A 57671-nucleotide genomic window follows, 5' to 3' on the forward strand; every position below is an offset into this window, starting at 1 on the left:
TCTGGTTGGTTTTACAACCTCTAACTTACGTATTCCTGGTTTTGAACAGCCATGGGAAACCGACTTCGGCAAGCCGGGTCGTATTGTAAATGCGTTAGACATCATGCTTGAAGGCCCTCTAGGAGGCGCGGCATTCAACAACGAATTTGGTCGTCCAAATCTATTGGGTTACTTCCGTACTTACGAAGAAAAAGTCACTTCTCATGCGGGTGAAGAAATTCGTGGTTACCACAAACCAATCATGATTGCTGGTGGTATGGGTAACATCCGCGATGAACACGTACAGAAGAAAGAGATCCCTGTGGGTGCGAGCCTAATCGTACTTGGTGGTCCGGCAATGAACATCGGTCTTGGTGGTGGTGCGGCATCTTCCATGGCATCTGGTCAGTCAGCAGAAGATCTGGACTTCGCTTCAGTACAGCGTGAAAACCCAGAGATGGAACGTCGCTGTCAGGAAGTGATCGACCGTTGTTGGCAGTTAGGCGACGACAACCCAATCGCATTTATCCACGATGTGGGTGCAGGCGGTATCTCTAACGCATTGCCTGAACTTGTCGACGACGGTGAGCGTGGCGGTAAGTTCCAATTACGCGATGTACCAAACGATGAGCCGGGCATGAGCCCACTGGAAATCTGGTGTAACGAATCACAGGAACGTTACGTTCTAGCGGTAGCGCCAGAAAACATGGAAGCATTCGACGCCATCTGTAAGCGTGAACGCGCACCGTATGCAGTGGTGGGTGTGGCGACAGAAGAGCGTCATCTAACGCTAGAAGATTCTCACTTCGACAATACGCCAATCGATATGCCAATGGATATCCTGCTTGGTAAGCCACCGAAGATGCACCGTGACGCAACCACACTAAAAGTGGAAAGCCCTGCCATTGTTCGTGATGGTATTGAGCTTAATGAAGCGGTGGATCGCGTACTTCGTCTTCCTGCTGTTGCAGAAAAAACATTCCTAATTACTATCGGTGACCGAACAGTAACGGGTCTGGTTGCTCGTGATCAAATGGTTGGCCCTTGGCAGGTACCAGTAGCAAACTGCGCAGTAACAGCGGCAAGCTACGACACTTACCATGGCGAAGCAATGTCGATGGGTGAGCGCACGCCAGTGGCATTACTAGACTTTGGAGCATCCGCTCGCCTAGCCGTTGGTGAGTCACTAACTAACATTGCGGCAACAGACATCGGTGATATTAAACACATTAAACTGTCTGCGAACTGGATGTCTCCAGCGGGTCACCCAGGTGAAGATGCGGGTCTTTACGAAGCAGTGAAAGCGGTTGGTGAAGAATTGTGTCCTGCTTTAGGTTTGACTATCCCAGTTGGTAAAGACTCCATGTCGATGAAAACCAAGTGGGAAGAAAACGGCGAGAGCAAAGAAGTCACATCTCCACTGTCGCTAGTTATCACGGCATTTGGTCGTGTGGAAGACGTACGTAAGACCGTGACTCCACAACTACGCACTGACAAAGGAAATACTTCTCTAGTTCTTGTTGACTTGGGTAACGGCAAAAACCGCTTAGGTGCGACAGCATTGGCACAAGTATACAAACAGCTGGGTGACAAACCTGCTGACGTAGATAATGCAGAGCAGCTAAAAGGCTTCTTTGATGCAATGCAAGCGTTAGTAAGTGATGACAAGTTAGTGGCCTACCACGATAAAGGCGACGGCGGTCTGTTTGTTACACTGGCTGAGATGGCGTTCGCGGGTCACTGTGGCGTAAAAGCGAACATCGCAGAACTGGGTGACGATGCGCTAGCCGTTCTATTTAACGAAGAGCTAGGTGCGGTTGTTCAAGTTAAGAATGATGATCTAGATTCAGTTCTATCTACTCTGGCGGCAAACGGCTTAGAGGCATGCTCACATGTGATTGGTTCTGTTGAAGCTTCAGACGACTTTGTTATCACTTCTGGTGATGCAGTTGTGCTTGAACGTTCACGTACCGAACTACGCGTTATCTGGGCTGAAACAACGCATAAGATGCAAGGTCTACGTGATAACCCAGCGTGTGCAGACCAAGAGCACGAAGCTAAGAAAGACAACTCTGACCCTGGTCTAAACGTTAAGCTCAGCTTCGACGTAAATGAAGACGTAGCAGCACCGTACATTGCGAAAGGTGCTAAACCTAAGATGGCAATTCTACGTGAGCAGGGCGTTAACTCCCACGTCGAAATGGCAGCAGCGTTTGACCGAGCTGGTTTTGAAGCAACCGACATCCATATGAGCGATATCCTAACAGGCCAAGCGGTACTGGATGAATACCATGGCCTAGTAGCTTGTGGTGGCTTCTCTTACGGCGACGTACTAGGTGCGGGTGAAGGTTGGGCTAAGTCTATCCTGTTTAACGCACAAGCTCGTGAACAGTTCCAAGCCTTCTTCAACCGTGAAGAGACGTTCTCTTTAGGTGTATGTAACGGTTGTCAGATGCTATCAAACCTGAAAGAGCTGATCCCAGGTGCAGACTTGTGGCCACGTTTTGTGCGCAACGAATCTGAGCGTTTTGAAGCGCGCTTTAGTCTAGTTGAAGTTCAGAAATCTGATTCTGTATTCTTCGACGGCATGGTTGGTTCGCGTATGCCAATCGCGGTTTCCCACGGAGAAGGGCGTGTAGAAGTACGTGATGCAGAGCACCTAGCAGCGATTGAAGCATCAGGTACGGTTGCGGTTCGTTACGTGGATAACCTCGGTAACCCAACACAACAATACCCGAACAACCCGAATGGTTCGCCAAACGCGATTACCGGTTTAACAACAGCAGATGGTCGCGTAACTATCATGATGCCTCACCCAGAGCGCGTATTCCGCACAGTTGCAAATTCTTGGGCTCCGGAAGGTTGGGGTGAAAATGGCGCTTGGATGCGTATGTTCCAAAATGCTCGTAAGAATATCGGTTAATTAACCAAAGGTTAATCTAGCTTAAGTAAAGCGTTGGTTGAGAGATCAGCGCTTTCTTTTTTCTTATCACTCTTTTTTCTTCGTCGCTCTTTCTAGTGACTTGGCGAAATGTTGCTTTGTTCTGCCTCTTCTTTGTCATCTATTATCTAGCGTAAAAAACTTGCAGCGTTTAGATTACTTTTATGCTCTAATACCGCGCTTACCAAGGGATGGTGTTAAACAGCTCAGCTTAGATGGAGTTATCAAGTTGACCGAATCCCTGATTGATCCCTAAATCCCTTAGGAAATGAAAGAAATGTCTAAGAATCCAAAATTTGCTATCCGCGTCACTGAAAAACGTAACGGCTGGAGCGCAGAAATCACTCGCCAAGTGACATCTCGTAAGACTGTAGTATCAAAGCGTGAAACAGGCTTTGACAGCGAAGAGAAAGCACAAGCTTGGGCTGAACAAGAACTGGCTGGGTTTATCCAAAACCAAGTGGTTCGTAACGAGCGTAAAGCAGCGCAACGTCAAGAGCGTGAAGCAGAACAACTAGCGGCAAAAGTTCGTAAAGAAGAAGCCCGCAAAGCACGTGAAACCGAAGTAGACACTGACGAAGAATAAGTTTAAATCGGTGAGATGGTGACGTTACCCATCAAACAAATAGTGAAAATGCCCTGAGTTTTGTCTCAGGGCATTTTTTATTTATATCGGCTAAAAACAATCCGATGATACGGACAGGCTAAACGTGCCGTCTTCAGGGGCTGAAAATTGTTTATTGCCAGGAAGAAGGTGAGGGTTATTAGCATAAGTGCGATGTGTCGATTTGACCTTTGCAGAATGTCTTTCCGGTAAATCAAAGTGTTGTAAGCCGTCAGATAGATCGTTTGCTTCACCGTAGTCGAAATGTGTTGCGACGTCTTTGGGCTGCTTGGCGTAACGACAGTGATCCGGCTTACCATCTTCGTGCCAAGTTAAAGAGTTAGTTTTTGCATCTAGATTCAGGTTATTTGCTGTTGGCTGTGCGTAAAAATCTTCTGAAACTTGGTGCTTGCTTTGTTCTTGTAAGTAGTCTGCAATGTTCTCAGAAGCTTGCGCTAGGCTACCTACAGGGAAGAAGCAAATCAGAAGAAGCCGTGTTTTTAGATTGTTCATAATGTGTATGCAAGCAAAAGGAAATGATAATACTGATAAATAAAACGGCGTGCAATTATGGCCATTGGATACGATATAACAGGGCAGTTAATGTCTGCCCTGCATCTTTTAGGTATGGTTAGTATTGATAAGTGAGGTGCAGTTTGACTTCGCGACCAGGCGAAGGCACGCCATTAGATAGGTATGCTTCGTAGTAACGATCGGTTAAGTTTTTCACAACCGCGCCAACGCTCAAGCCTTCGACTTGTTGTATTTCCCAAACCACGTAAGCGTTTTGTAGCGTGTATTGCTCACTTGGCGATTTCACTTTTAAATTGTTACCGCTTGCCTTGGTTTTGGTTTGCGCATCATACCAACGGACTTCCCAGCCCGTACGTAAACCAGGAATCCATTCGTAACCTAAACCCAGATTAATGTTTAATGGCGGTACATCAGGATGATCATCATCTGAACCTGTAGAGTCAGATAGGCTACCTTTGTTTTTGCCGCGAATGTAACTTGCTGAGAAATTACTGTAGAAATCTTCAATCCGGTATTGTGAAATTAGCTCAAAGCCATAGTTTTTAAAGCCATCTAGGTTAGTATTCCAGCTTTGTAACTCAGTAGTATTTTTGTCGAGGTTTTCGCCCGTTCGTATATCAACTGTGTCGCTAACATCGTTATAGAACATAGTTAACTCTGTTGCGAGGTTATCGCGAGAGTTCACCAGCCCTTCCGTTAAGTTGATAACGCTTGCTTGATAAGCATGGATACGAGACACGTCCAGATTCAAAGCAGTAGCCGTAGCGGTAGCTCGCGCATATTGCACTGAGTAGATGTTATCAACGGTTGGTGCTTTTAAAGCGTAGGCGTAGGAGGCGTTTAAACGCGTATTATTGCTCGCATCAAAGTCGATATCCAAACGTGGGCTAAAGCCTTTATGCGTCGTTTCACCGTAGTCATGTCCGGCAGCTGGATCATTATAATCCGGTGCTGCGTTCCCTTTTCCTTCACTCTTGATGTATTCGTAACGCAGAGAAGGTGTGATTGTTAGGCGGTCTGTTGCTTGATAGTGATCAGCAATGTAAGCGGCATAAATTGACTGCGTGCCAGATGGTTCGTAGTAAGGGGTGTACCAACCGTAGTTTTTCGCTTCATTACTGTCGTATGATGCGTTGAATACTAACGAGTCTCTATCGGTTTTTTGATATTGAAGCCCAGTGACTAGAGTGTGGTCTCCGAATTGCGCTTGGTTAAACACATCAACGTAATCACGCTCGTAACTCAGCCATGACTCATGACCGTAACTGCCAACAGAAACGAACATTTTCTCGAATGCTACGTCAGGGCGAACCCAATGACGATCGTTTTCGGAACGTGCCATTTTGATATTGAAATCAATATACGGGTTAGTCGGCATGTAGTGGTAAGAGATGGTCGTGGTGTTGTCCGTGTATTTGTTATCGACGGTGTAAGCGTATTGGGCTTTTTCTAATGAGCCGTATTTCTTGATATTGTATTCGGTGATGTTAGGCATTTTTCCGCGGCGGTTAGCCCAAGGTTTACGACCTTCATCTTTGTAGCGAGTGTGGCTAATTTCAAACTCGTGATCGTTGTTTTCATAACCGACCTTTACGAGCATGTTTTCTTGCTCATAACCTGAGTAATCCAGCGTTTCACCACCTCCGACTTTAATGTCATCAGAGTCTTTTACCGAGCCATTCGCTAGAAAATAAAAACCAGTATCGTTTTTACCATAGAGTGTTAGCGTGTAGGCGTTCTCATCGCCGTTGGTGTTGTATGCACTTGAGATGCGGGCACCAAAGTTTCTTTCGCCGTACAGGAGATCATCGACACTTTTGGTTTTAATGCGAATGGAGCCACCAAACTTCCCGTTGAGTGCTCGATAGTCGTGCGCGCCCTTGATAATTTCTGCTTCGCCAATTAAGAACGGATCAAAAAAGAAGGTACCGTAGCGGTATTGTTGAAAGCCAATTGGAGCGCCATCGACAAAGACGGCGATATCGCTTGGATCATCAAAACCACGAATGTTAATACGTTCGCCACCAGAACGACCGCCACCATCTATTGATGCACCGGGAACGGCATCGATCATTGAGGCAAAATTAGAGTACTGTTGCTCTTCAATCTCTGACCAATTAATGGTGGTTTGCGCAGGCTCAGCAATGGTAATAGGTTTGGCATAACGAACGCCTATGACTTCAAGCTCTTCATTTGGCGCTGTCTCGGCATATGAATAAAGAGGGAAGAGCAAAGCCAGTGAAATGAGATTTACTTTGAATGGATGACTTTTTAATCGTTTCATATTGATGATTTATAGTGTTTTTATGAAGCTCGGATTATAAGAACATTATTACGATTAATAAATGATAATGAGATTAATTATCAAATGTGTTTTTGCGATGGCTTGTAAAGTTTTTTATCCATTCGTGGAAACTGCGATGAGTATCGTTAGCTTACATAAAACAAAAAGCCCAGCATCATGGACGCTGAGCTTATTGGCTTTAAACAAGATAGTGCGAGCACTGTTGCTCCTTTTGAGCTAATCAGGCGCCTACTTGGTAGGAATTACTGAGTTTCTAACGGTATCTGTCCGGTGGTCAGCGGCTCGGCATCGAATTCAGTGAGGCCTTCAATATAGCTTTCGACTGCTTGCTCTAAAGCATTATCACCTTGGTTAAAATAGGCAAGGTGGAAAATTGCATCGCCTTCGTTCACCAATGGTAATGTTTGTTGACCGATAACCAAACCACGCTTCGGGGCTTTTAGTTCTATCTCATCATGACCAAGAGGAGAGCTAATATAAGCGAGCGTTTCCCCCTGTTCTACTTTATCTCCCAGATTAACGACAGTACGCAAAATGCCGTTACCTGACGCGCGAACCCAGCTGGTGGACTTCGCTATGATAGGCTCAGGCAGCTTTTTCCTGCTCGCACGCAACATACCAATGGCTTGCATTACGCGCCGAACCCCGAGTACACCAGCGCTTATCGAAAGTGGATCAAAACGCAATGCTTCGCCAGCTTCGTAGGTGAGCACTGGAATATCGCATTTTTCTGCTTCACTGCGTAAAGAGCCATCACGCAATGCTGAATCAACAATCACTGGCGTCGAAAATGCTTGAGCAATACGTAGAGTTTCTGGGTTGCTTAAGTTTGCGCGAATCTGTGGCAGGTTCGTGCGATGAATTGCCCCTGTGTGTAGATCCAAAATGTAGTCACAACGCTTGGCAATGTTGTTAAAGAACCCGTGTGCCATACGAGATGCAAGTGCGCCTTTTTCACTGCCAGGAAAGCAACGGTTGAGATCTCGTCGGTCGGGCAAGTAACGAGATTTATGGATGAAACCAAAAACGTTAACGATAGGTACTGCAATGACAGTGCCTTTCAGTTTTTGTGGATCCAGTTGGTTAATGATCTGACGAACGATTTCTACGCCATTAAGCTCATCACCATGGATAGCAGCATTCACCATTAACACTGGTCCTTCTTGTTTCCCATGGATGATTTCCACAGGAATAGATAAAGGCGAATGTGTATATAGCTTCGCTGCTTCAAATTCGATCTCTAATCGTTGTCCTGGTTGTATTTGATGTCCTAAGAGCTCAAACACTTTGCTTTTTTTACTTCTGGCCATAAACCATCTCTGTCAAATGCGTCACCAGCAATGTAACAATTGCTGCAAAATCGCACTAATCATTCTCATTAAGGACACGACAAATTACTTTAATCGTCATGCGTGAAATTTTGGTGTGTGTGAAGTTTTTGTTTTCAATATGATCTTTTCTATCAGTTTAATACATAACAAGACATAGAGATGAGAGCGCAATAATAGCCTTAAAAAATGTGACTGTATTAAAAATAATACTGTTCATGGAGGACAAAAAAACGGACTTTTAACCCTACTTTTTATCCGATAATATCCGCGCCGAATTTGAGGTTTCACACTTTCTAACTAGAGGTTTTGATGAAAAAGGTAATTGCTAAAATTGGTGCATTGACTGCGGTAGCAGTTTCACTTTCAGGTTGCGTAGGTAGTAATGCCGTGACAGGTTATGTCATGGGATTTAACTTGAAAGCTGTTGACAACCGTTACGCTCGAGGTGGCCTAAATATGCTTTTAGCGCCTGTTTATGGTGTCGCGATCGCAGCGGATTATATCGTGTTTAACTCTCTAGAATTTTGGACGGGTAAGAACCCGTTAAATGGTAAGCCACATATCTTCGATACAAAGGTAGATACTTACATTGATGTCAACCACCAGTTAGATAAGTCGTTAACGACGGCACCAATCGCACCATTAGCGGATAACCGTGTCATTGAGCAGGGGCGAATGCAGCAAATCGATGAGAACACTGTTCAAATGGATATTACTTACAGTAACGGTGAAAAGGCGACACTCATGGGTGTACGCGATGGTGAGTTTGTTACTTACTACATTGATGGTGAAGTTGCTGCACAAACCTCAATGGATGAGTTAGCCGCTTACGCGCAAAACCGTGTGTAGTTGGGTTCAACTAAACCAAAAAAAGGGTGCCGTATGGCACCCTTTGTCGTTTTTCGTGATTGAATTATGCTTTCTCTGGAATCGCTTCTAAAAGCGCGACCATCTGTTCCCAGTACAACTGAACAGTATCAATCTTCACTTTCTCATCTGGAGAGTGAGGGAATTTTATTGTTGGACCGAAAGAAACCATATCCATGTGTGGGTATGGTTCTTTAAATAGGCCACACTCAAGACCAGCATGGATGACCATGATGTTCGGCTTATGACCGTAAATGCCTTCATACATATCACGGAAAATTGCCATGATCTCGGAATCTGCATCTGGCTTCCAGCCAGGGTAAGCGCCTGAGAACTGAATTTGTGCGCCTGCTAGCTCAGTAATCGAGCGCAGCATGCTTTCCACTTGGCTACGGCCAGAGTCAATGAGAGAACGAATCAAGCAAAGCACGGTGACTTTATTTTCTTCTGTGCTGATCACACCAACGTTTAGAGAAGTTTCAACAACGCCTTCCACCTCATCACTCATACGGATTACGCCGTTTGGACAAGCGTTAAGTGCCGCAATGAATCGTTGCTGATCGGCGATTGAAAATACTTGCGCGTCAGTCGTGATCACTTCATTAAAGGTTACGATACCTGTTTCGATTTTACCCAATTCAGTTTTAAGCAGCTCAGTGTAGTGGTTGAACAGCTCAGCAAGCTTGTCTTGGTTTTCGACAGGAAGCGCGACAGTAACAAACGCTTCGCGAGGGATTGCATTACGTAAGCTACCACCACGGAATTCGACTAAACGTAAATCAAGCTCTTGAGCATGACCGGCAAGGAAACGACCAAGTAATTTGTTGGCATTACCGCGACCTGTGTGAATGTCACAACCTGAGTGACCACCTTTTAGGCCTTTCAGCGTCAGTTGGCGTGTTACAAAACCTGCAGGCGTTGATTCTCGAGAAATATCGAAAGTCATGGTGCCATCAACGCCACCTGCACAACCCATGTAGACTTCGCCTTCTTGTTCAGAGTCTGTATTTAGAAGAATCTCACCCTCTAACCAACCAGCTTCAAGGCCAAATGCGCCAGTCATGCCTGCTTCTTCATCAATCGTCAGCAGAACTTCGAGTGGACCGTGCTTAATATCTTTAGATGCCAATACAGCAAGGCAAGAAGCCATACCAATACCGTTATCTGCACCAAGCGTCGTGCCTTTCGCAGTTACCCATTCGCCATTGATGTAAGGTTGGATTGGATCTTTGGTGAAGTCGTGTTCAGTGTCTTCGTTTTTCTGCGGCACCATGTCGATGTGTGCTTGAAGTACAACAGCCTTCTTATTTTCCATTCCTGGTGTCGCGGGCTTTTTGATGAACACGTTACCGGTTGGATCACGGCGAACGTCAAAGCCTTGCTCTGTTGCCCAGTTGATAATGTACTGTGCTAATGCTTCTTCATGTTTCGATGGATGAGGGATAGAACAAATCTTATCGAAAAACTGCCAAAGTGGAGCAGGTGATAAGGTACTGATCTCAGAATGGAACTCAGACACGGATGACTCCTTTTGATGTGCTTTGCCAAATATATACCGTAAAAATATTATCAAGGTAGCATTAAATGCTATACGACTTGGCCTTCAAATTGCCGTTAGCATACCACCAGATAAAGAGTACGAGTAGTCGCGATCACAAGGATTTCTCTCAGAACTGTCACAGTTTGTGAATACAATAACAAGCACTATGTGTTCTCTATCATATATTCTGAAAGTGGCTTTATTTTTTAATTCATAAAATTGTAATTTAATTACACATAAACTTTGATAAAGGTCAATTTGTGCATTTTTTGTGATTCCAATCACTAAAATGCTTGTAATTAAATTTCTTGGTGGTATATTTGTAACCAGCTTCTGAGAGAAGAATGAAATGCTCAAAGGATGAGTCCGTTTTATCGCCTCCAAGGAACCGAGAAATCAACGAATGTTTAATTGATTTAAAAGGTGATAGTTATGAAAGGTTTACCAAGTACAATGTTCTGGAATAGCAAGTCTGTTTACACCGGTAACTTTGTATACCCAACAAGCTTTGGCTACTAAGTGAAGTCAACGCATGTGACTCGAACAGTTTGTTCACCCCTATAAATTGGAATTTTTTTTCAGTGATAGTGCTGACATGATTCACCGCCACCCAAATTGGGTGGCGTTTTTTTATCTCTATTTTCTCTTCCTGACTCACTTATTGCCATCAAAGCCTTCTTCTATTCCCCATTCTTCGGTTTTATCGACTTTTCCATCAAATCTGTTAGATACCATGTTTAAAATGGGCCTTTTTCATCTGAAAGTTTAGTACATTGCTCAGTTTTTATTCTCTTTTAGAGAACTGTGTTATCTGGGTTACCTATTGTTTTATAAGAATATATTTCTTTGCTTGCTATGATAGATTAGAGAATGTGTTTCATATCCAAAGAAAAAAAACGCATTAGAGTGAAGATTCTATCTAGAATTTGCTATTTGATAACTTTATAATTCCCGCCAATCGATTACGCAACCGTTTACTTTTTACCTTTACAGGATTCGATCATGCTCGAGAGGCTTTTTAAACTCAGTGAAAATGGCACAAATGTGCGCACTGAGATCATTGCAGGTGTTACGACCTTCCTAACTATGGCTTACATTATTTTTGTAAACCCAGCGATCCTGTCGGATACCGGTATGGACCGTGGCGCCATTTTTGTCGCGACTTGTCTTGCTGCCGCAATCGGCTGTTTTATCATGGGATTTGTTGCCAATTACCCAATCGCACAGGCACCAGGAATGGGCCTGAACGCATTTTTTACTTACTCTGTTGTATTGGGAATGGGTTATACGTGGCAAGTTGCGTTGGCGGCTGTATTTGTTTCTGGCCTTCTGTTCATTCTTTTAAGCGTATTTAAGATCCGTGAGTGGATTATTAACTCGATCCCGCATTCTCTACGAACAGGTATTTCAGCTGGTATTGGTCTTTTCTTAGCGTTTATCGCATTAAAAAATGCAGGTATCGTCGTTGATAACCCAGCGACATTAGTTTCTATGGGAGAGATCACATCATTGCCATCTGTATTGGCCGCGATTGGCTTCTTTCTTACGATTGCATTGGTTCACCGTGGTGTGAAAGGTGCGGTGATGATCGCCATTCTTGGCGTTACAGCGCTTGGTCTTCTATTTGGTGATGTGCAGTGGGGCGGTATTATGTCAACGCCACCAAGCATTGCGCCAACTTTCATGCAACTGGATTTCTCTGGTTTGTTTGAAGTAGGCATGATTTCCGTCGTATTTGCTTTCCTATTTGTCGATTTATTTGACACCGCAGGTACGCTCGTTGGCGTTTCTCAAAAAGCAGGTCTAACTGATGAGAATGGCAACATCCCTCGTTTAAACAAAGCGTTACTTGCTGACTCAACAGCAACGTCAGTAGGTGCATTACTTGGTACCTCTAACACGACATCTTATATTGAAAGCGTTTCTGGTGTGGCTGCGGGTGGGCGTACTGGTCTAACAGCCGTGGTTGTTGGTGTACTCTTCCTACTTGCTCTATTGTTCTCACCACTTGCGGGTATGATCCCTGCTTATGCAACGTCAGGTGCGCTATTCTATGTGGCGATCTTGATGCTGTCTGGGCTAGTAAGCATTGATTGGCGTGACCTAACTGAAGCGTCCCCAGTTGTTGTGACTTGTTTAGTTATGCCGCTAACATTCTCGATTGCAGAAGGTATCACGTTAGGCTTTATCGCATACGCGGCGATCAAATTATTCAGCGGCAAGGGCCGTGAAGTGTCGATGAGTGTATGGGTGATGTCAGCCATCTTCATCGTTAAATACCTCGTCGGTTAATTTCTCGAGCAAAAAGCCAGTGTGGATTTATTCACGCTGGCTTTTTCTTTTTTACGTTGTTCACAGAAGACGGTTTTTCTGCGGAATAGGCAGAGAATTTTGATATCACCGTTGGTATTAGCGGTGTGTTTCGGTAGAATAATCGTTTGCGCAGCTTGACATCCTCGTCTCCAAACATTTTGGAGAAGTTAGTGAGCATTCCGCTTTTGAGTGACTTCGCTAGATTTTGAGGATGCATATTTTCAAATTATTAGGTTATTACAATGAGTAAAAAATTCATTATCACTTGGGATGCAATGCAGACTTACTGCCGTGAACTGGCTGAAAAACAAATGCCAGCTGAGCAATGGAAAGGAATTTGGGCGGTAAGCCGCGGCGGTTTGGTTCCTGGCGCTATTTTGGCTCGTGAACTGGGTATTCGTTACGTTGATACAATCTGTATTTCAAGCTACGACCATGATCATCAGCGCGATATGACGGTACTAAAAGCACCTGAAGGTGATGGCGAAGGTTACCTAATCGTTGAAGACCTAGTAGACAGTGGTGATACAGCGCGCAAACTACGTGAGATGTATCCAAAAGCGAAAATGATCGCTGTGTGTGCGAAACCATCAGGCAAAGAGCTGCTGGATGATTACGTTGTAGATATTGCTCAAGACACTTGGATTGAGCAGCCTTGGGATATGTCAATCCAGTATGCTGAGCCAGTAAACCGCAAGCAAAAATAAGCGCGGTTAAAGAATATTGAGAAATGCCCCTTTATAGGGGCATTTTTTTTATTATGATATTAAATCATGCTAATAGCCTAGGGTTCTTCCTATGTCTGAAGACGTCAGTAAAAATCTTTCCGAAACTTTGTTCGTGAAACATAAGCAAGCAAAAGAAACCTCCGCGCTTACCCAGTACATGCCGACCAGTAAAAAAATACTTGATGAACGAGAAGCGCAGGGTGATCGTGCTTGGTATCGTCATTTGCGTCGCTTGCAATGGGCTTGGCAAGGATTGTCTCCGATCGAAATGGAAGGCGTACTGTCCAAAATTGCTTCATCTTCTCACTCGCGAACCAATGATGATTGGTTAGACACTGTAATGGGTTATCACGGTGGTAACTGGACATTTGAGTGGATCAAGCTTGGTATGGATCATCAGAAGCGAGCAAATGAAATGCAAGGAGAAGAGGCAGCGGATGAACTCTTCACTGCTTCTTTGTGTTTTAGTATTGCAGGCTACCCACATTTAAAAAATGACAACTTGGCATCGCAAGCTCAAGTTCTGGCAAACAAAGCGTATTCTGACGGCGCAGAAAAAACTAAGTACACCATCAAGCAAATTGAAGTGCCTTACCAAAATCGCAAAATCATCGCGAACCTCCATTTACCAAGAACGGATAAACAGTTGCCTGTGGTCATGGTGAGCGCTGGTTTGGATACTCTACAAACCGACATGTGGCGTTTGTTCCGTAATCGTCTTGCACCGCGAGATATTGCGATGTTAACCGTGGACATGCCTTCAGTTGGGCATAGCTCTCATTGGCCCTTGACCGAGAATTCAAGTTGCCTACATCAAGCGGTATTGAATGAGCTTTACTCGCTACCTTGGGTTGATCATCACAAAGTGGGGTTAGTTGGGTTTCGTTTTGGTGGTAATGCCATGATCAGACTCTCTTTTGTCGAGCAAGAAAAGATCAAAGCTTGTGTCGCTCTAGGCGCGCCCGTACATGATATTTTTACTTCCCCTCAGAAGTTACAAAAAATGCCGAAGATGTATTTAGATCTTTTGGCTTCCCGTTTGGGGAAAAATGCGGTTGATATTAATAGCATGGCTGGTCAGATGATGGCGTGGTCATTGAAGGTTCAGGGCTTCCTGAGCAGTCGAAAAACCAAAGTGCCTATTTTGGCTTTGAGTCTTGAAGGCGATCCAGTGTCGCCACACAGTGATAATCAACTTGTTGCTCTATTTAGCCAGTATGGTAGAGCGAAAAAAATCAGTTCCAAAACAATTACAAAAGGATATGAGCAATCCCTCGATTTAGCCATAAAGTGGCTAGAAGATGAATTATTAGGGTGACAATTCTCCTAAATTAGTTAAGAGTGATATATCTGAGCAAAAAATAAGCTCATGATAATTAAAAATAATAATCATTCTTGGGTGTTTACTTTTAACTATGAAAACGGAGATTCATATGTCAGAGACGACTCAGGGCCCGACTCACTTTCGCTTGATGTCAAAGTTGAAGGCGATAGGGCCTTACCTGCGCGAACCACAATCGCAAGAAGGGCGCTATTATTTTGATTGTTTATCTGTATGTGTAGACGACAAAAAATCGCCTGAGAAGCGTGAATTTTGGGGCTGGTGGATGGATTTGGAATCCATCGAGGGAGGCTTTACTGCTAAATATCATATTGGCAAGTACAACAAAGAAGGGCAATGGGTATCTGAAGCCCTTCCCAAAAAAGTGGTAGAGGAAGTGTATCTCACGCAGAGCACATTCCATCAAAAGCTGGTTGATACTTTAGAAGAACACTTCAAATTAGAAGTCGAATATCACACGGAGTCTTTCGATTTCGCTTAATTTGGTTGTTTTCATTTAATACCAAACAAAAAGGTGCGAAAACGCACCTTTTCTCTTGTTAATTCCCTATTTGATTGTTAAAACATCCTCTCTTTATTTGTTTTTCACTTCAGAAGACATCATGACAACGAATCAACAAAATGCAGTTGTTTCACAACCACAAACTGTCGTTGTGAAACTGGGTACAAGTGTGCTGACAGGCGGCACTCTGGCACTCGACCGTGCACACATGGTTGAGTTAGCACGCCAGTGTGCTGAGCTTAAAAAACAAGGCCATTCAATCGTAATGGTTTCGTCTGGTGCGATTGCAGCAGGCCGTGAGCATCTTGGTTACCCCGCATTGCCCAACGAGATGGCGAGTAAGCAGTTACTTGCCGCGGTGGGGCAGAGTCGCTTGATTCAAACATGGGAGTCTTTGTTTGGTATTTATGGTATCAAGATTGGCCAAATGCTACTAACCCGTGCCGATTTAGAAGATCGTGAGCGATTCCTTAACGCGCGTGACACTATTAATGCGCTCGTTGCGAACGATATTGTTCCTATCGTAAACGAAAATGATGCCGTTGCGACTAGCGAGATTAAAGTTGGCGATAACGACAACCTTTCCGCTTTGGTAGGCATTTTATGTGGTGCAGATAAGCTCTTGCTTTTAACGGACCAAAAAGGTCTGTTTACTGCTGACCCTCGTAAAGATCCGAACGCAGAGCTTATCAAGGAAGTAAAAACCATCGACGATACGCTGCGTAAAATCGCAGGTGGAAGCGGTACAACATTGGGTACTGGTGGTATGGCAACGAAGCTGCAAGCCGCAGACATCGCTCGCCGCGCAGGTATCGAGGTTATTATTGCTGCTGGTAGTGCGCCGAATGTTATCTTTGACTCTTTAAGTGCTGAACCTCAGGGCACGCGCTTCCTACCTTGCGCTGAAGCCTTAGAGAACCGTAAACGCTGGATTCTAGCGGGACCTGCGGCATCGGGCGACATCGTTATTGATGATGGTGCAGTCAATGCTGTGGTCGGCAAGGGCAGTAGCCTACTTGCTAAAGGGGTCATCAAAGTTAGTGGTGACTTCGCACGAGGCGAAGTGGCGCGTGTAACAAACGCTCACGGTAAGTTGGTGGCTCGTGGCATCAGCGCCTACTCAAGTGATGACCTAACTAAAATTACTGGTAAACACAGTAAAGATATCATCTCTATTTTGGGGCATGATTATGGCTCTGAGGTGATTCACCGCGATGATTTGGTCGTCATTCAGGAATAGAATTAGAGGGAAGCAAAGTGGATTTAACGAATATGGGTAAAGCTGCTAAAGATGCAGCTTTCGAATTAGCGACAGCGTCAACTGCGCAAAAGAACCAAGCATTAGCCATCATTGCTGATGAGCTAGAAGCAAACTCTGCTGCTATTTTGGCGGCAAACGCTAAAGACATCGAACTTGGCCGTGAAGCGGGTTTAACCGATGCGCTGCTCGATCGCCTTTTGCTTAATGAAGAACGACTGACTGCAATTGCGAATGATGTTCGCAACGTCATTAGCTTGAACGATCCTGTAGGCAGCGAAATAGACAGTAAGGTACTGGAAAATGGGATGTCACTGTCTCGTCGTCGTGTGCCGCTTGGTGTCGTGGGCGTAATTTATGAAGCGCGTCCAAACGTAACCATTGATATTGCAGCGTTGTGCTTGAAAACCGGCAACGCAAGCATTTTACGTGGTGGCAAAGAGACCTTTTTCTCGAATATGGAATTAGTGAAGGTTATTCAGTCTGCGCTCGCAAAGGCGAACCTTCCAGCCGCTTCTGTGCAGTACATTGAAAAACCAGATCGTGAGCTTGTTTCTCAATTGCTTAAGTTGGACGATTACGTCGACATGATCATTCCACGCGGTGGTGCTGGCCTACACAAAATGTGTAAAGAAAACAGCACGATTCCGGTGATTATTGGTGGCTTTGGTATCAGCCATATCTTTGTCGACGAATCCGCTGATCTAGAGAAATCCCTGAATGTGGTTGAGAACTCTAAAGTTCAACGTCCATCTGCGTGTAACTCATTAGATACGCTGCTCGTGCATGAAAAAATTGCAGCGCAATTCCTACCAATGATCGTAGAGCGCATGAACGATAAAGTGACCTTCGTGACAGAGCCTAAGGCAAAAGCACTGATGGCTCAAGCAACACAAATTCGCGATGCTGTTGAAGGTGACTTTGATACGGAATGGTTGAGCTACACTCTTGGTGTAAAAGTTGTGTCTGATGTGAAAGATGCCATTGTTCATATGCGTGTCCATAACGCGAGCCACTCAGATGCGATCATGACCAATAGTTTGGAAAACTCAGAACTGTTCATCAATTCTGTCGGTTCGGCGGCGGTTTATGTGAATGCTTCAACGCGCTTTACAGACGGTGCGCAATTTGGCCTTGGCGCAGAAGTCGCAGTATCTACGCAAAAGCTACATGCACGCGGTCCGATGGGCTTAGAAGAGCTAACTAGCTACAAGTGGGTTGGTAAAGCGAACTACTTAGCACGCAGTTAACACATTCGACGAGATCTTGAGTGAAAAAGGGGCCTTTGCGCCCCTTTTTGTTTTGTCTAACATACCAATTCCGCTACACTACATGAGCTTTTATTTCGGTTTGAAAGCGTTATACCCAAATAGCTTTAATAGAATCCGTATAACCATGAACGCGTGGTTATCCGTGATTGCTCATGAGGTTATTTTGGTATAGATATGGAGGTGATATGCATTGTCCTTTTTGTTCCGAGAACGATACCAAAGTTATTGATTCCCGCTTAGTGGCTGATGGCCATCAAGTTCGACGTCGCCGTCAGTGCTTGGCGTGTAGCGAGCGTTTCACTACGTTTGAAAGCGCAGAGTTAGTGATGCCTAAAGTGATCAAATCGAATGGCAACCGTGAACCATTTGATGAAGATAAAATGGTTGGCGGTATTCAACGAGCTTTAGAGAAACGCCCAGTGAGTGCCGATTCTATAGAGTTAGCGATCAGTATGATCAAATCACAACTGCGTGCGACGGGTGAGCGAGAGGTTCCGAGTGAAATGATTGGTAATTTAGTCATGGACCAGCTCAAAGAGCTCGATAAGGTGGCTTACATTCGTTTCGCTTCCGTTTACCGCAGCTTTGAAGATATTCGCGAGTTTGGCGAAGAGATTGCCCGCCTAGAAGACTGAGTAGCTCATGACTCAACACACTCCTGAAAGCGCGTTTTCTGATTTAGATTTCGCCATGATGTCACGAGCTATTAAGTTAGCGAAACGTGGCATTTATACCACCGCCCCTAATCCAAATGTAGGGTGTGTCATCGTTCGTGATGAAGAAATTGTCGGTGAAGGCTATCACCATCGTGCTGGTGAGCCGCATGCCGAAGTGCACGCGATGCGCATGGCGGGTGAAAAAGCAGTTGGTGCAACCGCTTATGTGACGCTAGAACCTTGCTCTCATTACGGCCGTACACCGCCATGTGCCGAAGGGCTGATTAAAGCGAAAGTGGCACGCGTGGTTTGCGCCATGGTAGACCCAAACCCGAAAGTTGCAGGTCGCGGCATCCAGATGTTACGTGATGCCGGAATTGAAGTTCAAATCGGCTTGTTAGAGCAAGATGCCCTTGCCCTTAACCCTGGTTTTATAAAGTACATGCGTACAGGCATGCCGTTTGTTCAATTAAAAATGGCGGCCAGTTTGGATGGGCAAAGCGCACTCAATAATGGTCAGAGCCAATGGATCACCTCCCCAACGGCCCGCCAAGATGTGCAGCGTTATCGAGCAATGAGTGGTGGCATTCTTTCTACTAGCAAAACGGTGATTGATGATAATGCATCACTCAACGTGCGCTGGGATGACTTACCTAATAGTGTTCAAGCGCAGTATTTACAAGAAGAGCTTCGTCAACCAGTACGTGTAATCTTAGATCGTCAGAACCGTTTAACTGATGCGCTCAAGCTGTTCCATACCGATGGAGAGCGAGTTATTGTTCGCTCTGATGGAGACTGTATCCCTCTATTGGACAGCGCTGACCAAATTGACTTATCAACGACATTAAAACGTATCTCTGATGAGCACCATATCAATCACTTATGGGTTGAAGCTGGAGCTACGCTAGCGAGTGCGATGATAAAGGCTAATCTTGTAGATGAGCTCATTGTTTACCTTGCGCCAAAACTCATGGGCAGCGATGGTCGGGGGCTTATCGGTGCTTTAGGGTTAAGCGCTATGGCTGACGTCATAGATTTAAACATTACAGACGTTCGTATGGTTGGGGTAGACATTCGCATCACCGCCACCATAAAACGTAATGAAATTAGATAAGAAATAGTATGTTTACAGGAATAGTAGAAGCAGTTGGCAAGTTAGCTGCGATTACGCCGAAGGGCGAAGACATCACCGTCACGGTTGAAACGGGTACGCTTGATATGTCAGACGTTAAGTTAGGCGATAGCATTGCGACCAATGGTGTTTGCTTAACGGTAGTTGACTTCGGAAGCCACTATTACAGTGCTGATCTGTCATTAGAAACCTTGAAGAAAACGGGGTTTGCTGAATACCAAGTAGGCGATAAGGTGAATCTAGAAAAAGCCATGTTGCCAACAACGCGATTGGGTGGACATATCGTTTCTGGCCATGTCGATGGGGTTGGTGAAATTGTCGAACGCAATTCAGTTGGCCGTGCGATAGAGTTTTGGGTTGCAATGCCTGCGGAAATTAGCAAGTACGTTGCAGAGAAAGGCTCGATTACTGTTGATGGTATTAGCCTAACCGTCAACGACTTACGTAAAAATGCTTTTAAGCTGACGATCGTTCCTCATACGAGTGAAGAAACTACGATTGACCAGTTTCAAGTGGGGCGCAAAGTCAACTTGGAAGTTGATGTACTTGCGCGTTATATGGAGCGTTTACTGCAAGGACAACAAGAAGATAAGGCCGAGTCTCGTATCACGATGGACTTTTTACAGCAAAACGGTTTTGCATAAGTCTTGGGAGTGGCTGCGTGAGGCATGCGATAAAGAGCAGACTCACAGAACACCGCGAGATTCATTGACTTGCTTAATGCAAAGCTCAAACTATTGACCTAACTAGCATTCACTGCAACGTAATTTTTCATTGCTGTCGCAATAACAAATTTAGAATAACGGGATAACAGACTATGCCAATCAGTACGCCACAAGAAATTATTGATGATATTCGCGCAGGCAAAATGGTCATCCTAATGGATGATGAAGACCGCGAGAATGAAGGTGACTTGATCATGGCTGCCGAGCATATTACGCCGGAAGCCATCAACTTTATGGCAACCTATGGCCGTGGCCTGATTTGTTTAACCATGACCAAAGATCGTTGCGAAAGTCTAGGTCTGCCACCAATGGTGCAAGACAATAATGCGCAATACACCACCAACTTTACTGTTTCGATTGAGGCAGCAGAAGGGGTAACGACGGGTATTTCAGCCGCAGATCGCGCACGTACTGTTCAAGCAGCAGTCGCGCCAAACGCTAAAGCTGCGGATTTGGTGCAGCCTGGTCACATCTTCCCTCTCGCAGCTCAAGACGGCGGTGTACTGACTCGCGCAGGTCACACTGAAGCTGGCTGTGATTTGGCTCGTCTTGCTGGTTTAGAGCCAGCATCGGTGATTGTTGAGATCTTAAATGACGACGGCACCATGGCTCGTCGCCCAGATCTAGAGATCTTTGCAGAGAAGCACGGTATTAAATTGGGCACTATTGCCGACCTAATTGAGTACCGCAATAACACTGAGACAACGATTGAACGTGTGGCAGAGTGCAAGTTACCGACAGAGTTTGGCGAGTTCACGTTAGTCACGTACAAAGACACCATTGATAACCAAGTGCACTACGCAATGTGCAAGGGCGATTTGAAAGAAAAAGCGCCACTGGTTCGCGTTCATCTTCAAGACGTTTTTACCGACTTACTACGTAGCGATCGTAATGCAGAGCGCAGCTGGACACTAGATAAGGCAATGAAACGCATTGGTGAAGAGGGCGGTGTACTGGTTGTTCTTGGCCATGAAGAATCGACCGATCTACTTATTCATCGCGTGAAGATGTTCGAAGCGCAAGACAAAGGTGAAGCACCAACGCTTGCTAAAAAACAAGGCACGTCTCGCCGTGTTGGCGTTGGTTCACAGATTCTTGCGGATCTCGGTGTACATGATATGCGTCTTCTGTCATCGACCAACAAAAAGTACCACGCGTTAGGTGGTTTTGGTCTGAACGTTGTTGAGTACGTCTGCGAGTAACAACCGAACAATAAGTTCCTAGTCTTTGACGTGCTTAACTCGTCAATGGCTAGGAACCAGTGATTTGCCTCCAATTTCCATTAGATATTGCTCACAAATTTGTGCTAGAATCCGGCGATTCTCACTTGATGAACATATTTCACTTATAAATAGAGTTAAAGGAAAGCTTATGAAAGTGATCGAGGGTGGCTTCCCAGCGCCAAATGCAAAAATTGCTATCGTTATTTCTCGTTTCAACAGTTTTATTAACGAAAGCCTACTTTCTGGTGCGATCGATACACTAAAGCGTCACGGACAAGTAAGCGAAGACAACATCACGGTTGTGCGTTGTCCAGGTGCCGTAGAACTACCTCTAGTAGCTCAGCGTGTTGCTAAAACTGGCAAATTCGACGCTATTGTTTCTCTAGGGTCTGTTATTCGCGGTGGAACGCCTCACTTTGACTATGTTTGTAGTGAAATGAACAAAGGTCTAGCACAAGTGTCTATGGAATTCAGCATTCCAGTAGCATTTGGTGTTTTGACTGTTGATACGATCGATCAAGCGATTGAACGCGCAGGAACCAAGGCTGGTAATAAAGGTGCAGAGGCTGCACTAAGCGCACTTGAAATGATTAATGTACTATCTGAAATTGATTCCTAATGGGGGCCAGTGTGAAACCAGCCGCACGTCGTAACGCACGTCAATTCGCTCTACAGGCGATCTACTCATGGCAAATTACTAAAGAGAATGTTGCCAAGATTGAAGAACAGTTTTTGTCTGGCGACAAATACGATGAAGAAGAACTTCATGCATCTGAGCCAGCGCTTGCTGCTCCAGAGACAGACGTAGCTTACTTCCGTGAACTATTAAGCGGTGTTGTACTTAGCCACGCTGAGCTAGATAGCAAAATTCGTCCATACATCTCTCGTCCTATGCAGGATTTAGATATGATGGAACTTGCTCTTCTTCGCCTTGCTATGTACGAGATGACTCGTCGCGAAGATGTTCCTTACAAAGTTGTTATCAATGAAGCGATTGAACTTGCAAAAGTTTTCGCAGCAGAAGATAGCCACAAGTTTGTGAATGGTGTACTTGATAAAGCAGCACCTCACATTCGTAAGAAATAACGATTTCTTCAATGAAAAGGTCAGCACATGCTGACCTTTTTTGTATCAAAAGCTTTTACATCAAAAAGTAAGTGAATTATGTCTGGTGAATTTAATCTGATAGACAAATACTTCGTCGGTCGTCAGAGCCAACGTAAAGATGTCCATCTAGCCGCTGGTGATGATTGCGCTTTGGTCAAAGCGCCAGCTAATGTTCAGATTGCGATTAGCACGGATACATTGGTAGCTGGAACGCATTTCTTAGCCGACGCGAACCCAGCATGGGTCGCACACAAAGCATTGGCTTCTAACATCAGTGATTTGGCGGCGATGGGCGCAACGCCTGCGTGGGTGAGCTTTGCATTAACGATGCCTGAGCCAGATGAAGAATGGCTTGCACCTTTCTGTGATGCATTTTTCGAACTGGCTGATTACTATGGTATTCAGTTAATAGGCGGTGATACCACCAAAGGCCCATTGTGTCTGACACTGACGGTGCAAGGTTTTGTACCTGAAGACAAAGCGCTCACGCGATCCGGCGCCAAGCCTGGGGATTGGGTATACGTAACGGGAAACCTTGGCGATGCAAAAGCTGGCTTGGATGTGATTCTAGATGACTCTCTGCGCAGTAGAGCCGGCGCGGAAGCACTAGAGCGAGCTCATTACCTTAGTTCTCCTCGTGTGCTCGCTGGTCAGGCTCTGGTTGGCCTAGCCTCTTCGGCGATAGATATTTCAGATGGTTTAATCTCTGATATTAAGCACATTTTACAGCGATCTCAGGTTGGGGTGAGTATTGATGTCTCTCAGCTACCGATCTCTTCAGAATTAGTCCAGTTTTTAGATGATAAGATCAGCGCGCAGCAGTATGCTTTAGCAAGTGGCGAAGAATACGAGTTGTGTTTTACCGTGCCGGAGCAAAATCGAGGCTCGTTACAAAGCGCTTTATCTCATACTGGCTGTAAGGTCACATGTATTGGTCAAATCCGACCAAATGGAACCTTCGAGCTGCATGATAACAATCAACCACTTGATTGGGACTTAAGTGGCTTCGACCACTTTAAATGATCTGAGCTAAGCTCTAGCCAAGAGCCTGTTACTATTGAGCAACTCACAGGCATGACGATTGAAACCAAACTAGCAGTATAGGTTTAAGGATATGACCAACCCTCTTTCTCTGATTTCATTAAAGAACCCGTGGCATCTATTGGCGACGGGTTTTGGCAGTGGATTATCCCCGTTTATCCCTGGAACAATGGGCACACTGGCGGCCGTGCCTTTCTTTTTGTTGTTGGCACAATTACCATTTACGGCGTATGTCATTGTTGTTCTGATTTCGTGTGTGATCGGCATTCAAATATGCCAAGTGACCTCTGCAGACATGAAAGTTCATGATCATGGTTCAATCGTATGGGATGAGTTTGCAGGCTTTTGGATTACGATGAGCATTGTGCCTGCACTGAATATTCCACTCACTGAATGGAAGTGGTTGATCACTGGCTTCATCTTATTTCGTTTTTTCGATATGGTAAAACCTTGGCCAATTGGGTGGCTAGATAAGCGAGTTCATGGTGGGCTGGGTATTATGGTTGATGATATCGTGGCGGGAATTATGGCTGGTGTTGCCCTGTTTCTAGTCGCAAAATATGCGGGCTGGATGAATTAAACGTTGACCGTAAAAAAGGGATGCTATGAGCATCCCTTTTTACATTCTATTTTGCTAAATAATCCAAGATGGATTTTTCAACTCCTTTTGCATCGAGACCAAGCTCTTCATGCAGTTCATCTTGTGTTCCCTGATGAATAAACTCATCTGGTAAACCTAGGTTCAACACAGGTTTAATGATTTTATCTTTCATCATGAACTCAACGACACCCGCACCTGCACCACCTGCGATAACATTTTCTTCTAACGTCACGAGCACGTCATGATCTGCGGCTAATTGACGAATTAATGCTTCATCGAGCGGCTTCACAAAGCGCATATCAGCAACAGTGGCGTTAAGGTATTCTGCCGCTTCTAGCGCGTTACCCAAGAAAGTACCAAAGTTCAGAATAGCAACTTTTTCACCTTGGCGAACCATGCGCCCTTTACCGATTTCTAACGCTGTAAACTCAGTTTCGATTTCTACGCCCATGCCGCTACCACGAGGGTATCGAACCGCACTCGGGCCAGCATGTTTATGGCCAGTGTAAAGCATTTGTCGGCACTCGTTTTCGTCGCTTGGCGCCATGATCACCATGTTCGGAATACAGCGCATAAAGCTCAAATCGAACGCACCTTGGTGAGTTTGACCATCTGCGCCAACGAGACCTGCGCGGTCGATCGCAAACATCACTGGTAAGTCCATGATCGCGATGTCGTGGATCAATTGGTCATAACCACGTTGCAAGAAAGTCGAATAGATAGCAACGATTGGATGATCGCCCGCAATTGCCATGCCTGTTGCCAGTGTCACTGCGTGCTGCTCAGCAATCGCCACATCAAAGTATTGGTCTGGGTACTCTTTTGAGAAACGCACCATACCTGATCCTTCGCGCATTGCTGGCGTAATTGCCATTAGCTTAGGATCTTGGGCCGCCATGTCACATAAAAAGTCACCGAAGATCTTTGAGTAAGTTGGCTTACCGCCACTGCTCTTCGGCAGACAATTATGCGTTGGATCGAATTTAGGAACACCATGGTAGCCGATAGGATCTTTCTCGGCAGGCTCATAACCTTTGCCTTTCTTGGTCATGATGTGTAGGAATTGAGGGCCTTTGAGCTCACGCATGTTTTTTAGCGTTTTGACGAGTTCATTGACGTCGTGTCCATCAATCGGGCCAATGTAATTAAAGCCGAACTCTTCGAACAGAGTACCAGGCACTACCATGCCTTTGAGGTGTTCTTCCGTACGGCGAACCAACTCTTTAATAGGTGGAACACCAGACAACACTTTTTTACCGCCTTCACGGATAGAAGTGTACAAGCTGCCAGAAAGTACTTTCGCAAGGTGGTTATTCAGGGCGCCGACGTTTTCTGAAATCGACATTTCGTTGTCGTTCAAAATCACCAACATATCAGGATGAACGTCGCCAGCGTGGTTCATGGCTTCGAATGCCATGCCTGCTGTAATTGCGCCATCACCAATCACACTGACGATTTTGCGACCTTTACCTTCTTTTTGTGCGCTGATGGCCATGCCAAGACCTGCACTAATCGATGTCGAAGAGTGGCCGACAGATAAGGTGTCATATTCACTTTCTTCACGCCAAGGGAAAGGGTGTAGACCATCCTTTTGGCGAATTGTTGGCATTTTATCGCGACGTCCGGTGAGGATTTTGTGCGGGTAAGCCTGATGACCAACATCCCAGATCAATTTGTCGATAGGGGTGTTGTAAACATAATGCAGAGCGACAGTTAGCTCTACGGTGCCTAAGCCAGACGCTAAGTGTCCGCTAGATTGGCTCACTGAATTTAGCAGATACGTTCGCAGTTCATCACACAGATTTGGTAATGTTTCTTTCGGAAGAAGACGTAATTCTTCCGGTGTATTTGCTAACGCCAGTGTTGGGTACTTTGAAATATCAAGAGTCATATAAATGCGCGCTTATAGTGTTAATTTTTGCGCTCGATGACATATCGGGCGAACTCTTCGAGTAACTGAGTATTGTATGGGATAGCTTCCAATGCTTGAAGTGCTTCCTGTAACAGAGTGTGAGCTTTCTCTATGGCTCCCTCTAAACCCAGCAGGGAAGGATAAGTGCTCTTATTCAGACCTTGGTCGGAACCTTGAGGCTTACCCAGTGTTTCTGTGTCACTGATGATATCAAGAATATCGTCTTGAACCTGAAACGCCAAACCAATTGCTTTTGAGTAGCGCTCCAAGTGAGGTAGAACCTCGATACCTTTCTCACCAGCAGCTAATGCACCTAATTTTACCGCACAATCAATCAGAGCTCCGGTTTTTTTACGGTGTATCTCTTCCATTTCTTCAAGAGAAGCTTGGCGATTTTCCGCGCCTAAATCTAAGGCTTGCCCTACACACATGCCGCTGGCACCAGAGGAATGCGCTAAGGCTTTGATCATGTTGATGCGTTGAGCTTCTGCCGCCGGGCTTAATTGACCATCAGCAATAATAGTGAAGGCAAGGGTTTGTAGTGCATCACCTGTCAGTATTGCGGTTGCTTCATCAAACTTAATATGACAAGTTGGTTGACCTCGACGCAGTTCATCATCGTCCATGGCTGGCAGATCATCATGAATGAGTGAGTAGGCATGTATACATTCGATAGCAGCGGCGGGGGTGTCTAAGTCTTCAGGTTTACAGCCGAGCATTTGACCTGTGATGTAAACAAGAAAAGGGCGAACGCGTTTCCCACCTAGCAAAAGGCCGTATTTCATTGCTTGAATCAATGGCTGCTCTTGATATGGAAGCTGATCGAGCCACAAATTCAATTGCTGATTGTTTCTTTGTTGAAAAGACGTCAATGTCTGTTGCATCACATTGCTCACTACTGATTGTTATTCTGAATCTGGTTTGAAGTCACTCAGTGGTGCTTCATCATCTTCACTAAGAAGAATGCTCACGCGCTGTTCGGCGTCGCTTAATTTAGTTTGGCCTGCACGAGCTAAGGCAATGCCTCGTTCAAACTTACGCAGGGCATCATCTAGAGCAAGATCGCCATTTTCTAATTGATCAACCAAGCTATCAAGCTCTTCAATGGTTGCTTCAAAGGTCATGTTTTCTGGTTTCTTGACCGCCATCTTTTTTCTGCCTTAATCAAGCCTCGGGTAAGATGCACGAAAGTTACCTTAGCCTAGTAATTTGGTCAAATTTAACCTTATATAATTGTCACAAAATTAGCGTTCAACGAGTCTAAGCGATGAAACCCCATATTTTGGTTGAGGTTGTTAAGTGTAATTTGTGATCCATTAGCTAAGATTTTTCTAAAAATTCTGCGCGAGTTGTCGATACAGGTAATAATCCGCCCAATGGCAGTATTTGAGTATAGCGTGAGGAGTGCTTTGTGGATTTAGCAACCCTATTAGGTTTGATTGGTGGTTTTGCATTCGTCATTATGGCGATGGTGCTTGGTGGCAGCATCGGCATGTTTGTCGATGTCACGTCGATCCTTATTGTCGTTGGCGGCTCAATATTCGTCGTGTTGATGAAGTTCACAATGGGACAGTTTTTTGGTGCGACAAAGATTGCTGGCAAAGCCTTCATGTTTAAAGCGGATGAACCCGAAGACCTGATCGCAAAAATTGTGGAAATGGCCGATGCGGCGCGTAAAGGTGGTTTTCTTGCTCTTGAAGAGATGGAAATAAACAACACATTCATGCAGAAAGGCATTGATCTACTGGTTGATGGCCATGATGCCGACGTTGTGAGAGCGGCACTCAAAAAAGACATCGCGCTTACGGATGAACGACATACGCAAGGTACTGGCGTATTTCGCGCCTTTGGCGACGTTGCTCCTGCGATGGGAATGATTGGCACCTTGGTTGGTCTTGTTGCGATGCTTTCAAACATGGATGACCCTAAAGCGATTGGACCAGCAATGGCCGTTGCACTCTTGACCACATTGTATGGCGCGATCCTGTCCAATATGGTGTTTTTCCCTATTGCGGATAAGCTTTCTCTTCGCCGTGACCAAGAAACGCTAAATCGCCGTTTGATCATGGATGGCGTATTAGCGATTCAAGATGGCCAAAACCCGCGAGTGATCGATAGTTACTTGAAGAACTACCTCAATGAAGGTAAACGTGCCCTTGAGATTGACGAGTAACTTGGAGAGTAGTGATGGATGATGAAGATAACAAATGCGATTGTCCGCCACCCGGTCTCCCGTTATGGATGGGGACATTCGCGGACTTAATGTCGCTACTGATGTGTTTCTTTGTTCTTCTACTCTCGTTTTCTGAGATGGATGTACTGAAGTTCAAACAAATTGCAGGATCAATGAAATTTGCCTTCGGTGTGCAAAATCAGCTTGAAGTGAAAGACATTCCCAAAGGTACTAGCATTATTGCCCAAGAGTTTCGACCGGGTCGGCCGGAACCAACTCCGATTGATGTCATCATGCAGCAAACCATGGACATCACTCAGCAGACGCTCGAATTTCATGAAGCGGAGTCTGATCGAGCTGGTGGCACAAAACGTGATGAAGGCAAGTTAACGGGTGGGCAATCGCCAGAAACGTCAACTCAAAACAATGAATCTGCCGAAGCGGACATGCAGCAACAGCAATCTAAAGAGATGTCGCAAGAGATGGAAACCTTGATGGAAAGCATCAAGAAAGCCTTAGAGCGAGAGATTGAACAAGGCGCCATTGAAGTTGAAAACCTCGGTCAGCAGATTGTTATACGTATGCGTGAAAAAGGTGCATTCCCAGAAGGTTCGGCCTTCTTGCAGCCTAAGTTTCGCCCTTTAGTTCGTCAGATTGCAGAGCTAGTAAAAGATGTGCCAGGCATTGTTCGAGTATCTGGCCATACAGACAATCGACCGCTAGATTCGGAACTTTATCGTTCTAACTGGGATCTCTCTTCTCAGCGCGCAGTATCAGTCGCGCAAGAGATGGAGAAAGTGAGAGGCTTCTCTCATCAACGTTTAAGAGTACGAGGCATGGCGGATACGGAGCCCTTGTTACCGAATGATTCTGATGACAATCGCGCACTTAACCGACGGGTTGAAATCAGCATTATGCAAGGCGAGCCTCTCTACAGTGAAGAAGTGCCGGTAATTCAATAACTAGGCTTTAGTTTTAAGTCAGTAAAGAGACAAGAAAGCGAGCAGATTGCTCGCTTTTTTTGTTTTTCCAATCCGCTTGGGTGTATAATCTTGCGCCTTAAAAGTGAGCTCAGACTACTTTTTGTGACTGAAACGCGGTTTTACTGCGTATGAAGTATTGAAGTTGAGTGCACTCTTTGTTGATTGCGAAACTAACCTGCGAATTAGACTATGAAATTTATTGTAAAGCCCCATCCAGAAATTTTTGTAAAAAGTGAATCTGTGCGTAAGCGCTTCACAAAGATTTTAGAGTGCAACATTCGTAACATCATTAAGAGCCGCACGGAGTCTGTCGCGGTATTTAACCGTCGTGATCACATTGAAGTGACCTCTGAGAGTAACGAATTCCACGCTGAAGTTCTTGAGGTTTTGACTCATACACCAGGCATTCACCACGTACTGGAAGTGAAGCAAACTGAATTTAAAGACTTGCACGATATTTTCGAGCAAGTGCTAGAACTCAACCGTGCTGCACTCGAAAATAAAACCTTTGTTGTACGTGCGAAGCGTCGTGGCAAGCATGACTTTACCTCCATTGAACTAGAGCGTTATGTAGGCGGTGGTTTAAATCAAGCGATTGAAAGCGCTAGTGTTAAGCTACGAAACCCAGACGTGACGATCAAGGTAGAAGTCTCGAACGACAAGCTAAACCAAGTATTGTCTCGTCATAAAGGCCTAGGTGGTTTCCCTCTGGGTACGCAAGAAGACGTGTTAAGCCTGATCTCGGGTGGTTTCGATTCTGGTGTTTCAAGCTATCTTCATATCAAGCGTGGTTCAAAAGTACATTACTGCTTCTTTAACTTAGGTGGTCCAGCACACGAAATCGGCGTTAAGCAGGTTTCTCACTACCTATGGAACAAATACGGTTCTTCAGCAAAAGTACGTTTTATCTCAGTTGATTTCGAGCCTGTGGTTGCGGAAATCCTAGAGAAAGTCGATGACGGCCAAATGGGCGTGATCTTGAAGCGTATGTTTATGCGTGCAGCAGGCATGATCGCTCAGAAGATGAAGATCGAAGCATTGGTAACAGGTGAAGCACTAGGTCAAGTATCGAGCCAAACGCTAACCAATCTACGCCACATCGATAACGTAACTGACACGCTGATTCTGCGTCCACTTATCAACTGGGATAAAGAAGACATCATCAATCTAGCACGTGAAATCGGCACAGAAGATTTCGCCAAGACAATGCCAGAATACTGTGGTGTTATCTCTAAGAAGCCAACCGTGAAAGCGGTGAAAGGCAAGCTAGAAGCTGAAGAAGAGAAATTCGACTTTAGTATCCTTGAGCAAGTGGTTCAAGAAGCTCGCATGATGGACATTCGTGATATCGCGAAAGAGTCTGAGCAAGCCGCACCAGAAGTAGAGCAAGTTCAAGCGGTAGAAGAGCACGCGGTTGTGCTAGATATTCGTAGTCCTGAAGAGGAAGACGATAACCCACTTGAAATCGAAGGTGTGGATGTGAAACATATCCCTTTCTACAAGCTGGGTACACAGTTTGGTGACTTAGACCAGTCTAAGACATACTTACTTTACTGTGACCGCGGTGTGATGAGCCGTCTGCAAGCGCTTTACTTGCAAGAGCAAGGCTTCAGCAACGTAAAAGTTTACCGTCCATAGCTGACTGATAAAATACGTTAAAAGGCGCAAATTGAGACATCAATTTGCGCCTTTTTTGTTTTTGATCGCGTTACAGACAACCATTACTTAGCATAATGTTGAGGCTTATCGCAAAGCCATACACTTTGTGTTGATATAACGATAATTAATCCGAAAGAAGAGTAATAAAGTGATATTGCTGCCAGATATGCGGATGAGATTTTTGATAGATAAAAAAACACCGCCTAATTTAGGCGGTGTAACAAATTTGACAGACAGGTCAAAAATAAATACAGGAAGTATATGTTTTGTCACAGGGAGTGTGGACAAAACATTATGGTAGAAATCTACCTAACTCGAAATACGAGTTTGCAAACACAACATCGCAACAACGAAGCCAATTGATTTCCAAAGAAATCAAGCCGTTCAGGCCCGTGTTGCGGGGTGAAATATAGAATTTATCTGGCTGTTCGACAACGGACATTTTATAATGTTTCAGATTAAAAAAACTAATCCTATTAGAGGTCCCATATGTCTCGCAGATTGCCTCCATTAAATTCGCTTCGAGTCTTCGAAGCGGCTGCTCGTCATCTCAGTTTTACACGAGCAGCAGAAGAGTTATTTGTTACTCAAGCCGCGGTCAGTCACCAGATTAAAGCGCTTGAAGAGTTCTTATCATTGAAGCTCTTCCGTCGACGTAATCGTTCTTTGTTGTTAACAGAAGAAGGCCAAAGTTACTTTCTCGATATCAAAGATATTTTCACCTCGATTGCGGAAGCGACAGATAAGGTGTTGGAACGTAGCGAAAAAGGGGCATTGACGATTAGCCTACCGCCGAGTTTTGCTATCCAATGGCTTGTACCTCGTTTGGCCGATTTTAATGCTCAAGAGCCCGATATCGATGTACGTATTAAAGCCGTAGATATGGATGAAGGCTCACTGACTGATGATGTTGATGTGGCGATCTACTATGGCCGTGGGAACTGGCCAGGTTTGCGAGCAGATAAATTGTACCAAGAGTTTTTGATCCCACTTTGTTCACCTTCATTACTTTTGGGTAACAAACCATTAGAATCTTTAAGTGACCTCAAATTACATACTTTGTTACACGATACTTCGCGTAAAGACTGGAAGCAGTTTGCTCGTCATTACAACATTGAAGGCATCAACGTAAACCACGGTCCTATTTTTAGTCACTCAACGATGGTGCTACAGGCTGCTGCGCACGGTCAGGGGGTCGCGCTCGGTAACAACGTACTCGCCAAACCTGAAATGGAAGCCGGACGACTCATTGCACCATTCGACGAGGTGTTGATATCTAAGAATGCATTCTATGTGGTGTGTCATGAACAGCAGGCAGATATGGGCCGAATCGCAACGTTTAGAGACTGGATGTTAGCAACCGCGAGAAAAGAACAAGAGGAAGTATTGGATGAATCACTGGATAGCTGAGGGGCCTGAAAACGGACCGCTGTTTATTTTTGCTCACGGCGCAGGTGCGGGGATGGAGCATGACTTCATGACAGCTGTCGCCAAAGGATTAGTGGAGCAAGGTATTCGTGTAGTGCGTTTTAATTTCCCTTACATGGTGAAACGTTCGGAAGATGGCAAAAAGCGTCCGCCCGATCGCGCGCCAAAGTTGCTCGAAGCATACAGCGAAGTGATCGCTCACTTTACTTCTTCTCCCGTGGTTATTGGTGGTAAGTCAATGGGCGGTCGTATGTCGAGCTTGTTGGCTGAAAATGAGCTGGTGGCGGGCATTGCCTGTTTAGGGTTTCCATTTCACCCACCAGGAAAGCCAGAGAAATACAAAGGCGAGCACTTAGCAACCATTGAGAAACCTACGCTGATTCTGCAAGGGGAACGAGACACCTTTGGTAAGCGTGAGGAATTCGATGATTTCGTCCTTTCGTCACAAGTAACGGTGAGCTTTTTACCTGATGGTGACCACAGCTTCAAACCGCGCAAGATCTCAGGTCATACTGAAGTGGGTAACATTGCACTCGCGATAGAGCAGTTAGCGGCGTTTATAAAAGAGGTGTACAGTGAAAAGTAAGTGGTTACTCTCATTCTCTGGATTGTCTGGGCTGATTTCGGTCGCTCTTGGAGCATTTGCTGCTCATGGGCTAAAAGCGACACTGGCCCCTTATTTGCTCGGTGTATTTGAGACCGGAGTTCTGTATCAATTTATTCACACGTTGGCGATTGTGTTTTGTGCCATTCTGCTTCTGCTCAATTTGGGACAAAAAGCACAAAAATATTTTTTCATTGCGGCGATTTGCTTTATTATCGGCATCTTTTGTTTTAGCGGCAGTCTTTACGCGCTGGCGCTGACGGGCATTAAGTGGTTTGGGCCAATTACTCCTGTGGGAGGATTACTGTTCATGATTGGTTGGTGTCTGTTCTTTTTTGCTGCGTTCAATATCAAAGAGGTCTCCAAGTGAAACAACTAATGCTCTATTGCCGTTCTGGCTTTGAGAAAGAGTGTGCTGGTGAAATTCAGGACAAAGCGACACAGTTGGAAGTGTATGGCTTCCCTCGTGTGAAGAGAAACTCAGGTTATGTTGTCTTCGAGTGCTACCAAGATGGAGATGCCGACAAACTTGCGAGAGGTTTAGACTTTAAGTCTTTAATTTTTGCTCGACAAATGTTTGCGGTAGCAGCTGAGTTTCAATCGTTGCCAAGTGATGACCGAATTAGTCCAATTCTGAATGAACTAGCAGACATCGAAGCATTCCCTCGTTGTGGTGATTTGAGAATTGAAACGCCAGATACAAATGAAGCGAAAGAGCTACTGAAATTCTGCCGTAAGTTTACCGTCCCAATGCGTCAAGCGTTGCGCGGTAAAGGCTTAATGCTGAACAAAGATAACGCGAAAAAACCAGTACTGCACATTTGCTTTGTTGAGCCTGGCCACTGTTACGTTGGTTACTCTTACACTGACAACAACTCACAGTTCTTCATGGGTATCCCTCGCCTTAAATTCCCAGCAGACGCCCCAAGTCGTTCAACACTTAAACTGGAAGAAGCATTTCATGTCTTTATTCCACGTGAAGAGTGGGATGAGCGTTTGGCACCAGGTATGTGGGGTGTGGATTTAGGTGCATGTCCAGGCGGTTGGACGTACCAATTAGTGAAGCGCTCAATGTTCGTTCACTGCGTTGATAACGGCATGATGGCAGACAGTTTGATGGAAACTGGCCAGATCAAGCACCATATGGTGGATGGTTTTAAGTTCGAACCAGACCGCAAGAACGTAACATGGATTGTTTGTGACATGGTGGAAAAGCCAGCTCGTGTTGCTCACCTGATGGGACAGTGGCTGTTAAAAGGTTGGGCAAAAGAGGCCATCTTTAACCTTAAGCTGCCAATGAAAGGGCGTTATGACGAAGTGCTGCAAGACCTTGAAAATCTGAAGCAGTTCCTCATTGATAATAAGGTAAAGTTCAAGCTACAAGCTAAACATTTGTATCATGATCGTGAAGAAATCACGATTCATATCCAATGTCTGTCGAATATTTCACCTTACTAACTTTATTCCCCGAGTCTTTTGGGAATAGTGATTAGAATAGAAAAAGCGCCTTCAAATGGCGCTTTTTTAATATCTGAGGGTTTCATGGTGTGAAACTACCATCGGACACTACTCCGCTTTGTTTGGCCCTAAAAAGCGAATATCTTGCAAGTTAAAGCCTAGTTCGATGTCGCACTTTAAAGCGGCGACGCGTTTACATAAACGAGCAGACTCAATGTGCTCATCCAATTTTATACGGTATTTCGGTACGAGATCTTCACTAGCGTAGGCAGCTTCAATACTCTCAAACTGAGTGAGAATCTCTTTCGCTGTTTTCGGGCCAATTCCAGGTACGCCCGGAACCTGGCTAGAGCTTATCCCTGTTAATCCCCAGTAATCCGCTAGTTGATTTGGTTTTACGCCGAACTCTTTTTCGATAAATGGTTCATCTAACCAACGATGTTGGAAATAATCACGGATTTGTAGGGTAGGGGAAAGTAGCTGGCAGTAACCTTTGTCTGTGGAAACGATGGTGACTTTTTCACCATGGCTGGCCACTTTCGTTGCGAGTGTAGCAACCAAATCATCTGCTTCATCGCCTTCAGAAAGCAATGAATCAATACCTTGCTCCCACCACGCTTGTTGAATCGCATCTAACCCTTGCAGTAGTGGCTGAGGCATTGGTTTTCGGTTTTGCTTATAGTCAGGGAGAATTTCAGCGCGCCAACCTCTGTCTTGTTCGTGGTGATCAAAAACCGCGATGATGTGTGTCGGGTTGGCCTCTGACAGAATGCGAGTGAGGGTTCTTTGCGTTGTGGTTATGGTTCTTGCTATGTCGGTTGGATCTGGTTGTGCTGAGTGCACTCGGCGGATCAGGTTTAGGGCATCAATGATAACAAGATGAATAGACATAATGACTTAGCAATAAAAAGGGGCGTAATGCCCCTAGTGTAACGAATGCTAGCCTGACTATCGACCACCAATTTCCGGGTGAGCGATTCGATAACACGGTTCGTAGTCTGAACCGCCAGGTAATTTCATTCGGTGCTGTTCGACAAAGTCTTTTAGCAACTTATCGAGTTTTTTCATGAGGACTGCGTCGCCATGAATGGTGAAAGGCCCTCTACGTTCTATTTCTCGAATGCCTTCAGCCTTTACGTTACCTGCCACTATGCCAGAGAAGGCTTGACGCAAGTTGGCCGCTAAAACTTGCGGTTCTTGATCTAGGCTTAAATCCAATTGTTCCATCGACTCATGAGTAGGCTCGAATGGCAGTTGGAAGTTTGGCTCAATTTTCAATGACCAGTTAAAGCTGTACGCATCGCCTTTCTCTTTTCGGTGAAGGCGTACCGAGTCCATGGAGCGTTTCATAATACGAGCGACTTCTGCCGGGTCGTCAATGATGATCTCGTAGTGCTTTTGCCCTTCCTCACCAAGTGTGTCGCGAATGAACTCATCAATAGAGCGGAAGTACTCTTCACTCTCTTTTGGTCCTGTTAATACGATAGGCATTGGTTGATCGGCGTTATCCGGGTGCATCATGATGCCAAGAATGTACAGTAGCTCTTCCGCTGTGCCCGGGCCTCCTGGGAAAATAACGATACCATGAGCCATACGGACGAAAGCTTCCAAGCGCTTTTCGATGTCGGGCATGATGACCAGTTCATTTACTATTGGGTTTGGTGGCTCGGCAGCAATAATCGAGGGTTCGGTTAAACCAAGATAACGTTGCTGAGTATAACGTTGCTTTGCGTGCCCAATTGCTGCACCTTTCATCGGCCCTTCCATTGCGCCAGGGCCGCAACCTGTACAGATGTTAAGTTCACGCAGGCCCAGTTCGTTACCCACTTCACGTGTGTACTGATACTCCACTCCATTGATAGAGTGACCACCCCAACATACGACAAGATTCGGTGCGATACCTGGAGTTAATGCTCTGGCATTACGAAGAATGCCGAACACGAGGTTCGTAATGTGAATTGGGTTAGTAAGGTTGAGCCGTTGGGCGTCTGCCAAATGCATGTTTACGTAAACGATATCACGCAATACGGAGAACAGATGCTCTTGGATACCTTTAATTATTTCGCCGTCAACAAAAGCGTGCTCTGGCGGATTAGTCAGCTCAAGCTTAATACCACGCTCACGACGCACGACGTTGACATCAAACGATTGGTATTTATCGAGCAGTTCTTTCGAGTTATCGGTATGGCTACCGGAGTTCAACACCGCTAATGTGCAATTACGGTACAGCTGATAAAGTTCACTCGAGGCTGTGTTCTTTAAGCGCTCTACTTCTAGTTGAGATAGCAAGTCCATGCTACCAGCGGGGCTTATATGGGTAATCATAACGCCTCCTTGTGTTGCATTAATTTGAGGGAAAGTACCAACTTACCTTTTTGGTGTTATACGTATGGTTTGATGAAAGGTAGTTGGCCGATTTGGTTTTATGGTTATCAACTCCCAAGCAACCTCAAGATGATACATTTGCCTTTTATAAATACATCATCTTGAAGTGACTTGGGTTTTTACAGCTTAGCAGACTAAAAGGGAAGAAATGTGATAACTCGTTGAAAATGGGTGGTTATAAAGCGTAGATTGCACCAAATTTGGTTTGTTTGCTCGCTTTTTGTACGAATCTTAGCTCCAGTTAAGCTGGTTTGTTCCACGTTTTTTAGCGTCCGCAAGCATCTTGCCAAGACGATCGAGCACATACTCTGGCGTATCGGACTCTTTGAAAGACGTCGATACAGCAGCTAAGGTAATCATGATATTTTGCTCACGGAACTTAAAGGGTAATTGGCTAATATCACGCTGGATATGCTTAATCAGATCCAGTGTGTATTCTTCAGATTGTTCCGGGACGAGTAGAATAAACTCCTCGCCACCAAAGCGAGCTACTGTTTCCGTTTCTGATACGCGCTTGTTAATAGTACGAGCGATGATCTTCAGCGCTTTATCGCCAGCCGTATAACCATAGCTATCATTCACCGCTTTGAAGTTGTCTACATCAAATAGCACAACACGAAGGTTTTGCTGAGAGCGAATCCAACGGCGATACTCTAGCTCTAGTCGATCGTTAAATGCAGTGCGGTTATAAACTTTAGTCAGCGGGTCGAGCAACATACGCTGAGCTTGGTCATCTAAGCGTCGACGATAATCTTGCGTAGTTTCAAATACCGCTTCGAGTTGGTTCTTACTGTAACTTAACCGCTCTTGCAGCGCTTGCTCTCGCTCTTCCGTCATTTTCAGTCGCTCTGTCAGCGACGCCATTTTTTCGAGAAGAGGCGTGATTTCTTTTTTCACAACCGCGATATCTTGAGCTTGATTAAGTGACTTTTGGCTTAATTCAACCAAGCTGTTCATTTCTGTGTTGAGCTCTTGGCGGTGTTCAAAGTAGGTATGATGCTGGTCGACGTTCTGATGAACGGTTTTTAGGTTACTTGCGAGAGAAGTGTTCAGCTGATCAAGGAATTGGCTAGACGCCTCGCGCTCGAACTTTGTTGCTTCGACAACCAATTTCAGCGTTGAGAGCGTAAGCTCAATGAGAGACTCGGCACTCACGCCAAGGAGCAACTTAGCGCGAATATCCAGCAATCTATCGCCTGATTCTCCCTCGAAATCCAGCTCTGTAATAGTATGTTGGAGGTCGCTGGCTAAGCACTCAAGCTGAGATCTGTCGGGATTGTTTTCAAATTCACTAAGATGTAGACGTGAATTAGACGTGATGATTTTCAGAGCGCGTTCGTAAATACTCAGTAGCTTAGTGGCTTGATCAGCTTTATTGCTGGCGTGAACTTCAGAGAAACTCATCAGGTTCCGTAGTTCACGTTTTAACTGCGCAGGTAAGCCCGTGACACGTTGCAGTGTTTCACCACTGTGCTTGATTTGTTCGTCAAGGTAACCGTTTTGTTTATCCATCGTCTTCGACTGCTGTTTGAGCATCCTCTCTAATACCGCTAAACGCGGGATAAGAGTGCTGATATCTTTTTGATGTTGCAGCTCTTGTTGGATTTCAAATAGGTAGTTGGATACCTGAGTATTCGAACCCTGGCAAGCTGAAGACAATGATGCCACAACGCGTTTAAGAACTTGTTGTTCACGTTTGAATTTGAGTGAAGTATCACGATGAGTCAGTCTGAGTTGGTCAAGTTGACAACTCAGCTGATGCAGCTGCGACTGAATATCGGATTCCAAGATTCCCATGAAGTGACTACGGTTAAGTCCATGTACTACTGACAATTATCTGATAATAACAAAAAACTTTATAGCGTCATTAGTTATTACGTTCAACAGGCGTTTAATTATCCATTTTTTAATATTTTCTTGATGTCGTCCTCATTCTTGTAGGACGAATGGATCTTGATCAGGCCTTGGCTAATGGCATGTTGACAGGCAGTTCTTATGTTACCTGTTGCAAAGCTAGCAGCAGGCGCATTATCGATGGCTTTTAAGAACACCCAGTGGCTTTGCTTATCCTTCAAGCTGACTTCTCGTGCGATGTGAGTCGCAAGCAACAACAGATCGAGTAATTCCTCATCGTTAATTGCAGTGTAGGCTCGGGGTAAGAACGGATAATCACTGATGCCCATACGAATAATACGATTGACGTTGTGCTGCTGAGCGAACTCATCCACCCAAGTCTGGAATTTTTCGAACATGACTTCGGCAGAAGCATCACGGTCAGCGTTCGGTTCTATATAGAGTAAGTTCGCATCTGAGAAATGGTAAAGACGCGACGGTTTTTCTATTTTTTCCGCAAGGAAGTCGCCAAATGCCCGTTCTAGTTCTAGACCTGCCTTATAGCCGTTATGGACGTACATGCTTCGTAAGAATGGCAAATCGATCATAACAAAGCGTAGGCGATCATTAAGTGGTTCGTGGATCAATTCACCCATTTGCCATTGCTCGAAAGTTTCGCTCGACTTTTTCAATGAGCGAGAAAGCTTAACATTCAGCATACGCAAGTTACGTAAACGAGAGCGAGAGTGGGTGAAGAGGTCGTTACGCAGTTTTTCGATTTCACTTGCTTGGCGCTGCATAATGACCCCACGGCGCATAATGAACAAAAACATGACCAAGACAGTAATAAACAATGCAAATGAGATTTTCTGGAATTTACGATGCTCTCTTTCAACTTGCTCTAAGCGTTCTGATTGACCGATGTAATGGATGGTTTGTTCGGCAAATTCTTTTTGCTGACGGAACGCATCCTCACTGATTTGGTTAAGCTGCTTTTGTTCTAGACGAACGAGGTTGGTGTATTTTTTATAAGCTTGCAGAGAAAGTTTGTATTCGCCTGCCTGCTCGTAACCCAACCCAAGTAAACGGTATGACTGCTGCTTAATGAAGTTGTTATTTTCAGGTGACTTTTCAGCAAGCGCTAACGCCAGCTTAGCATTAGTAATGACGTCTTTACTGTCATTTTGATGATAAGCCAGACCTGACTGAAGCAGGGCAGCCTTTGCTTCAAGCCTAGGAATATTGGTGTATTCTAAAAGCTCTTTAGAGCGGTCTAAGTACTGCTCTGCTAGCGCGTAGTTATAGAGTTGTAGGTAGGTAGCCGCCAAGCTTAAGCGAATTTTAATGATTCTATTGATGTTCTTACTGGTACTTTCATGGTCAAGCACGTTGAAGTAATGCACTAACGCAAGGTTAAACTTACCCTGATAAAAGTAGATGTCGCCCATTTGCTCTAGGACGTCCGCTAGGATCGGAGAGCTAGGGTAAGAGTCATAAAAATCTGCGGCTTGAGATAAGTATTCGATCGCTTTGTCGTACACTCGTCGCTCCTGGAAGAGCCTAGCCAAAAGGCGATTCACTTTTGCTAATCTTGCACCACTGTTACTTTCAATAGATTGCCAATAACCGTATAGCAGTTCTGACAAAGCCAAATTGTATTTCTTGCTATTGAGGTAAAACTCGCCGACGGCAGTGTAGTAGTCGATCAAGGCTAACTCAGAGCGGCTATCGTCAAGCATGGTCTTTGCTTCAGAGTACAAGTTTTCCGCTTTAATGATATCGCCACTATGTGAAGCGAGGAGTGCTCTTTGCATCACTAGTCGGTAGCGAACGCTGTCGGTGCGTTGTAATACGGCATCGGCTTCATCGAGCTGTTGTTCAATTTGGTTAAGCGTGTCTTCCGCTTTTGAGTAGTTTTTGTCGTACATCCAAATCATTTGGTTGCGCATCAGCTGGAGATCTAAGTCCATGTACGGCAATTGATATTCTTGCGCTAAGCGTTCCGCTTTATTTAGGTGCTCGATAGCTGAACGAACATTACCCATGGCGTAATCTGCCTGAGCGATAATCTTGTGCGCTTCGATGGTGCTGCTTGGTGTGCGAACGCTACGATCTGTTTCGTCGCGAGACATGGCTGAAGGGCTGTCACTTTCTTTGCGTTCTGTTAGCTCACGCTGTGACAAATAGTTGGTTGCCGCTTGTTTTGCTTGTGATGGCTCTATTTCCGCCAATTGTTGTGCTTCGTTGAGTAACGCGGACGATAAAATGGTTGCATGAAGTGGCTGTACAAACAGCAAGCAAAGAAAGCCAATCAACTTGAATAGACGCGAACTGTCCCAAAACATCCTTTCGTTCCCTCGAACTGTTTTTAGATATTGCGATAACGGCGAAAAGCCTCAATTAGCCGTTTAAATGCGGGTTGAAGCCATTTGGTATAGTAACATGCTTGGACAATAAAAACGTCCGGCAACCCTTTAGATTGCCGAACTTATTTCTGTTGCCTATGCGCTTACTGACGAGCCATACGGTGATTGTGAGCTGGCTTATCTTGTTCCGTTGAGCGGTAAGGGTTGATATCCAAGCCTCCACGGCGCGTATAGCGGGCAAATACGGTCAGTTTGCTTGGTTGGCAGTATTTCATTAGATCCGTAAAAATACGCTCTACACACTGTTCGTGGAACTCATTGTGCTCGCGGAAAGACACTAAGTAACGTAACAGCTTCTCACGATCTATTTTTGCGCCTTGGTAGCGAATTTCTACACTGCCCCAGTCGGGTTGGTTAGTGATCAAACAGTTTGATTTCAATAGGTGGCTATGTAGCACCTCTTCAACTTGTACTTCACCTGCTGCACCTTCAAGCAAATCGGCATCGAAATCGTAACTGGTGATGTTAATGTCTTGGTCATCAATACATTCACCGTCCATTGTTACGATAGGTTGATTGGTATAGTGGGTCACTGGATTCACCTCAACCAGCACCTTTTCACCTGCGCATTCAGACAGGTCTTGTGTTAAACGCTCAGTCACTTCTTCCCAGCTTGCAAAGCGGGTTTGGTTGTAGCTGTTTAAGTACAGTTTGAAAGACTTCGATTCAATCAAGTTTGCGCTGGTGGCTGGAATGTATACTTCGCCAACGGCCACTTGTGGTAAACCTTTACTATTTAACCAAGACAGTTCATACAGCGTCCAAATGTCGTGCCCCATGAAAGGCAGAGTATCGCCTAACTGAAGGTCATCTCGGTTCAGGCTGCGAGGGACTGGTTGCAGCAAGCTTGGGTCATACTGGTTCGCATACTCGGTCGTTTTACCTAGTGTTAGGCCAGCAAGCTCTTTAGCGTCAGAATATTTGCTCATACTTTGTGGTCGTTTTCGATTAGAATGGCGAGAATTTTACTGAATCCGCTGGTCAATTGCCATCAGGCAAGTACGGCTATCTGATAAATAAGGAATGAGGAGACCTTCATGACCCAAAACGTTACTCAGGCGCTACAAGAGTTCAGCCTGCGCTACCAACAAGCTTGGCAAGCTAAGCACAATGAGTTGCCAAGCAGTGAAGAGCTTGCAGAGCTTGTTTCTCCTTGTGTCGAAGAGAAGCGTGATGGAAAGGTGCTTTGGAAAGCGGTCGCACGTGATGAAATGGCCGATTTCACCAATGTGGAAAATGCGATTGAGTTGTCACTGCAAGATGATGTTAAAGCCTTTTATGGTTCTCAATACTGCGCCGATATGGAGGCAACTTGGCAAGGTAATTCGTTGACGCTGCTGCAAGTCTGGAGCGATGATGATTTCGTGCGTCTACAAGAAAATATTCTTGGTCATTTGGTGACGCAGCGCCGCTTGAAACTTAAACCAACAGTATTTATCGCAGCGACAGGTGAGGAAATGGATGTGATTTCTATTTGTAACCTCACTGGCAATGTGATTCTAGAGCGTTTGGGCACCTCTAAACGTGATGTATTGGCAGATTCATTGGTTGAGTTCTTGAATAAGTTAGAGGCTGCCGTCTAAGTATGTATGTTGTTGAGTTGCAGTTTGAGTGTTTTGATAACACCACCGTCAGCGCGGTAGACAAAGCCATTAATGGCTTGATGGATGCTCTGCGTTACAACGGCCAAGTATTAGGTCGTGAATTTCCGATAGTGATGGGAGAAGGTGAATTTTTCGTTCGTGTTGTTTGCCCAGAACAAGACAGCTTGCATCCACGTTATCACTCAGATTTCGTCAAAGTGTGCATGAACCGTTTGTCGGATGCGTCTTTGCTTGCACCGAAAATGCGTATGCTGGGGCGTGATTTGAATTCAGAACAAGCAGCCGAAGAAGAGACACCTAGCTGGCAAGTGTTGTACACGACTTATGTTCATACGTGTTCGCCTTTGCGAAGTGGTGAAACCCTGTTGCCAATTCCTTTGTATCGTAATGAGCCAACACTTAATGGAGACCATAAAGCTGTCATTAAGTGGCAGACTGAGTGGCAAGCGTGTGATGAAATCCAAATGGCAGGGGGCTGCCGAGCGGAACATGCGGCGCTGCACGAAATTTGCGATGTGGATAGTGTGCTGTTTCGCCGAGGTTGGGACTTACGTGGCCGTATCGAATACATCACGAAGATCCCTACGTACTATTACCAGTATCGTGTCGGTGGTCAGTCGCTGGAGAGCGAGAAAGCGCGCAAGTGTCCAAAATGCGATGGCGAGTGGCTACTCGATGAGCCACTACATGACATATTTCATTTTAAGTGTGATGACTGCCGAATCGTGTCGAATATCTCTTGGGACCATCTTAAGTAGCGAATTGAAGCTACTTAAATGGGCAGATAGACAAATAGAAAGGGCTGATGTTTTCACATCAGCCCTTTTGTGTTTAGAACGTTTATGTTTAGAACGTTGTTTTCAGTCATGTTTTGAAAAGTGGGATTACCAACCTTTCACAACACCGCCTTTGAACAGCTCTTTTGCCGCTTCGTAAACTTCTTCCGTTTGGTAAGCTTTTACGAAGTTTTGTACGTTTTGCGCATTAACATTTTCTTCGCGAGCGACAATTAGGTTTACGTATGGTGAGTCTTTATCTTCAACGAACACGCCGTCACGCTCTGGCGATAGGTCGATAGAGCTTGCGTAAGTGGTGTTGATGATAGATAGCGTTACGTCATCCAGTGAACGTGGAAGCTGTGGGGCTTCTAGTTCAATGATTTCGATATTTTTAGGGTTGCCTACGATGTCACGTACTGTAGCGAGTAGACCAACGCCATCACGTAGCGTAATCAAACCTTGTTGCTCAAGAAGCAGTAGTGAGCGACCTAGGTTCGTTGGGTCGTTTGGTACTGCGATGCGTGCGCCATCTTGAATTTCATCAATTGATTTTACTTGCTTTGAGTAACCAGCAATAGGGTAAACGAATGAGTTACCCGCGATAGCCAGTTTGTAGCCGCGGTCTTTCACTTGTTGGTCTAGGTATGGTTTGTGCTGGAACGCATTCGCGTCTACTGAACCATCATCCAGAGCGGCGTTTGGTGTTACGTAATCGGTAAATGTTACTAGCTCAACGTCTAGGTTGTATTTCTCTTTTGCTACTTTAGCGGCAACTTCGGCTACTTGTGCTTCAGCACCAGCAATAACGCCAACTTTTACTTTGTTTACGTCTACTTCTTTGTCGCCGCAACCCGCTAGAGCAAGAGCAGAGGCGGCCGTTGCTACAGTCAAAAGACCTTTAAGGCTAAATTTCATCTTTATCTCCTTATAATTTGTATTTTTGATGCTTATCTGTGGTCTACACGGCGCACCACTGCGTCGCCGATAGACTGAATAATCTGTACTAGAACAATCAACATCACGACAGTCACGGCCATGATAGTTACATCGTAGCGGTGGAAACCGTAACGAATGGCTACGTCACCTAGGCCGCCGCCGCCTACCGTACCCGCCATAGCTGAGTAGCTAACGAGAGTGACCAAGGTAATCGTTACTGAGTTAACAATAGTCGGCATTGCTTCAGGTAGTAGAACTTTTGTGATGATCTGTGTTGGTGTCGCCCCCATTGACTGCGCTGCTTCCACCAAGCCTGTCGGTACTTCTAATAAAGCACCTTCAATAAGACGAGCGACAAAAGGAATGGCGCCAATAGTCAGTGGGACGATTGCTGCGGTTGTACCGATAAAGGTTCCAACTAGCATTTTTGTCACTGGAATAATCGCAACCATCAGTACGAGGAATGGCACAGAACGACCAATGTTAACGATAGCGCCTAAGCCGCTATTTAGTTTGGTGTTTTCAAGTAGGCCGCCTTTCTTAGTAATATGGAGGATTACGCCTAATGGAATACCCACAGCAAAGCCGACTAATCCGGCAACCGCAACCATGTAAAGCGTTTCCCACGTTGCACCTAAAAGTAGTTTGCTGTTTAAGCTCAGCCATTCAGAAATCGTATTAAAGGACATAACCAAGTACCTCTACTTTTACGTTGTGCTTACGCAGGTATTCAAGAGCTGCGTTGTCATCTTCTTCGTTACCAAATAGCTCTGCGACCATCATGCCGAATTTCACGCCACCAGCGTAATCAAGGTCGGAACTCAAAATACTCACATCAATATTGTATTTACGAGAAATTTGCGACATTAACGGTGCATCGACGGTTGCGCCAGTAAACTCTAAGCGAACCAACGGGTAGCTGCCATCAACACGCTCTGCTTGCAGACGAGCTTGGTAATCTTCAGGAATGGAAAGATCCAGCGTTGAGCGAATGAATTGGTGCGCTAGCTCTGTCTTAGGGTGCGCAAAAATATCGCCAACGGTGCCTTTTTCCACCAGCTCACCACCACCGATGATTGCTACTTCGTGACAGATACTTTTTACGACTTCCATTTCGTGAGTGATAAGTAAAATCGTGATGTTGAGTTTGCGGTTGATCTCTTTCAATAACTCAAGGATAGATTGAGTTGTTGCCGGGTCGAGCGCACTAGTGGCCTCATCACAAAGCAGCACGCTAGGATCGGATGCCAATGCACGAGCAATTGCCACACGCTGTTTTTGTCCGCCACTTAAGTTAGATGGGTAGCTCTCGTGTTTGTCGGCTAAGCCCACAAGCTTTAGCAACTCAGTTACTTTTGTTGTGATTTGCGATTTGTCTTTACCTGCCAGTTCTAGTGGCAGTGCTACATTATCAAACACAGTACGAGACGAAAGCAGGTTAAAGTGCTGGAAGATCATGCCAATGTTACGGCGTGTTTCGACTAGTTGTTTTTTGCTGAGTTTGGTTAGATCCACACCATCAACGATGATGGAACCAGAGGTCGGCGCTTCTAACATGTTGACACAGCGGATCAGCGTACTTTTACCAGCACCTGATGAACCGATAACACCAAAGATGGTGCCTTTGTCGATGTGTAAGTTAATGTCTTTCAGGGCAAGGATTTCCTTACTGCCTTGGTAGAACACTTTATTGACGTTTTTTATTTCTATCATGTTTCAACCTGCCCAAAGATACGGGGAACTTCGCTGTCAAAAACGGCCTTTGACAGAACTTAATGTTGAGCTTTATCTCAATTTTCAGTTGATGCTATGGGTTAAGCAGAATGAAGTCAATAGATATTTTTACGTCTAGACGTCTAAATGTATGGATGTTCTGTTTTGAAACGAAGATGTATAGATAACAAGCAGGAGGTAGACGGCGGGGCACCCTCAGATTTACCGATTCTTGCCCAACAAATCAACCGTTTTGTCGAGGCCTAGAATGAATTAGATAGTGTTGAAGTTTATAAGGTATGTAATAATCTGATTAAACCGAGTTAATAGAGAAATACGTTTTGGCAAAACCTGCTGTTTTTATCGATCGTGATGGCGTGATAAACGTTGACCACGGCTACGTTCATGACGAACATGATTTTGAGTACATTGATGGTGTATTTGAAGCGACGAAAGCGCTAAAAGATAAAGGCTACCTTCTAGTGTTAGTGACGAATCAATCGGGCATCGCACGCGGTAAATTCAGTGAAGACCGTTTCTTGTCTCTGACTCAATGGATGGATTGGAACTTTGCTGATAATGGTGTTGAGTTCGATGGTATCTATTACTGTCCACATCATCCAGAACATGGCATTGGCGAGTACAAGCAAGATTGTGCGTGCCGTAAGCCAAAACCAGGCATGTTCATTTCTGCGCGTGACTTCTTGAAGATCGACATGGAGAAATCTGTGATGATCGGCGATAAAGCTGAAGACATGATGGCAGCAGAAGCGGCAGGCGTTGGCACTAAGATTTTGGTTCGCACTGGTAAGCCAGTAACGGAACAGGGCGAAGCCATTGCAACGGTAGTATTAGATAGCATTGCAGATGTGCCTGCGTACTTAAACAAGTAATCTTCATTACTGACTGAGATAAGGGAAGCCACTGCTTCCCTTTTGTTTGATTCCTTCTTTTAGTCTGAACACTTATGAGCAAAAAACTCACCATTCTTGATATCGCAAAATTGGCAGGCGTGGGCAAATCGACAGTAAGCCGTGTGCTTACTAACGATCCAAAAGTGAAACCCCAAACGCGAGAGAAGGTTGAGCAAATTATTCGTGAATCTGGTTATGTGCCGTCCAAATCTGCGCAATCAATGCGTGGCGGCAGCCAAAAAGTTATTGGGGTTATCATCTCCCGTTTAGATTCACCATCAGAAAATCGCGCCGTTGGTACCATGCTCAATGCTTTGTATTCCGCTGGTTATGATGCGGTGATCATGGAAAGCCAATTCGATCGCGATAAAACCAATGAGCATTTGGATGTGCTTAAACGTCGCAACGTCGATGGGGTGATCGTGTTTGGTTTTACTGGATGTGATGAGCGAGCATTGGCGGAGTGGGGTAATCGTATCGTCGTGATCGCGATGGACACGCAAATGGTTTCTTCGATCAACTACGACAACCAAGGTGTGATAGACATGGCTTTGTCTCATCTTGAGCAGCAATCTTTATCTCGCATTGCTTATATTGGTGTTGACCCTGAAGACAAAACCACTGGCTTAGCTCGTCTAAATGCTTATAAAGCTTGGTGTCAACGCAAACAAATTACACCTTGTTTCCAGACGGGTAAGTTGAGCCATGAAAGTGCTTATCAGTTGGTAGACAAAGTCCTTCAATCTGACACTCAGGCCATCGTGTGCGCCAGTGACACCATCGCGTTGGGCGTGATTAAGCGTCTTCAAGAGTTAGGACGTGAAGACGTGGTTGTGACAGGTGTTGGAGGTAATGAATTGCTCTCTTTCCTTTTCCCTAAAGTATTTAGTGTCGACCCAGGTTATACCCTTGCAGGTGAGAAGTCCGCTAACATGCTGATCAATCAATTAAATGGCGATGAGGAAGTGGTTCACTTTACTCAACAGCCTATCGTTTATTGACCCACACTAAAACGATCTGCTCTAAAATTATACTGTGATCACTCTCAATTAATGGGACTGTTCCCATTTTGTTTTTTGCCTTCGGATGGCAATATTAAAATCAAGAAATGGGAATGTTCCCATTTATAAAAACAAAATGATGAATCGAATGTATCCAATACAGGGTGGACAAAGTTATGAGTAAGATTGCGCGTAAAGACGTGGAGCGTCTTATTGAGCTGGTCGGGGGGCCGGACAATATTGCCAGTGTAAGTCACTGTTTAACTCGCTTGCGTTTTGTTCTAAATGATACGGACAAAGCAGATACGAAACAGTTAGAAGCATTACCGATGGTGAAGGGCTGTTTTACCAACGCAGGCCAGTTCCAAGTGGTTATCGGTACTGAAGTGGATGAAGTTTACAAGGTACTGATCGGACTGACGGGTAAAAGTGAAGCCAGCAAAGACGAAGCGAAGAACGCTGCTCGTCAAAACATGAATATCGTTGAGCGTGGTATTTCCCACCTTGCAGAAATCTTTGTACCACTGCTACCAGCGATCATCACCGGTGGTCTGATCCTTGGTTTCCGTAACGTGATTGGCGACATCAAGATGTTTGATGGTCAAACGCTAACGGAAATCAGCCAGTTTTGGGCAACGGTACACTCTTTCTTATGGCTGATTGGTGAGGCGATCTTCTTCTTCCTACCGGTTGGCGTGTGTTGGTCGACAGTGAAAAAGCTCGGCGGTACTCCGATTCTGGGTATCACGCTTGGTGTGACATTGGTTTCTCCGCAGTTGATGAACGCCTACCTGATTGGTAAGCAAGTACCCGAAGTGTGGGACTTTGGCTTATTCGCCATCGAGAAAGTGGGCTACCAAGCGCAAGTGATTCCGGCAATGCTCGCTGGTATGGCACTGGCGTTTATTGAAACCAACTTAAAACGCATCATTCCGTCTTACCTTTACCTAGTGGTTGTGCCGTTTGTCTCTATCATCGTGTCTGTGATTCTTGCGCACTCTATCATTGGTCCATTCGGCCGTATGTTGGGTGACGGCGTTGCTTTCGCAGCAAAAGCAGCCATGACGGGTGACTTCGCAATGATTGGCTCAACCATCTTCGGCTTCCTATACGCGCCATTGGTCATTACTGGTATTCACCACACCACCAACGCGGTTGACCTTCAATTAATGCAAGAGCTAGGCGGCACGCCAATTTGGCCTCTGATTGCGCTTTCAAATATTGCTCAAGCGTCTGCGGTCGTCGGCATCATTATCATCAGTAAAAAACACGGCGAGCGTGATATCTCAGTGCCTGCGGCTATCTCTGCTTACCTTGGCGTTACTGAACCGGCGATGTACGGCATCAACTTGAAATACAAGTTCCCAATGCTGAGCGCGATGATCGGTAGTGCGTGTGCTGCTGCTATTTGTGGTAGTGCGGGCGTAATGGCGAACGGTATCGGTGTGGGCGGTTTGCCGGGCATCTTGTCTATCCAACCGCAGTTCTGGGGCATTTTTGCTTTGGCTATGTTAGTCGCAATGCTGGTACCTGCTGCATTAACGTTAATTCTGTATAAGCGTGCACAAGCCAAAGGTGAGCTTGAGCCTGCAAACGCGTAATTCAATTTGAGGCAGTGACTTGGCTGCCTCCTCCTATTTTTCTTTTCAAATTTTAAGTTTCCGATTACTGGTAAGTGAGTGTTAGAAATGGCTATGACCAAGCATGATGAGAGCTGGTGGAAAACCGCAACCATCTATCAAATTTACCCAAAAAGCTTTTGTGACAGTGGCAGTAAAGGCACGGGCGACATCAAAGGGATCATTTCTAAGCTGGATTATCTTAAGCACCTTGGTGTGGATGCGATTTGGCTGACGCCGGTTTACCAATCGCCAATGATCGACAACGGTTATGACATCTCCGATTATTACTCTATCAACCCTGAGTTCGGCACGATGCAAGACTTTGAAACTTTGCTAGCAGAAGCGCATCAGTTGGGTATTCGTATCATCATGGACATTGTAGTGAACCACACGTCGACAGAACACAAGTGGTTCCAATCCGCACTGGGTGATAAAAACAGCCCATACCGTGATTACTACATCTGGAAAGATCCGGTAGATGGTGCTGAACCAAACAACTGGCAATCAAAGTTTGGTGGCAACGCTTGGGCGCTGGATGAAAAAACAGGCCAGTACTATTTGCACCTTTTTGCTAAAGAGCAAGCGGACTTAAACTGGGAAAAACCAGTAGTGCGTGAAGAAGTGAAAGAAGTCATCAGCTTCTGGGCAGAGAAGGGAGTCGATGGTTTCCGTCTCGACGTTATCAACCTGATTTCCAAGCAGCAAGATTTTCCAAGTGATGATATTGGTGATGGTCGCCGCTTCTACACCGACGGTCCACGTGTGCACGAATACCTTCAAGAGATTAGCGAATCTGTGTTTCAAAAATACGGCAGCGTGACGGTGGGTGAAATGTCTTCCACCACGCTAGAGCACTGCCAGCAATATTCTTCGCTAGACGGCAAAGAGCTATCCATGGTGTTCAACTTCCATCATCTGAAAGTCGATTATCCAAATGGTGAAAAATGGACCAAAGCGCCGTTTGATTTCATTCAGTTAAAACAGATCTTCAATCATTGGCAAACGGGCTTAAATGGCAAAGGGTGGGGGGCGTTGTTCTGGTGTAACCACGACCAGCCACGCGTTGTCAGCCGATTAGGTAACGAAGAGCAATACCGTGTTGAATCTGCCAAGATGCTTGCGGCATCAGTGCACATGATGCAAGGCACACCTTATGTTTACCAGGGGGAAGAGATCGGCATGACCAACCCGGGTTATACCGAAATCAGCCAATATCGTGATGTTGAAAGTACTAACATGTACGACATCATGGTCAACCGTGATGGTGTATCTCATGACGATATGATGGCGATCTTGGCACAGAAGTCGCGTGATAACTCACGTACACCAATGCAATGGAACAGTGCAAAACACGCGGGCTTTACTGAGGGCACGCCTTGGCTTGAAGTGGCGCAGAATTACACTGAAATCAATGCTGAAGCTGCGGTTGCCGATTTAAACTCGGTGTTCTACTTTTACAAGCGTCTGATTGAACTGCGTAAACAGGTTCCAGTCATCACCGATGGCCGTTATGAAGATTTACTGCCAGAGCACAAACGTATTTTCGCTTACGCTCGTCAGAACGATAAGCAAACGCTGCTGTGTATCAATAACTACTACGCTGAAGAGGTGGAATGCGTTCTGCCAGAACGTTTTGATATGAGTAAAGCGAAAAACTTGCTATCTAACTATCAAAACTCAGCGAGCGCAGTCGCGTCAAACCATCAAGTGTTACGACCTTACGAAACTCGTATTTTGTTGATAGAAGAATAAACTCGGGTGTCATCACCCCTAGGATTGATATTCGAGATGAAGGCTTTGGTGTGCTCCCCAAAGCCTTCTTTTATTGAGATATCTCTAGCTTATTTTGTTTCAATCGCTGTTAGCTGCACTTTCTCTTCGTTGATTTGTACTTGTTGTACTTTCTGCAGTTCAATTTGTTCTATCAGACCTAAGCTCGGATTAAACCAACGTTCTGCCGAAGTGGCGAACTCCATTGAGTCCATGTCATCACAGTTTAGGTTGTAGATGTTCTCTTCCATCAGGTATGCCGCTTCAATTTTCTTGCCTGAGATCGAGAACGATTTACGCACGCCAGTTTCTCGGATTTGCTGTTGCCAAACCACTTGGCAAGATGCTGTCATAGGAAGGTTTTGTACCCACTCATGCTCTTCAAAACGGTCTAGAAGGTTGTGAACTGCGTAGCCTGTAAGAGTGGTTTGCAGAGACATAGTTTCTTCACCGATGTCAATATTCGGGCTTTTCTCTTTTACGTCGTCACCGTTTAGGCGGAAAATCGGACCGCTGTGCATAAGCATGGCAATAAACTGATGACCAATGAAATAAGCGTCAGTGATTTCATGGAGTGCACCATCTGATCCTGCAAAGTAAAGCGTATTGCTCTCTTCGTCGTCGTTGTACTGCTCGTCTGAATAGTAGAACTGTTCGGCGCCGTAGTTCACCAAGTCATTAACCAACTGGACCATTGCTTCGCTGTTTGGGATTTGTGCCAATGCTGCCAATATTTGCTCGCTATCCATCGCTTGGAAGCTCAGTTTCATGTCGCCTTCTGGTTGGCCATCCAAGCTAAATGCGTAGTTTAGCTGTGTACTTGGCGTGGGAGCGAAGATTGAGTTGTGAATCGAGACGTCGAAACTTTCTTGAGGCACTTTGTTTGGATTCGCACTGCCAGAAGACGAACCTCCGCCACAGCCGTAAAGAGCCAGAGTTGCTGCTGCGATAAGCGTCATTTTGTTTAGCATGGTTTACATTCCTGATTGATAAGGCCGCTTCATGTTGGGCCGTTGCTTGAATGCGAGCATGCTAAGTTCAGTGAGAGAAAAAGGGCAAAAAACAAAAGATAACAGGGGGTAATGAAAGCTTAATTTTATATTTAGGTCTTTGTTTTATTGGTGGTTATTTCGTTGGCCACATTAGTGCAATACTCGTTAATGAGCGCTTTCCATCGGCTTATGATTTCTTGATCGGTCACACTAACATGCAACGTTTTCCACGGTTGGAGGCAAGTCTCTTTTGATTCAGATTGAGAAAGACGCTCAAACAAGGTTTCGGAAGGTAAAACGCGCAGCAGCGCCACCAGTGATTCCATGTAGTTGAGACGGAACTGTTCAAGTTTGTTCTGCTTGTAAGCAATGTGAGACACAAAGGTATAAATCAGTGCGTTTTGGATACGTGAGTCGCCATCTGGTGTCGTTAACAGAGCTTTTGCCCTGTCTAAGTTACCTAATTTGAAATGCAATAGACCTAACCAGAGGCTCAGCTCATCTGGCAAAACATCAAACGACGATTGTACTTGAGTTAAATACGCTTCCAGCTTTTGATGTTCGTGCTCGTATAAGGCGAGATGTCTTGCCGTTGTTATAGCCGCAAACTCATCAGATTGTCGGAGAGGTTGGCTAGAAAAGGCATTCTCGAATAACATTTTTTTGTGAATATCCGAAAGCTGCCACGTACTTGCCGAAGGTGCAGGCAGATTGAAATATTGCGCGACATCCGAGTGCATTTGGAAAATATCCGATTGTAAGGCAGATAAACGTAGTGTGTACTCATTGCGAAACGCCAGCTTGCCCGTCGCAGGATAAATAAGGTTCATCTGCGCTTTCAAGATGCCCTGTTTTGTGCCGTCTTTTAACTCGATATTGAGCTCGTAGTCGCTGGTCTGCATGTTTCGTGCGCCAGGGAAATATGGCGTATGACCGATAGGATCAAGAAAGTAACTGGGAGCATCTTGGTTGGCGATGTCGGTGTATGGATATTCGACCTGTTGTTGCAGCAAGATGGCTTTGACCAGTATGCGGTATTTTCGCGCCTGAGAGCCGATTGAATCGACACGGTTGAGTAGTAGCTCGACTTTGGGAATCAGTAGTTGATGACGTGTTTGTTGTGTTGAGATTTCTTGGCGTTGCCATAACAAGCTTGCGAGTGTCATGCTACATACCGCAAGTATGGCACATAAGCTGTAAGCAAAAATCAGCTTGAAGTTCTTATTACTCGCCACCTGGGTTGAGATAACGCGCCGATGGTTTTTCGCTGGTGGCACTAAACGAATATTGGCAGGGTTAAGAAAGTAGCCTTTGCGGGGGTAAGTGACCAAGAGCTTAGCGGCATCGTATTCGGGTAAGTACTGCTGTAGCAGGGCACGTAAGGTGCTAATGCGGTTCGTGAGCACATTCTTAGAGATGAACTTGCTCTGCCAAATGGTTTCAATAATGGTGTCAGCAGAGAGTGGGTGGCCAACGCTTGTTAACAGCAGTTCTAATAATTCAATGGTGCGAGGTTCAAGATCAATCGCGATAGCATCTTGATGAAGGGTCTGTGTCTTCGGGTTATAGATCAGCTCTCCAATCGCAATACAACTGTGAGTCTGTTTAGCTTGTTGCAGAAAGTCGCGCATACCGTACCGATCTATTTGGAAATCGCGAAGTATTATATAGCGATTGGAGCGCGAAATCTTATAAATCGCGCTTCAATCATTATCAAAAATTTATGAACCGTAGGTCACGGAATAGCGGTGCGGTTTGTGGTTCATCGCTAACACGAGATTGAGTGCAAACGCCCCCAAAATTGAAAGGCCAATCACTTCTGGTGTGACAAAGAAGAATGAAGCAAACAGGATACATGCATCGATTGCCATTTGGCTTTTGCCAACTGAAATGCCAAATTTGTCTTGGATAAACAAACACAGCACGTTAAAGCCACCCAAGCTGGAGCGATGTCGGAATAGGATCAGCATACCAAGCCCCATTAAAAGTCCGCCTGCGACGGCGCAATAAACTTCATTTACCGATTCGAGCGAGATTAGCAAATAAAGATGATCGGCAAAGATAGAAACCAACGCGCCAGAAATGGCACTATTAATGGCGAAATGACGGCCGAAGCGTTTCCATGCTAGTAAGTAAAAAGGACTGTTTGCTAAAAAGTACAGCACACCAAAGGTAAAAGGTGTAAATTGGCTAATAAGCAGAGCCAATCCAGTCGTGCCTCCCGTTAGAAGGTTCGCGGATTGGAGAAAGAAAACGCCTTGAGCTACTAAAAAGGTACCCGTGAGAATCGCTATCCAGTCTTCTTTTAATGAGTGTTTTTCCATCAATGTTGCAGTCATTAGTGATAAATAAGGCGTGCATAGTAGTAAAAAGATGATCTTTTCGGTAGCTAGAGGGTAAAATTTACGGTAAACCTATGTAATTGCTGTTTTACAGGGTGTAAAGCACAAATTTGACAGGCAATAGATTGTCGTTATGCGATTGCAATGCTGGCATGATAAACATTGCTTGTCATCATGAAAAAACTGCATGAGAAAAATTGTAAATTTCTCTTTATGACCTAAATCAAATTATGTAGAATGCGCGCCATTAGGGTGACGAAAACGTTTGCGTCGGGTCATTCAACAGTTTTTTTGCAACTTTCAGTACTAATCTGAGTCAGGAGATACAGATGCTTAAGCGTGATATGAACATCGCAGATTACGATGCGGAACTGTTCGCAGCTATCCAGGAAGAAACTCTTCGCCAGGAAGAACACATTGAACTTATCGCTTCTGAAAACTACACAAGCCCACGTGTAATGGAAGCGCAAGGTTCTCAGCTAACGAACAAATACGCTGAAGGCTACCCAGGTAAGCGTTACTACGGCGGTTGTGAGTACGTAGATAAAGCTGAAGCACTAGCAATTGAGCGTGCATGCCAACTATTTGGTTGTGAGTACGCTAACGTACAGCCTCACTCAGGTTCTCAAGCAAACAGCGCAGTTTACATGGCGCTTCTTAACCCTGGCGATACAGTTTTAGGCATGAGCCTAGCGCACGGTGGTCACCTAACTCACGGTTCACCAGTAAACTTCTCGGGTAAGCACTACAACGTTATCCCTTACGGTATCGATGAAGCTGGTCAAATCAACTACGACGAGATGGAACAGCTAGCACTTGAACACAAACCTAAGATGATCATCGGTGGTTTCTCTGCTTACTCGCAAATCGTTGATTGGAAACGCATGCGTGAAATCGCTGACAAAGCAGGTGCTTACTTATTTGTTGATATGGCGCACGTAGCTGGTCTTATCGCCGCCGGTGAATACCCAACACCAGTACCGCATGCTCACGTGGTAACAACAACGACGCACAAAACACTAGCAGGTCCTCGCGGTGGTCTTATCTTGTCAAATGCTGGCGAAGATATGTACAAGAAATTGAACTCAGCAGTGTTCCCTGGTGGTCAAGGTGGCCCTCTAATGCACGTTATCGCTGGTAAAGCAGTAGCGTTCAAAGAAGCGATGGAGCCAGAGTTCAAAGCTTATCAAGCTCGCGTAGTGAAAAACGCAAAAGCAATGGTTGGTCAGTTCCAAGAACGTGGCTACAAAATCGTATCTAACGGTACAGAAAACCACTTGTTCCTTGTTGACCTAATCGACAAAGATATCACTGGTAAAGACGCAGACGCGGCACTAGGTGCAGCAAACATCACTGTAAACAAGAACTCAGTACCAAATGACCCACGCAGCCCATTCGTAACGTCTGGTATTCGTGTAGGTACGCCAGCGATCACTCGCCGTGGCTTCACTGAAGAAGATGCAAAAGAGCTAGCAAACTGGATGTGTGACGTTCTAGATAACATCGGCAACGAAGAAGTTATCGAAGCGACAAAACAGAAAGTGCTAGAAATTTGTAAGCGTCTACCGGTTTATGCCTAACTGCTTTTCATAGAGTGAGTCGATTTCGGTGTCGAACATACTCATTTGCTCGCGCAAACTCCGTGTGTTCTCCTAGAACTCGACTCGTCTATTTTGAACATTGATATACTAAAGGTCCTCATTTGAGGGCCTTTTTGTTTGTCTGGCGTTTGGAATGAGATATAGCGAGAGTGTGTGATAAGGGGATGGCTACCAACACTGTCCCTTTTCAATATATCCAAACCACGTCATTCCGACGAGCCGAGGCGAGATCAGGAATCTTGTTGAGGCACACTCTTTTACTCAGAGTTTCCCTAAAAATCCTCAGTATTCTGAAAACAGATTCTGAATCACGTTCGTACCTCGCTGTTCAGAATGACGGTGGTAGAATGGCTTTTTATCATCATTTGCCAGATACAAAAAAGGTTGGCACTGAGCCAACCTTTTCTCTTCAAAACAAGCTTTTCAAAACAAGCGAGAGCTTATTTAATCTCGATACCTTGAGCTTGCATATCGGCATGGTAAGAAGAGCGCACAAATGGACCACACGCTGCATGCGTGAAGCCAAGTTCTAGTGCAACTTCTTTTAGCTCGTCAAACTCTGATGGCGGAACGTAACGTTCTACTGGCAAGTGGTGACGGCTTGGCGCTAGGTACTGGCCTAGAGTCAGCATCGTTACGCCGTGTGCGCGTAGATCTTTCAGTACTTCGATGATTTCTTCTTTGGTTTCACCAAGGCCCATCATCAAACCAGACTTGGTCGGTACATCGGGATGCTGCTCTTTGAACTTCTTAAGAAGCTCAAGTGACCATTTATAGTTCGCACCTGGGCGAGCTTTACGGTAAAGACGTGGCGCTGTTTCTAAGTTGTGGTTGAAGACATCTGGCGGATTGTCTTTCATTAGATCAAGCGCTACATCCATGCGACCACGGAAGTCAGGAACCAGTGTTTCAATCTTAATATGCGGGTTTAACGCACGGATCTCGCGGTTACAATCGGCAAAGTGTTGTGCACCGCCGTCACGCAGATCGTCACGGTCAACAGAAGTGATTACTACGTATTTCAGCTTCATATCGGCAATGGTTTTCGCCAGTTTTTGAGGCTCTTCTGCTTCCGGTGGTAATGGGCGGCCATGAGCAACGTCACAGAAAGGACAACGACGAGTACAAATAGCACCTAAGATCATGAAGGTTGCTGTACCGTGGTTAAAACATTCCGCTAGGTTCGGGCAAGATGCTTCTTCACATACGGAGTGAAGTTTATTCTTACGCATCGCCGCTTTGATGTCTTGAATTCGTTGGCTGTCGGCTGGTAGCTTGATCTTCATCCAATCAGGCTTACGTAGCACTTCTTTCTGCTCTGTAGGCATGTTCTTTACGGGAATCAATGCCATTTTATCGGCGTCACGATATTTAACGCCTTTTTCCATCTGGATTGGTTTGCTCATGCTTTATTACCTTGAGAAGGTGCTTCTGTGCTGAATTCTACTTGCTCATAATCGAGCAAAGTAACGAGTTCTTCTATTAATTGTTTTTCTACGGCTTCTACATTGTCTGGGCCGCCAAATTGGCTGACCT

At 45.2% G+C, this 57671-nt stretch carries 51 protein-coding genes (2 of these 51 cut by a window edge); 31 read left to right on the forward strand and 20 right to left on the reverse strand.

Annotated elements, in window-relative coordinates; all coding sequences use genetic code 11:
• Both purL and R7P35_RS16000 read left to right on the forward strand, forming a co-directional pair.
• On the forward strand, positions 1–2902 hold the 3' portion of the coding sequence (gene purL / locus R7P35_RS15995; RefSeq protein WP_213904941.1) for a phosphoribosylformylglycinamidine synthase. The gene continues 992 nt to the left of window position 1, outside the view; the window shows 2902 of its 3894 coding nt (coding positions 993–3894); the start codon falls outside the window, past its left edge; it ends in the stop codon at positions 2900–2902.
• Positions 2903–3197: 295 nt separating this feature from the next.
• The gene (locus R7P35_RS16000; protein ID WP_025998700.1) at positions 3198–3506 is read left to right on the forward strand and encodes a DUF3622 domain-containing protein; all 309 of its coding nucleotides are present in this window, start codon (positions 3198–3200) and stop codon (positions 3504–3506) included.
• Between the two features lie 90 nt (positions 3507–3596).
• On the opposite strand, the gene R7P35_RS16005 is transcribed toward R7P35_RS16000, so the two are convergent.
• From R7P35_RS16005 to R7P35_RS16015, 3 genes are all read right to left on the reverse strand, one after another.
• Positions 3597–4037 carry a DNA-directed RNA polymerase subunit beta gene (locus R7P35_RS16005; RefSeq protein ID WP_104975923.1) on the reverse strand — a complete coding sequence of 147 codons (441 nt, stop codon included), beginning with the start codon at positions 4035–4037 and terminating at the stop codon, positions 3597–3599.
• A 118-nt stretch (positions 4038–4155) separates the two neighbouring features.
• Entirely contained in the window at positions 4156–6342 is a 2187-nt protein-coding gene (locus R7P35_RS16010; protein WP_104975924.1) for a TonB-dependent receptor domain-containing protein, read from the reverse strand.
• A 263-nt stretch (positions 6343–6605) separates the two neighbouring features.
• Entirely contained in the window at positions 6606–7673 is a 1068-nt protein-coding gene (locus R7P35_RS16015) for a succinylglutamate desuccinylase/aspartoacylase family protein (RefSeq protein WP_042521202.1), read from the reverse strand.
• Positions 7674–8003: 330 nt separating this feature from the next.
• On the opposite strand from R7P35_RS16015, the gene R7P35_RS16020 reads away from it, so the two are divergent.
• Complete coding sequence (locus R7P35_RS16020) at positions 8004–8543, forward strand: DUF3332 domain-containing protein (protein WP_104975925.1); 540 nt, start codon at positions 8004–8006, stop codon at positions 8541–8543.
• A 64-nt stretch (positions 8544–8607) separates the two neighbouring features.
• Here the strand turns inward: R7P35_RS16020 and R7P35_RS16025 are convergent, their stop codons facing one another.
• Positions 8608–10080, reverse strand: a complete 1473-nt coding sequence (locus R7P35_RS16025) for an aminoacyl-histidine dipeptidase (protein WP_042521203.1) — start codon at positions 10078–10080, stop codon at positions 8608–8610.
• A 1023-nt stretch (positions 10081–11103) separates the two neighbouring features.
• Here R7P35_RS16025 and R7P35_RS16030 point away from each other — a divergent pair.
• The 14 genes from R7P35_RS16030 (at position 11104) to pgpA (ending at position 23979) form a co-directional block, all read left to right on the forward strand.
• Positions 11104–12393 carry an NCS2 family permease gene (locus tag R7P35_RS16030; RefSeq protein WP_005381592.1) on the forward strand — a complete coding sequence of 430 codons (1290 nt, stop codon included), beginning with the start codon at positions 11104–11106 and terminating at the stop codon, positions 12391–12393.
• A gap of 263 nt (positions 12394–12656) precedes the next feature.
• On the forward strand, positions 12657–13121 hold the full coding sequence (gene tet(34), locus R7P35_RS16035; protein ID WP_005381590.1) for an oxytetracycline resistance phosphoribosyltransferase domain-containing protein Tet(34): 465 nt from the start codon (positions 12657–12659) through the stop codon (positions 13119–13121).
• Between the two features lie 91 nt (positions 13122–13212).
• Positions 13213–14460 (forward strand): esterase FrsA, encoded by a 1248-nt coding sequence (gene frsA, locus R7P35_RS16040; RefSeq protein WP_186584441.1) that lies wholly within the window; start codon positions 13213–13215, stop codon positions 14458–14460.
• A gap of 115 nt (positions 14461–14575) precedes the next feature.
• Positions 14576–14965 (forward strand): sigma factor-binding protein Crl, encoded by a 390-nt coding sequence (gene crl, locus R7P35_RS16045; protein WP_005381584.1) that lies wholly within the window; start codon positions 14576–14578, stop codon positions 14963–14965.
• A 121-nt stretch (positions 14966–15086) separates the two neighbouring features.
• The gene (gene proB, locus R7P35_RS16050) at positions 15087–16226 is read left to right on the forward strand and encodes a glutamate 5-kinase (protein ID WP_005383771.1); all 1140 of its coding nucleotides are present in this window, start codon (positions 15087–15089) and stop codon (positions 16224–16226) included.
• A gap of 17 nt (positions 16227–16243) precedes the next feature.
• On the forward strand, positions 16244–17494 hold the full coding sequence (locus tag R7P35_RS16055; protein ID WP_025768889.1) for a glutamate-5-semialdehyde dehydrogenase: 1251 nt from the start codon (positions 16244–16246) through the stop codon (positions 17492–17494).
• A 206-nt stretch (positions 17495–17700) separates the two neighbouring features.
• A complete protein-coding gene (gene nrdR / locus R7P35_RS16060; protein WP_005381578.1) occupies positions 17701–18150 on the forward strand; it encodes a transcriptional regulator NrdR in 450 nt (149 codons plus the stop codon).
• A 7-nt stretch (positions 18151–18157) separates the two neighbouring features.
• Entirely contained in the window at positions 18158–19285 is a 1128-nt protein-coding gene (gene ribD / locus R7P35_RS16065; RefSeq protein WP_025768890.1) for a bifunctional diaminohydroxyphosphoribosylaminopyrimidine deaminase/5-amino-6-(5-phosphoribosylamino)uracil reductase RibD, read from the forward strand.
• Between the two features lie 8 nt (positions 19286–19293).
• Complete coding sequence (locus R7P35_RS16070; protein ID WP_005381574.1) at positions 19294–19947, forward strand: riboflavin synthase; 654 nt, start codon at positions 19294–19296, stop codon at positions 19945–19947.
• A gap of 173 nt (positions 19948–20120) precedes the next feature.
• Entirely contained in the window at positions 20121–21230 is a 1110-nt protein-coding gene (gene ribBA, locus R7P35_RS16075; protein ID WP_005381573.1) for a bifunctional 3,4-dihydroxy-2-butanone-4-phosphate synthase/GTP cyclohydrolase II, read from the forward strand.
• A 169-nt stretch (positions 21231–21399) separates the two neighbouring features.
• Positions 21400–21870, forward strand: coding sequence for a 6,7-dimethyl-8-ribityllumazine synthase (gene ribE, locus R7P35_RS16080; protein ID WP_005381572.1), 471 nt, complete (start codon positions 21400–21402; stop codon positions 21868–21870).
• Positions 21870–22337: a transcription antitermination factor NusB gene (nusB, locus tag R7P35_RS16085; protein ID WP_005381571.1), complete on the forward strand. Its 468-nt coding sequence runs from the start codon at positions 21870–21872 to the stop codon at positions 22335–22337. The genes ribE and nusB overlap by 1 nt, the downstream gene beginning before the upstream one ends.
• Before the next feature lie 78 nt (positions 22338–22415).
• The gene (thiL, locus tag R7P35_RS16090; protein WP_005381570.1) at positions 22416–23381 is read left to right on the forward strand and encodes a thiamine-phosphate kinase; all 966 of its coding nucleotides are present in this window, start codon (positions 22416–22418) and stop codon (positions 23379–23381) included.
• Positions 23382–23472: 91 nt separating this feature from the next.
• Entirely contained in the window at positions 23473–23979 is a 507-nt protein-coding gene (pgpA, locus tag R7P35_RS16095) for a phosphatidylglycerophosphatase A (protein WP_005381569.1), read from the forward strand.
• A 46-nt stretch (positions 23980–24025) separates the two neighbouring features.
• Here pgpA and dxs read toward each other — a convergent pair whose 3' ends face one another.
• The 3 genes from dxs to xseB are packed head-to-tail and all read right to left on the reverse strand — an operon-like array spanning position 24026 to position 27060.
• Positions 24026–25891, reverse strand: coding sequence for a 1-deoxy-D-xylulose-5-phosphate synthase (dxs, locus tag R7P35_RS16100; RefSeq protein WP_025768891.1), 1866 nt, complete (start codon positions 25889–25891; stop codon positions 24026–24028).
• A gap of 20 nt (positions 25892–25911) precedes the next feature.
• Positions 25912–26796, reverse strand: coding sequence for a (2E,6E)-farnesyl diphosphate synthase (ispA, locus tag R7P35_RS16105; RefSeq protein WP_025768892.1), 885 nt, complete (start codon positions 26794–26796; stop codon positions 25912–25914).
• Between the two features lie 21 nt (positions 26797–26817).
• Positions 26818–27060 (reverse strand): exodeoxyribonuclease VII small subunit, encoded by a 243-nt coding sequence (gene xseB / locus R7P35_RS16110; RefSeq protein WP_005381566.1) that lies wholly within the window; start codon positions 27058–27060, stop codon positions 26818–26820.
• Between the two features lie 263 nt (positions 27061–27323).
• Between xseB and pomA the strand changes: the two genes are divergently transcribed.
• The 7 genes from pomA to rlmM all read left to right on the forward strand — a co-directional run bounded on the left by pomA (position 27324) and on the right by rlmM (position 34217).
• A complete protein-coding gene (gene pomA / locus R7P35_RS16115) occupies positions 27324–28085 on the forward strand; it encodes a flagellar motor protein PomA (RefSeq protein ID WP_005381564.1) in 762 nt (253 codons plus the stop codon).
• A gap of 14 nt (positions 28086–28099) precedes the next feature.
• On the forward strand, positions 28100–29047 hold the full coding sequence (locus R7P35_RS16120; protein ID WP_025768893.1) for a flagellar motor protein MotB: 948 nt from the start codon (positions 28100–28102) through the stop codon (positions 29045–29047).
• 210 nt (positions 29048–29257) lie between these two features.
• The gene (gene thiI, locus R7P35_RS16125) at positions 29258–30706 is read left to right on the forward strand and encodes a tRNA uracil 4-sulfurtransferase ThiI (protein WP_005383617.1); all 1449 of its coding nucleotides are present in this window, start codon (positions 29258–29260) and stop codon (positions 30704–30706) included.
• Between the two features lie 510 nt (positions 30707–31216).
• A complete protein-coding gene (locus tag R7P35_RS16130) occupies positions 31217–32137 on the forward strand; it encodes a transcriptional regulator GcvA (protein ID WP_005383616.1) in 921 nt (306 codons plus the stop codon).
• A complete protein-coding gene (locus R7P35_RS16135) occupies positions 32118–32741 on the forward strand; it encodes an alpha/beta fold hydrolase (RefSeq protein ID WP_005383614.1) in 624 nt (207 codons plus the stop codon). Before R7P35_RS16130 ends, R7P35_RS16135 begins: the two co-directional genes overlap by 20 nt.
• Positions 32731–33129, forward strand: coding sequence for a DUF423 domain-containing protein (locus tag R7P35_RS16140; protein WP_025768894.1), 399 nt, complete (start codon positions 32731–32733; stop codon positions 33127–33129). Before R7P35_RS16135 ends, R7P35_RS16140 begins: the two co-directional genes overlap by 11 nt.
• Positions 33126–34217: a 23S rRNA (cytidine(2498)-2'-O)-methyltransferase RlmM gene (rlmM, locus tag R7P35_RS16145; protein ID WP_017820611.1), complete on the forward strand. Its 1092-nt coding sequence runs from the start codon at positions 33126–33128 to the stop codon at positions 34215–34217. Before R7P35_RS16140 ends, rlmM begins: the two co-directional genes overlap by 4 nt.
• 108 nt (positions 34218–34325) lie before the next feature.
• Here rlmM and xni read toward each other — a convergent pair whose 3' ends face one another.
• From xni to queF, 5 genes are all read right to left on the reverse strand, one after another.
• A complete protein-coding gene (gene xni, locus R7P35_RS16150) occupies positions 34326–35108 on the reverse strand; it encodes a flap endonuclease Xni (protein ID WP_169628724.1) in 783 nt (260 codons plus the stop codon).
• A gap of 57 nt (positions 35109–35165) precedes the next feature.
• Positions 35166–36542, reverse strand: coding sequence for a nucleotide 5'-monophosphate nucleosidase PpnN (gene ppnN, locus R7P35_RS16155; RefSeq protein WP_005383611.1), 1377 nt, complete (start codon positions 36540–36542; stop codon positions 35166–35168).
• Between the two features lie 291 nt (positions 36543–36833).
• Positions 36834–38399, reverse strand: a complete 1566-nt coding sequence (locus tag R7P35_RS16160) for a sensor domain-containing diguanylate cyclase (RefSeq protein WP_005381978.1) — start codon at positions 38397–38399, stop codon at positions 36834–36836.
• A 98-nt stretch (positions 38400–38497) separates the two neighbouring features.
• Complete coding sequence (locus tag R7P35_RS16165) at positions 38498–40780, reverse strand: tetratricopeptide repeat protein (protein WP_151514561.1); 2283 nt, start codon at positions 40778–40780, stop codon at positions 38498–38500.
• Positions 40781–40944: 164 nt separating this feature from the next.
• Complete coding sequence (gene queF, locus R7P35_RS16170) at positions 40945–41790, reverse strand: NADPH-dependent 7-cyano-7-deazaguanine reductase QueF (protein ID WP_005383608.1); 846 nt, start codon at positions 41788–41790, stop codon at positions 40945–40947.
• 108 nt (positions 41791–41898) lie between these two features.
• Here queF and syd point away from each other — a divergent pair, with 108 nt between their 5' ends.
• Together syd and R7P35_RS16180 are read left to right on the forward strand one after the other, a co-directional pair.
• Positions 41899–42444, forward strand: coding sequence for a SecY-interacting protein (gene syd / locus R7P35_RS16175; protein WP_005383606.1), 546 nt, complete (start codon positions 41899–41901; stop codon positions 42442–42444).
• Positions 42445–42446: 2 nt separating this feature from the next.
• Complete coding sequence (locus R7P35_RS16180) at positions 42447–43223, forward strand: Zn-ribbon-containing protein (RefSeq protein WP_005383605.1); 777 nt, start codon at positions 42447–42449, stop codon at positions 43221–43223.
• A gap of 126 nt (positions 43224–43349) precedes the next feature.
• Here R7P35_RS16180 and R7P35_RS16185 read toward each other — a convergent pair whose 3' ends face one another.
• The 3 genes from R7P35_RS16185 to metN are packed head-to-tail and all read right to left on the reverse strand — an operon-like array spanning position 43350 to position 45893.
• Entirely contained in the window at positions 43350–44159 is an 810-nt protein-coding gene (locus tag R7P35_RS16185; RefSeq protein WP_005381966.1) for a MetQ/NlpA family lipoprotein, read from the reverse strand.
• A gap of 32 nt (positions 44160–44191) precedes the next feature.
• Positions 44192–44869, reverse strand: coding sequence for a methionine ABC transporter permease (locus tag R7P35_RS16190; RefSeq protein ID WP_005383604.1), 678 nt, complete (start codon positions 44867–44869; stop codon positions 44192–44194).
• Positions 44859–45893 (reverse strand): methionine ABC transporter ATP-binding protein MetN, encoded by a 1035-nt coding sequence (gene metN / locus R7P35_RS16195; protein ID WP_005381962.1) that lies wholly within the window; start codon positions 45891–45893, stop codon positions 44859–44861. Before metN ends, R7P35_RS16190 begins: the two co-directional genes overlap by 11 nt.
• A gap of 341 nt (positions 45894–46234) precedes the next feature.
• On the opposite strand from metN, the gene gmhB reads away from it, so the two are divergent.
• From gmhB to treC, 4 genes are all read left to right on the forward strand, one after another.
• Positions 46235–46786 carry a D-glycero-beta-D-manno-heptose 1,7-bisphosphate 7-phosphatase gene (gene gmhB / locus R7P35_RS16200; protein ID WP_005383603.1) on the forward strand — a complete coding sequence of 184 codons (552 nt, stop codon included), beginning with the start codon at positions 46235–46237 and terminating at the stop codon, positions 46784–46786.
• 74 nt (positions 46787–46860) lie between these two features.
• Entirely contained in the window at positions 46861–47808 is a 948-nt protein-coding gene (treR, locus tag R7P35_RS16205; protein WP_033905853.1) for a trehalose operon repressor TreR, read from the forward strand.
• 176 nt (positions 47809–47984) lie between these two features.
• Positions 47985–49409, forward strand: a complete 1425-nt coding sequence (gene treB, locus R7P35_RS16210; RefSeq protein WP_005381959.1) for a PTS trehalose transporter subunit IIBC — start codon at positions 47985–47987, stop codon at positions 49407–49409.
• A gap of 87 nt (positions 49410–49496) precedes the next feature.
• Positions 49497–51182, forward strand: a complete 1686-nt coding sequence (treC, locus tag R7P35_RS16215) for an alpha,alpha-phosphotrehalase (protein ID WP_203345949.1) — start codon at positions 49497–49499, stop codon at positions 51180–51182.
• Positions 51183–51271: 89 nt separating this feature from the next.
• On the opposite strand, the gene R7P35_RS16220 is transcribed toward treC, so the two are convergent.
• The 3 genes from R7P35_RS16220 to R7P35_RS16230 form a co-directional block, all read right to left on the reverse strand.
• Positions 51272–52171: a hypothetical protein gene (locus tag R7P35_RS16220; protein ID WP_203345950.1), complete on the reverse strand. Its 900-nt coding sequence runs from the start codon at positions 52169–52171 to the stop codon at positions 51272–51274.
• Between the two features lie 131 nt (positions 52172–52302).
• Positions 52303–53823: a transcriptional regulator gene (locus R7P35_RS16225; RefSeq protein WP_203345951.1), complete on the reverse strand. Its 1521-nt coding sequence runs from the start codon at positions 53821–53823 to the stop codon at positions 52303–52305.
• Positions 53824–53913: 90 nt separating this feature from the next.
• A complete protein-coding gene (locus R7P35_RS16230) occupies positions 53914–54516 on the reverse strand; it encodes a YitT family protein (RefSeq protein ID WP_017635671.1) in 603 nt (200 codons plus the stop codon).
• Positions 54517–54863: 347 nt separating this feature from the next.
• Between R7P35_RS16230 and glyA the strand changes: the two genes are divergently transcribed.
• On the forward strand, positions 54864–56114 hold the full coding sequence (gene glyA, locus R7P35_RS16235; RefSeq protein ID WP_005381985.1) for a serine hydroxymethyltransferase: 1251 nt from the start codon (positions 54864–54866) through the stop codon (positions 56112–56114).
• A 461-nt stretch (positions 56115–56575) separates the two neighbouring features.
• On the opposite strand, the gene lipA is transcribed toward glyA, so the two are convergent.
• Together lipA and lipB are read right to left on the reverse strand one after the other, a co-directional pair.
• Positions 56576–57541, reverse strand: coding sequence for a lipoyl synthase (gene lipA, locus R7P35_RS16240; RefSeq protein WP_005391329.1), 966 nt, complete (start codon positions 57539–57541; stop codon positions 56576–56578).
• Positions 57538–57671, reverse strand: partial view of a lipoyl(octanoyl) transferase LipB gene (gene lipB / locus R7P35_RS16245; protein ID WP_005384137.1) — the final stretch only. It continues 529 nt past the right edge of the window; only the last 134 of its 663 coding nucleotides appear in the window; the start codon falls outside the window, past its right edge — the gene reads right to left on this strand; its stop codon occupies positions 57538–57540. Before lipB ends, lipA begins: the two co-directional genes overlap by 4 nt.

Origin of the sequence: Vibrio sp. Vb0304 (assembly GCF_033338995.1) — a bacterium.
GTDB classification, from domain to species: Bacteria; Pseudomonadota; Gammaproteobacteria; order Enterobacterales; family Vibrionaceae; genus Vibrio; species Vibrio alginolyticus.

What these genes read in the sequence shown, in the direction of transcription:
- nrdR (WP_005381578.1), top strand. Translation starts at nt 17,701, where the DNA reads ATGCATTGTCCTTTTTGTTCCGAGAACGATACCAAAGTTATTGATTCC.
- xni (WP_169628724.1), bottom strand. Translation starts at nt 35,108, where the DNA reads ATGTCTATTCATCTTGTTATCATTGATGCCCTAAACCTGATCCGCCGA.
- treR (WP_033905853.1), top strand. Translation starts at nt 46,861, where the DNA reads ATGAGCAAAAAACTCACCATTCTTGATATCGCAAAATTGGCAGGCGTG.
- crl (WP_005381584.1), top strand. Translation starts at nt 14,576, where the DNA reads ATGTCAGAGACGACTCAGGGCCCGACTCACTTTCGCTTGATGTCAAAG.
- R7P35_RS16130 (WP_005383616.1), top strand. Translation starts at nt 31,217, where the DNA reads ATGTCTCGCAGATTGCCTCCATTAAATTCGCTTCGAGTCTTCGAAGCG.
- R7P35_RS16220 (WP_203345950.1), bottom strand. Translation starts at nt 52,171, where the DNA reads ATGCTAAACAAAATGACGCTTATCGCAGCAGCAACTCTGGCTCTTTAC.
- R7P35_RS16165 (WP_151514561.1), bottom strand. Translation starts at nt 40,780, where the DNA reads ATGTTTTGGGACAGTTCGCGTCTATTCAAGTTGATTGGCTTTCTTTGC.
- R7P35_RS16070 (WP_005381574.1), top strand. Translation starts at nt 19,294, where the DNA reads ATGTTTACAGGAATAGTAGAAGCAGTTGGCAAGTTAGCTGCGATTACG.
- ppnN (WP_005383611.1), bottom strand. Translation starts at nt 36,542, where the DNA reads ATGATTACCCATATAAGCCCCGCTGGTAGCATGGACTTGCTATCTCAA.
- R7P35_RS16015 (WP_042521202.1), bottom strand. Translation starts at nt 7,673, where the DNA reads ATGGCCAGAAGTAAAAAAAGCAAAGTGTTTGAGCTCTTAGGACATCAA.
- syd (WP_005383606.1), top strand. Translation starts at nt 41,899, where the DNA reads ATGACCCAAAACGTTACTCAGGCGCTACAAGAGTTCAGCCTGCGCTAC.
- xseB (WP_005381566.1), bottom strand. Translation starts at nt 27,060, where the DNA reads ATGGCGGTCAAGAAACCAGAAAACATGACCTTTGAAGCAACCATTGAA.
- R7P35_RS16120 (WP_025768893.1), top strand. Translation starts at nt 28,100, where the DNA reads ATGGATGATGAAGATAACAAATGCGATTGTCCGCCACCCGGTCTCCCG.
- pgpA (WP_005381569.1), top strand. Translation starts at nt 23,473, where the DNA reads ATGACCAACCCTCTTTCTCTGATTTCATTAAAGAACCCGTGGCATCTA.
- treB (WP_005381959.1), top strand. Translation starts at nt 47,985, where the DNA reads ATGAGTAAGATTGCGCGTAAAGACGTGGAGCGTCTTATTGAGCTGGTC.
- R7P35_RS16225 (WP_203345951.1), bottom strand. Translation starts at nt 53,823, where the DNA reads ATGCGCGACTTTCTGCAACAAGCTAAACAGACTCACAGTTGTATTGCG.
- glyA (WP_005381985.1), top strand. Translation starts at nt 54,864, where the DNA reads ATGCTTAAGCGTGATATGAACATCGCAGATTACGATGCGGAACTGTTC.
- queF (WP_005383608.1), bottom strand. Translation starts at nt 41,790, where the DNA reads ATGAGCAAATATTCTGACGCTAAAGAGCTTGCTGGCCTAACACTAGGT.
- R7P35_RS16190 (WP_005383604.1), bottom strand. Translation starts at nt 44,869, where the DNA reads ATGTCCTTTAATACGATTTCTGAATGGCTGAGCTTAAACAGCAAACTA.
- R7P35_RS16185 (WP_005381966.1), bottom strand. Translation starts at nt 44,159, where the DNA reads ATGAAATTTAGCCTTAAAGGTCTTTTGACTGTAGCAACGGCCGCCTCT.
- ispA (WP_025768892.1), bottom strand. Translation starts at nt 26,796, where the DNA reads ATGCAACAGACATTGACGTCTTTTCAACAAAGAAACAATCAGCAATTG.
- R7P35_RS16010 (WP_104975924.1), bottom strand. Translation starts at nt 6,342, where the DNA reads ATGAAACGATTAAAAAGTCATCCATTCAAAGTAAATCTCATTTCACTG.
- R7P35_RS16230 (WP_017635671.1), bottom strand. Translation starts at nt 54,516, where the DNA reads ATGGAAAAACACTCATTAAAAGAAGACTGGATAGCGATTCTCACGGGT.
- lipA (WP_005391329.1), bottom strand. Translation starts at nt 57,541, where the DNA reads ATGAGCAAACCAATCCAGATGGAAAAAGGCGTTAAATATCGTGACGCC.
- R7P35_RS16020 (WP_104975925.1), top strand. Translation starts at nt 8,004, where the DNA reads ATGAAAAAGGTAATTGCTAAAATTGGTGCATTGACTGCGGTAGCAGTT.
- nusB (WP_005381571.1), top strand. Translation starts at nt 21,870, where the DNA reads ATGGGGGCCAGTGTGAAACCAGCCGCACGTCGTAACGCACGTCAATTC.
- R7P35_RS16180 (WP_005383605.1), top strand. Translation starts at nt 42,447, where the DNA reads ATGTATGTTGTTGAGTTGCAGTTTGAGTGTTTTGATAACACCACCGTC.
- R7P35_RS16005 (WP_104975923.1), bottom strand. Translation starts at nt 4,037, where the DNA reads ATGAACAATCTAAAAACACGGCTTCTTCTGATTTGCTTCTTCCCTGTA.
- R7P35_RS16030 (WP_005381592.1), top strand. Translation starts at nt 11,104, where the DNA reads ATGCTCGAGAGGCTTTTTAAACTCAGTGAAAATGGCACAAATGTGCGC.
- ribBA (WP_005381573.1), top strand. Translation starts at nt 20,121, where the DNA reads ATGCCAATCAGTACGCCACAAGAAATTATTGATGATATTCGCGCAGGC.
- frsA (WP_186584441.1), top strand. Translation starts at nt 13,213, where the DNA reads ATGTCTGAAGACGTCAGTAAAAATCTTTCCGAAACTTTGTTCGTGAAA.
- R7P35_RS16135 (WP_005383614.1), top strand. Translation starts at nt 32,118, where the DNA reads ATGAATCACTGGATAGCTGAGGGGCCTGAAAACGGACCGCTGTTTATT.
- proB (WP_005383771.1), top strand. Translation starts at nt 15,087, where the DNA reads ATGACAACGAATCAACAAAATGCAGTTGTTTCACAACCACAAACTGTC.
- ribD (WP_025768890.1), top strand. Translation starts at nt 18,158, where the DNA reads ATGACTCAACACACTCCTGAAAGCGCGTTTTCTGATTTAGATTTCGCC.
- thiI (WP_005383617.1), top strand. Translation starts at nt 29,258, where the DNA reads ATGAAATTTATTGTAAAGCCCCATCCAGAAATTTTTGTAAAAAGTGAA.
- dxs (WP_025768891.1), bottom strand. Translation starts at nt 25,891, where the DNA reads ATGACTCTTGATATTTCAAAGTACCCAACACTGGCGTTAGCAAATACA.
- metN (WP_005381962.1), bottom strand. Translation starts at nt 45,893, where the DNA reads ATGATAGAAATAAAAAACGTCAATAAAGTGTTCTACCAAGGCAGTAAG.
- thiL (WP_005381570.1), top strand. Translation starts at nt 22,416, where the DNA reads ATGTCTGGTGAATTTAATCTGATAGACAAATACTTCGTCGGTCGTCAG.
- R7P35_RS16160 (WP_005381978.1), bottom strand. Translation starts at nt 38,399, where the DNA reads ATGGGAATCTTGGAATCCGATATTCAGTCGCAGCTGCATCAGCTGAGT.
- treC (WP_203345949.1), top strand. Translation starts at nt 49,497, where the DNA reads ATGGCTATGACCAAGCATGATGAGAGCTGGTGGAAAACCGCAACCATC.
- R7P35_RS16000 (WP_025998700.1), top strand. Translation starts at nt 3,198, where the DNA reads ATGTCTAAGAATCCAAAATTTGCTATCCGCGTCACTGAAAAACGTAAC.
- ribE (WP_005381572.1), top strand. Translation starts at nt 21,400, where the DNA reads ATGAAAGTGATCGAGGGTGGCTTCCCAGCGCCAAATGCAAAAATTGCT.